This is a genomic window from Pseudomonas sp. BAV 4579, from assembly GCF_009765395.1.
In the GTDB taxonomy this organism is placed as follows: Bacteria; Pseudomonadota; Gammaproteobacteria; order Pseudomonadales; family Pseudomonadaceae; genus Chryseomonas; species Chryseomonas aestiva.
This window is the reverse complement of sequence record NZ_WHOV01000017.1, coordinates 1-55,434: the sequence shown is the minus strand read 5'-3', so window position 1 is coordinate 55,434 and position 55,434 is coordinate 1. Positions and strand designations below refer to the sequence as shown.

51 protein-coding genes, 1 tRNA gene and 1 pseudogene (1 of these 53 only partly in view) are annotated in these 55,434 nt (G+C 67.2%); 29 read left to right on the top strand and 24 right to left on the bottom strand.

All coding sequences use genetic code 11. The features are described 5' to 3' along the window. Positions 1-1,129, bottom strand: partial view of an MFS transporter gene (locus tag GSQ95_RS05685; protein WP_178118361.1) — the 5' portion only. It extends 179 nt beyond the left edge of the window; 1,129 of the gene's 1,308 nt are visible here — the first part of the coding sequence; its start codon is at positions 1,127-1,129; its stop codon lies off the left edge, out of view. A 486-nt stretch (positions 1,130-1,615) separates the two neighbouring features. Between GSQ95_RS05685 and GSQ95_RS05680 the strand changes: the two genes are divergently transcribed. After that, the gene (locus tag GSQ95_RS05680) at positions 1,616-2,017 is read left to right on the top strand and encodes an acyl-CoA thioesterase (RefSeq protein ID WP_026083995.1); all 402 of its coding nucleotides are present in this window, start codon (positions 1,616-1,618) and stop codon (positions 2,015-2,017) included. 8 nt (positions 2,018-2,025) lie between these two features. On the opposite strand, the gene GSQ95_RS05675 is transcribed toward GSQ95_RS05680, so the two are convergent. Further along, positions 2,026-3,234, bottom strand: coding sequence for an aldose 1-epimerase family protein (locus GSQ95_RS05675; protein ID WP_218580189.1), 1,209 nt, complete (start codon positions 3,232-3,234; stop codon positions 2,026-2,028). Between the two features lie 232 nt (positions 3,235-3,466). On the opposite strand from GSQ95_RS05675, the gene GSQ95_RS05670 reads away from it, so the two are divergent. After that, the gene (locus GSQ95_RS05670) at positions 3,467-3,904 is read left to right on the top strand and encodes a hypothetical protein (protein WP_017642352.1); all 438 of its coding nucleotides are present in this window, start codon (positions 3,467-3,469) and stop codon (positions 3,902-3,904) included. 44 nt (positions 3,905-3,948) lie between these two features. On the opposite strand, the gene GSQ95_RS05665 is transcribed toward GSQ95_RS05670, so the two are convergent. From GSQ95_RS05665 to GSQ95_RS05635, 7 genes are all read right to left on the bottom strand, one after another. Next, positions 3,949-5,349 (bottom strand): sugar porter family MFS transporter, encoded by a 1,401-nt coding sequence (locus tag GSQ95_RS05665; RefSeq protein ID WP_158889887.1) that lies wholly within the window; start codon positions 5,347-5,349, stop codon positions 3,949-3,951. 109 nt (positions 5,350-5,458) lie between these two features. Continuing rightward, positions 5,459-6,511, bottom strand: coding sequence for an SMP-30/gluconolactonase/LRE family protein (locus GSQ95_RS05660; RefSeq protein ID WP_158889889.1), 1,053 nt, complete (start codon positions 6,509-6,511; stop codon positions 5,459-5,461). An 80-nt stretch (positions 6,512-6,591) separates the two neighbouring features. After that, the gene (locus GSQ95_RS05655) at positions 6,592-7,917 is read right to left on the bottom strand and encodes an MFS transporter (RefSeq protein ID WP_158889891.1); all 1,326 of its coding nucleotides are present in this window, start codon (positions 7,915-7,917) and stop codon (positions 6,592-6,594) included. A gap of 315 nt (positions 7,918-8,232) precedes the next feature. Further along, positions 8,233-9,381 (bottom strand): galactonate dehydratase, encoded by a 1,149-nt coding sequence (gene dgoD / locus GSQ95_RS05650; RefSeq protein ID WP_158889893.1) that lies wholly within the window; start codon positions 9,379-9,381, stop codon positions 8,233-8,235. A gap of 125 nt (positions 9,382-9,506) precedes the next feature. Beyond that, complete coding sequence (locus GSQ95_RS05645) at positions 9,507-10,133, bottom strand: 2-dehydro-3-deoxy-6-phosphogalactonate aldolase (protein ID WP_158889895.1); 627 nt, start codon at positions 10,131-10,133, stop codon at positions 9,507-9,509. Then, on the bottom strand, positions 10,126-11,079 hold the full coding sequence (locus GSQ95_RS05640) for a 2-dehydro-3-deoxygalactonokinase (protein ID WP_158889897.1): 954 nt from the start codon (positions 11,077-11,079) through the stop codon (positions 10,126-10,128). Before GSQ95_RS05640 ends, GSQ95_RS05645 begins: the two co-directional genes overlap by 8 nt. Beyond that, positions 11,076-11,870 (bottom strand): IclR family transcriptional regulator, encoded by a 795-nt coding sequence (locus GSQ95_RS05635; RefSeq protein WP_158889899.1) that lies wholly within the window; start codon positions 11,868-11,870, stop codon positions 11,076-11,078. The genes GSQ95_RS05640 and GSQ95_RS05635 overlap by 4 nt, the downstream gene beginning before the upstream one ends. A 159-nt stretch (positions 11,871-12,029) precedes the next feature. Here GSQ95_RS05635 and phoB point away from each other — a divergent pair, with 159 nt between their 5' ends. Genes phoB through GSQ95_RS05620 form a run of 3 tightly spaced genes read left to right on the top strand, consistent with a single transcriptional unit; the run spans position 12,030 to position 15,858 of the window. After that, on the top strand, positions 12,030-12,719 hold the full coding sequence (gene phoB, locus GSQ95_RS05630; RefSeq protein ID WP_133860036.1) for a phosphate regulon transcriptional regulator PhoB: 690 nt from the start codon (positions 12,030-12,032) through the stop codon (positions 12,717-12,719). An 18-nt stretch (positions 12,720-12,737) separates the two neighbouring features. Then, a complete protein-coding gene (gene phoR, locus GSQ95_RS05625) occupies positions 12,738-14,051 on the top strand; it encodes a phosphate regulon sensor histidine kinase PhoR (RefSeq protein ID WP_158895193.1) in 1,314 nt (437 codons plus the stop codon). A 55-nt stretch (positions 14,052-14,106) separates the two neighbouring features. Continuing rightward, the gene (locus tag GSQ95_RS05620) at positions 14,107-15,858 is read left to right on the top strand and encodes an ATP-binding protein (protein ID WP_158895195.1); all 1,752 of its coding nucleotides are present in this window, start codon (positions 14,107-14,109) and stop codon (positions 15,856-15,858) included. Here GSQ95_RS05620 and GSQ95_RS05615 read toward each other — a convergent pair. Continuing rightward, complete coding sequence (locus tag GSQ95_RS05615; protein WP_158895197.1) at positions 15,855-16,076, bottom strand: hypothetical protein; 222 nt, start codon at positions 16,074-16,076, stop codon at positions 15,855-15,857. The genes GSQ95_RS05620 and GSQ95_RS05615 overlap by 4 nt on opposite strands. 131 nt (positions 16,077-16,207) lie before the next feature. On the opposite strand from GSQ95_RS05615, the gene GSQ95_RS05610 reads away from it, so the two are divergent. From GSQ95_RS05610 to GSQ95_RS05560, 11 genes and pseudogenes are all read left to right on the top strand, one after another. Then, positions 16,208-16,882: a thermostable hemolysin gene (locus GSQ95_RS05610; protein ID WP_158895199.1), complete on the top strand. Its 675-nt coding sequence runs from the start codon at positions 16,208-16,210 to the stop codon at positions 16,880-16,882. Next, positions 16,872-18,347, top strand: a complete 1,476-nt coding sequence (locus GSQ95_RS05605) for an AMP-binding protein (protein ID WP_158895201.1) — start codon at positions 16,872-16,874, stop codon at positions 18,345-18,347. Before GSQ95_RS05610 ends, GSQ95_RS05605 begins: the two co-directional genes overlap by 11 nt. Beyond that, entirely contained in the window at positions 18,344-19,027 is a 684-nt protein-coding gene (locus GSQ95_RS05600) for a TenA family transcriptional regulator (RefSeq protein ID WP_158895203.1), read from the top strand. Before GSQ95_RS05605 ends, GSQ95_RS05600 begins: the two co-directional genes overlap by 4 nt. Continuing rightward, positions 19,014-19,823 carry an SDR family oxidoreductase gene (locus GSQ95_RS05595; protein WP_158895205.1) on the top strand — a complete coding sequence of 270 codons (810 nt, stop codon included), beginning with the start codon at positions 19,014-19,016 and terminating at the stop codon, positions 19,821-19,823. The genes GSQ95_RS05600 and GSQ95_RS05595 overlap by 14 nt, the downstream gene beginning before the upstream one ends. After that, positions 19,820-20,467 carry a tetratricopeptide repeat protein gene (locus GSQ95_RS05590; RefSeq protein ID WP_158895207.1) on the top strand — a complete coding sequence of 216 codons (648 nt, stop codon included), beginning with the start codon at positions 19,820-19,822 and terminating at the stop codon, positions 20,465-20,467. The genes GSQ95_RS05595 and GSQ95_RS05590 overlap by 4 nt, the downstream gene beginning before the upstream one ends. 10 nt (positions 20,468-20,477) lie before the next feature. Then, positions 20,478-21,138: pseudogene (locus tag GSQ95_RS05585) on the top strand (response regulator transcription factor). Then, positions 21,135-22,508, top strand: a complete 1,374-nt coding sequence (locus GSQ95_RS05580) for a HAMP domain-containing sensor histidine kinase (protein ID WP_158895209.1) — start codon at positions 21,135-21,137, stop codon at positions 22,506-22,508. Before GSQ95_RS05585 ends, GSQ95_RS05580 begins: the two are co-directional and overlap by 4 nt. A 63-nt stretch (positions 22,509-22,571) precedes the next feature. Continuing rightward, the gene (locus GSQ95_RS05575; protein ID WP_158895211.1) at positions 22,572-23,897 is read left to right on the top strand and encodes a sigma-54 dependent transcriptional regulator; all 1,326 of its coding nucleotides are present in this window, start codon (positions 22,572-22,574) and stop codon (positions 23,895-23,897) included. A 169-nt stretch (positions 23,898-24,066) separates the two neighbouring features. After that, on the top strand, positions 24,067-25,374 hold the full coding sequence (locus GSQ95_RS05570; protein WP_158895213.1) for an MFS transporter: 1,308 nt from the start codon (positions 24,067-24,069) through the stop codon (positions 25,372-25,374). 175 nt (positions 25,375-25,549) lie between these two features. Beyond that, complete coding sequence (locus GSQ95_RS05565; RefSeq protein ID WP_158895215.1) at positions 25,550-25,858, top strand: hypothetical protein; 309 nt, start codon at positions 25,550-25,552, stop codon at positions 25,856-25,858. Positions 25,859-26,535: 677 nt separating this feature from the next. Next, on the top strand, positions 26,536-26,868 hold the full coding sequence (locus GSQ95_RS05560; RefSeq protein ID WP_158895217.1) for an endonuclease domain-containing protein: 333 nt from the start codon (positions 26,536-26,538) through the stop codon (positions 26,866-26,868). Here the strand turns inward: GSQ95_RS05560 and GSQ95_RS05555 are convergent. Beyond that, the gene (locus tag GSQ95_RS05555; protein WP_158895219.1) at positions 26,855-28,813 is read right to left on the bottom strand and encodes a DNA topoisomerase III; all 1,959 of its coding nucleotides are present in this window, start codon (positions 28,811-28,813) and stop codon (positions 26,855-26,857) included. The genes GSQ95_RS05560 and GSQ95_RS05555 overlap by 14 nt on opposite strands. A 243-nt stretch (positions 28,814-29,056) precedes the next feature. Here GSQ95_RS05555 and GSQ95_RS05550 point away from each other — a divergent pair, with 243 nt between their 5' ends. Continuing rightward, entirely contained in the window at positions 29,057-29,248 is a 192-nt protein-coding gene (locus GSQ95_RS05550; RefSeq protein WP_158895221.1) for a hypothetical protein, read from the top strand. Between the two features lie 18 nt (positions 29,249-29,266). On the opposite strand, the gene GSQ95_RS05545 is transcribed toward GSQ95_RS05550, so the two are convergent. After that, positions 29,267-30,172: a LysR substrate-binding domain-containing protein gene (locus GSQ95_RS05545; RefSeq protein WP_158895223.1), complete on the bottom strand. Its 906-nt coding sequence runs from the start codon at positions 30,170-30,172 to the stop codon at positions 29,267-29,269. Positions 30,173-30,327: 155 nt separating this feature from the next. On the opposite strand from GSQ95_RS05545, the gene GSQ95_RS05540 reads away from it, so the two are divergent. Further along, positions 30,328-30,942 (top strand): glutathione S-transferase, encoded by a 615-nt coding sequence (locus tag GSQ95_RS05540; RefSeq protein ID WP_158895225.1) that lies wholly within the window; start codon positions 30,328-30,330, stop codon positions 30,940-30,942. Between the two features lie 136 nt (positions 30,943-31,078). On the opposite strand, the gene gcvT is transcribed toward GSQ95_RS05540, so the two are convergent. The 6 genes from gcvT to GSQ95_RS05510 form a co-directional block, all read right to left on the bottom strand. Continuing rightward, on the bottom strand, positions 31,079-32,188 hold the full coding sequence (gene gcvT, locus GSQ95_RS05535; protein WP_158895227.1) for a glycine cleavage system aminomethyltransferase GcvT: 1,110 nt from the start codon (positions 32,186-32,188) through the stop codon (positions 31,079-31,081). Positions 32,189-32,371: 183 nt separating this feature from the next. Then, a complete protein-coding gene (gcvP, locus tag GSQ95_RS05530) occupies positions 32,372-35,227 on the bottom strand; it encodes an aminomethyl-transferring glycine dehydrogenase (protein ID WP_158973761.1) in 2,856 nt (951 codons plus the stop codon). Positions 35,228-35,234: 7 nt separating this feature from the next. Beyond that, positions 35,235-35,603, bottom strand: coding sequence for a glycine cleavage system protein GcvH (gcvH, locus tag GSQ95_RS05525; protein WP_158890358.1), 369 nt, complete (start codon positions 35,601-35,603; stop codon positions 35,235-35,237). A gap of 249 nt (positions 35,604-35,852) precedes the next feature. Beyond that, the gene (locus tag GSQ95_RS05520; RefSeq protein WP_158890361.1) at positions 35,853-37,007 is read right to left on the bottom strand and encodes a glutathionylspermidine synthase family protein; all 1,155 of its coding nucleotides are present in this window, start codon (positions 37,005-37,007) and stop codon (positions 35,853-35,855) included. A gap of 2 nt (positions 37,008-37,009) precedes the next feature. Next, positions 37,010-37,555, bottom strand: coding sequence for a DUF1190 domain-containing protein (locus tag GSQ95_RS05515; RefSeq protein WP_158890363.1), 546 nt, complete (start codon positions 37,553-37,555; stop codon positions 37,010-37,012). 9 nt (positions 37,556-37,564) lie between these two features. Beyond that, the gene (locus tag GSQ95_RS05510) at positions 37,565-37,969 is read right to left on the bottom strand and encodes a DUF350 domain-containing protein (protein ID WP_058791768.1); all 405 of its coding nucleotides are present in this window, start codon (positions 37,967-37,969) and stop codon (positions 37,565-37,567) included. Between the two features lie 188 nt (positions 37,970-38,157). Between GSQ95_RS05510 and poxB the strand changes: the two genes are divergently transcribed. Continuing rightward, positions 38,158-39,882 (top strand): ubiquinone-dependent pyruvate dehydrogenase, encoded by a 1,725-nt coding sequence (gene poxB, locus GSQ95_RS05505; RefSeq protein ID WP_158890365.1) that lies wholly within the window; start codon positions 38,158-38,160, stop codon positions 39,880-39,882. 177 nt (positions 39,883-40,059) lie between these two features. Here poxB and GSQ95_RS05500 read toward each other — a convergent pair whose 3' ends face one another. Further along, complete coding sequence (locus GSQ95_RS05500) at positions 40,060-41,577, bottom strand: sigma-54-dependent transcriptional regulator (protein WP_158890367.1); 1,518 nt, start codon at positions 41,575-41,577, stop codon at positions 40,060-40,062. An 88-nt stretch (positions 41,578-41,665) separates the two neighbouring features. Here GSQ95_RS05500 and GSQ95_RS05495 point away from each other — a divergent pair, with 88 nt between their 5' ends. The 3 genes from GSQ95_RS05495 to GSQ95_RS05485 all read left to right on the top strand — a co-directional run bounded on the left by GSQ95_RS05495 (position 41,666) and on the right by GSQ95_RS05485 (position 43,757). Beyond that, a complete protein-coding gene (locus tag GSQ95_RS05495) occupies positions 41,666-42,100 on the top strand; it encodes a MarR family winged helix-turn-helix transcriptional regulator (RefSeq protein ID WP_158890369.1) in 435 nt (144 codons plus the stop codon). 146 nt (positions 42,101-42,246) lie between these two features. Continuing rightward, the gene (locus GSQ95_RS05490; RefSeq protein WP_158890371.1) at positions 42,247-42,663 is read left to right on the top strand and encodes an organic hydroperoxide resistance protein; all 417 of its coding nucleotides are present in this window, start codon (positions 42,247-42,249) and stop codon (positions 42,661-42,663) included. A 68-nt stretch (positions 42,664-42,731) separates the two neighbouring features. Next, positions 42,732-43,757 carry an alpha/beta hydrolase gene (locus GSQ95_RS05485; RefSeq protein ID WP_158890373.1) on the top strand — a complete coding sequence of 342 codons (1,026 nt, stop codon included), beginning with the start codon at positions 42,732-42,734 and terminating at the stop codon, positions 43,755-43,757. 57 nt (positions 43,758-43,814) lie between these two features. Here the strand turns inward: GSQ95_RS05485 and GSQ95_RS05480 are convergent, their stop codons facing one another. Next, the gene (locus tag GSQ95_RS05480) at positions 43,815-44,723 is read right to left on the bottom strand and encodes a LysR family transcriptional regulator (protein ID WP_158890376.1); all 909 of its coding nucleotides are present in this window, start codon (positions 44,721-44,723) and stop codon (positions 43,815-43,817) included. 105 nt (positions 44,724-44,828) lie between these two features. On the opposite strand from GSQ95_RS05480, the gene GSQ95_RS05475 reads away from it, so the two are divergent. From GSQ95_RS05475 to nfsB, 3 genes are read left to right on the top strand one after another with little or no spacing between them, the layout of a single operon-like run. Next, positions 44,829-45,836 (top strand): zinc-binding alcohol dehydrogenase family protein, encoded by a 1,008-nt coding sequence (locus tag GSQ95_RS05475; RefSeq protein ID WP_158890378.1) that lies wholly within the window; start codon positions 44,829-44,831, stop codon positions 45,834-45,836. Further along, complete coding sequence (locus GSQ95_RS05470; protein ID WP_158890380.1) at positions 45,836-46,984, top strand: L-dopachrome tautomerase-related protein; 1,149 nt, start codon at positions 45,836-45,838, stop codon at positions 46,982-46,984. The genes GSQ95_RS05475 and GSQ95_RS05470 overlap by 1 nt, the downstream gene beginning before the upstream one ends. Before the next feature lie 18 nt (positions 46,985-47,002). Then, positions 47,003-47,650 carry an oxygen-insensitive NAD(P)H nitroreductase gene (gene nfsB, locus GSQ95_RS05465; protein ID WP_158890381.1) on the top strand — a complete coding sequence of 216 codons (648 nt, stop codon included), beginning with the start codon at positions 47,003-47,005 and terminating at the stop codon, positions 47,648-47,650. Between the two features lie 326 nt (positions 47,651-47,976). Here nfsB and GSQ95_RS05460 read toward each other — a convergent pair whose 3' ends face one another. Both GSQ95_RS05460 and GSQ95_RS05455 read right to left on the bottom strand, forming a co-directional pair. Next, the gene (locus tag GSQ95_RS05460; RefSeq protein WP_158890382.1) at positions 47,977-48,978 is read right to left on the bottom strand and encodes an LLM class flavin-dependent oxidoreductase; all 1,002 of its coding nucleotides are present in this window, start codon (positions 48,976-48,978) and stop codon (positions 47,977-47,979) included. Further along, positions 48,962-49,372 carry a helix-turn-helix domain-containing protein gene (locus tag GSQ95_RS05455; protein WP_158890383.1) on the bottom strand — a complete coding sequence of 137 codons (411 nt, stop codon included), beginning with the start codon at positions 49,370-49,372 and terminating at the stop codon, positions 48,962-48,964. The genes GSQ95_RS05460 and GSQ95_RS05455 overlap by 17 nt, the downstream gene beginning before the upstream one ends. Before the next feature lie 195 nt (positions 49,373-49,567). On the opposite strand from GSQ95_RS05455, the gene betI reads away from it, so the two are divergent. The 3 genes from betI (at position 49,568) to betA (ending at position 53,723) form a co-directional block, all read left to right on the top strand. After that, positions 49,568-50,155: a transcriptional regulator BetI gene (betI, locus tag GSQ95_RS05450; protein WP_017641694.1), complete on the top strand. Its 588-nt coding sequence runs from the start codon at positions 49,568-49,570 to the stop codon at positions 50,153-50,155. Positions 50,156-50,417: 262 nt separating this feature from the next. Then, complete coding sequence (gene betB / locus GSQ95_RS05445) at positions 50,418-51,890, top strand: betaine-aldehyde dehydrogenase (RefSeq protein ID WP_158890384.1); 1,473 nt, start codon at positions 50,418-50,420, stop codon at positions 51,888-51,890. 90 nt (positions 51,891-51,980) lie between these two features. After that, positions 51,981-53,723 carry a choline dehydrogenase gene (gene betA / locus GSQ95_RS05440; protein ID WP_158890386.1) on the top strand — a complete coding sequence of 581 codons (1,743 nt, stop codon included), beginning with the start codon at positions 51,981-51,983 and terminating at the stop codon, positions 53,721-53,723. A 138-nt stretch (positions 53,724-53,861) separates the two neighbouring features. Here the strand turns inward: betA and GSQ95_RS05435 are convergent, their stop codons facing one another. Continuing rightward, complete coding sequence (locus GSQ95_RS05435; protein ID WP_158890388.1) at positions 53,862-54,209, bottom strand: hypothetical protein; 348 nt, start codon at positions 54,207-54,209, stop codon at positions 53,862-53,864. Between the two features lie 117 nt (positions 54,210-54,326). Here GSQ95_RS05435 and GSQ95_RS05430 point away from each other — a divergent pair. Further along, positions 54,327-54,402: transfer RNA gene (locus GSQ95_RS05430), tRNA-Thr, on the top strand. A gap of 447 nt (positions 54,403-54,849) precedes the next feature. On the opposite strand, the gene GSQ95_RS27060 is transcribed toward GSQ95_RS05430, so the two are convergent. Further along, a complete protein-coding gene (locus tag GSQ95_RS27060) occupies positions 54,850-55,254 on the bottom strand; it encodes a DUF6311 domain-containing protein (RefSeq protein WP_372241632.1) in 405 nt (134 codons plus the stop codon). Positions 55,255-55,434 lie beyond the last annotated feature (180 nt).

The following is a 55,434-nucleotide window of genomic DNA, read 5'->3' as shown; positions in this document are numbered from 1 at the left end:
AGAACGACAGCCCCGAGAAGCGCACCTTGGGCGGAAAGGCCAGAACCATCACCCGCGGCACGCCGCCGATGACGCCGACCGCCGCACCGGCAAAAGCATAGAGCGGGAACAGCCATTCCGGATGGACCTTCAGACCGGCATAGAGCGACCAGCTGGCCAGCGCCAGGATCAGGCCGCCGACGATGAACACCGGACCGCTGCCGAAGCGATCGGACAGCGCGCCGGAAACGATGCAGCCCAGGGTCAGGAAGACGATGGCCAGACTGTTGGCCTTGAGCGCCATGGCGGCGGAGAAGCCGTACTGGGTCTGCAGCAGGGTCGGGGTCATGAGGATGACCACCACGATGCCGGCGGTGAGCATCCAGGTCAGCAGCATGGACAGGATCACGCTGCTGCGGTGGTCGCGCAGCACCGCCTTGAGCGGCACTTCCTCGGCCAGCGACTTGTGGATCGCCAGTTCGGCGAACACCGGCGTCTCGTGCAGCCAGCGGCGCAGATAGACCGAGAACAGGCCGAAGACTCCACCGATCAGGAAGGGAAAGCGCCAGGCGTAGTCGGCCACCTCCAGCGGAGTGAAGACGGTGTTGATCAGGGTCGCCATCAGCGAGCCGAGCAGGATGCCGAAGGTGAGGCCGGCGGTCAGGGTGCCGCAGGCATAGCCGACGTGCTTGCCGGGAACGTGTTCGGAGACGAACACCCAGGCGCCGGGCACCTCGCCGCCGATGGCCGCGCCCTGGATGATGCGCAGCACCAGCAGCAGGATCGGCGCGGCCACGCCGATCTGGGCGTAGGTGGGCATCAGGCCCATGCCCAGGGTCGGCAGCGCCATCATGAAGATGCTCAGGGTGAACATCTTCTTGCGCCCTAGCAGGTCACCGAAGTGGGCCATGATGATGCCGCCCAGCGGGCGTGCCAGGTAACCCGCGGCGAAGATGCCGAAGGTCTGCATCTGCCGCAGCCAGTCCGGCATGTCGGCGGGAAAGAACAGCTTCCCTACCACCGCAGCGAAGAAGACGAAAATAACGAAGTCGTAGAACTCCAGCGCACCGCCCAGGGCGGACAGCGAGAGGGTCTTATAGTCGTTGCGGCCCAGAGGGCGCGACGTGAGTGGCGCGGAGGCAGATTGCAGTTTCATCAAGGATCCCGGACAAGAGAGGAGCGCAAAGGAAATTCGGCCTCTGGCATCCCTCCGGGTGTAGCGGACAAGACGCGGCCCCGAGTGACCGTCCGCCTGGGCGGCTGGCAGGGATCGGGCGGGTCGCCGGATGGGCGCCGGACCTGCACCGCGCCGCCTGCGCTCTTGTGGAGCACGGCAGCAGCAGGTCTACCGATCATTACCTGATCATCGGACGTGCACGACCCTCTGGATTGCCTGGCCGTGCACGGTCTCCACGATAGCAAATCTGCAAGGAATTTCCGCTATTCATTCAGTGCCCATTCAGGGCTCATCTGCCGAGCTATGACTGTTCCATCCTGGTGCAAAAGCGGTCGAGCCGCCCTGCCCCAGGCGTTATACTGTAGCCCCCTAACGATCTCCCCAGAGAGATTGGCAGCATTCTTGCGTGCAGATGCTGAACGTTACCTACCTATCCGGGCTCCCGAGGGCCCTGTCATGATCGAAGAGCTCGAACAAGAAGATCCCATCCCCCAGGGCGACCTGGCCATGCAGATCACCGCTCTGCCCCGCGAGACCAACGGCTTCGGCGACATCTACGGCGGCTGGCTGGTGGCCCAGATGGACCTGGCCGGCAGCGCCATGGCCAGTCGCCTGGCGGCTGGCCGCGTGGCCACGGTGGCCATCGACCGCATGGCCTTCATGACGCCGGTGCCCGTGGGCGCACAGCTCTCCTTCTATACCAACACCCTGGAGGTGGGCCGTAGCTCCATCCAGATCCTCATCGAGGTCTGGAGCGACGATCCCCTGTCCAGCGAATGGAGCAAGGTGACCGAGGCGGTGTTCGTCTTTGTCGCCATTGATGGCAGCGGTCGCACCCGGCCGTTGCCCGCGCGGCGCTAGCCCGACCGCTAGGGCTCCTGAGCCAGCGGTGCCTCTCGGACCTTGGTCGGCCGTCCGTGGCGAATGCCTTCGACCTGCGCCAGCGCCTGCCGGACTTCGGCGGCGGTGGCCAGCAACCGATAATCGAGGGTGAAGTCACGTGTGCCGCCGGCTTCGATCCGCGGCACCAACCCCAGCGCCCGCTGCTGGCTGCGGTTGTAGGAAAAGCTGGTGCCCGGTTCCAGGCCGGTGACATAGCCCTGGGCCTTGGCATCGGTGTTCTTCCACAGGGTGAAGACCGGCAGCTCCCGCACATTGAAGGCCAGCGCCACGCCCTGGTGGGCACTGTGATCGTGCAGTACCGCCAGGCTGCGCCCCTGATCGTCGCCCCAGGGGTAGAGGTTGTAGACCGTCTCGCCATAGCCCGGCATAGGCGCGCGATAGGCCTGCCATTCCCCCAGCTCCTGGCGTGCCCGCGCATCGAAGGGTGACACCTCCCGCACCGGAGCGGCGAACCGGGAGCCCTCGCCGAGCAGCGGCGGACCGAAATTGCTGTGATAGAGCACCTGGTACTCGGCGGTATGTGCCCCCTGGTTGGTCAGGCGGTCGTGCAGGGTGAAGCCGGTGGCCCCGGCCTGGGTCACCAGTTCGGTGTCGATGCGGAAGTTGGCCTGCTTGAAGGCCTCTTCGTGCAGCACGCCCCTGAGGCTGATGCGGTGCGGCGGCTGTTCGTCGATGGTCAGCACCACCTGGCTGGCCGGCAGGTAGCTGGCCCGGCCATGCAGGGTCAGCAGCTGCCCCCTGTCCATGCCCGGATGGCCGACCCACTCGAAGCCGGCGCGCGCCACCAGTTCGCTGAAGCCTTCCAGCCAGCCCAGGCCATTGCGGCTTTCCAGGTTGACGAAGGCCGGATTGACCATCTCGCGTACCGGGGAGTCCCAGCCCAGTCGCAGGGTGCCGGCCTGGGCCCGCAAGACATTCATGCCGCGGGTCGCCACCACGGTGAGTTGCATAGCGCCGGTATCGATCTCGATCAGCACCGAGCCCTCCCGGCGCCCGCCACTCAGGCGGTGCATGCCGACGGTAAAGGCCAGGCCATCGCGCAGACCCAGGCGATCGCTGCTGATGCTCCAGTTCTGCACCGGCTGGTCGGGAGCGATGAGGGTGTATTCCCAGGCCGAGGCGCTGGCACTGGCCAGGAACAGGAGACAGCCAGACAACAGACGAGCGCGGATCATGGAGTCCCCCTGGCAGCGCGATCGCCTTGAGTCTAGACCAGCTCGCGCCAGACTGCAGACCCTGTTCCAGACGCGCTCAGAGGCGCGAGACCCACTCTTCCTGTATAGGTTTGTTCAGGGAAATCAGAGGATTGGGTAAAGACAACCTTTATCATTCAAACGACCGTTCGGTACTTGCCAGGGCAGCGATTTTTGCCGAGGATCGACTCGTCTCTACCACGGAGTGGACTCCATGAAACCTTCAGCCCTGTTCTTGTTGCTTGCCCTGGCGGGCGTTGCCCCGGCTTATGCGGGCAATACCGAAGCCGGACTCGGCGGCGCCGTGGGTGGTGTGCTCGGTACTCTGGTCGGCCAGCAGGTCGGCGGCAGCACCGGTGCGGCCATCGGTGCCGGCGTGGGCGGTGCAGCAGGTGGTGTACTGGGCGCTGACCGGCGCAATCGGACCGAGGCCGCCATCGGCGGCGGTCTGGGCGCGGCGGGCGGCAACGTGATCGGCAACAGAGTCGGTGGCAGCACCGGTGGCCTGGTTGGCGCGGCCCTGGGTGGCGGTGCCGGCAGTGCCCTGGGCAACAACCTGGGCGACAGCGGCCGCGACGACCGCCGCTATCGCGACCATCCCGGCAAGGGCTGGAAGCACGCCAAGCACAGACACAAGCACTGGGATCGCTAATAAAAACGCCCGGCATTGCCGGGCGTTTTTTGTTGCGCGCGAAGCTACTGACCGAGATCGCGTAAGCGCTTGCCCTGCATCAGATTGCGTTCGATGCGTTCCAGGGTGACACCCTTGGTTTCCGGTACCAGCAGGAACACCAGGAAGATGAATACCACGTTCAGTCCGGCATAGATCCAGAAGGTGGTGCCCTGCCCCAGGGTGCCCAGCATGGTCAGGAAGGTGGCGCCGACGATCATGTTGGCGATCCAGTTGGTGAAGGTGGAGCAACCGATGCCGAAGTCGCGGCCCTTGAGCGGCTGGACTTCCGAGCACAGGGTCCAGATCAGCGGACCGGCCGACATGGCGAAGCCGACGATGAAGATCAGCAGCATGACCACGGTAAAGGTCTGCTGACCATGGCTCAGGTTGCCCATGCCGAGCATGGTGCCGACCACACCCAGGCCCACGGCCATGACCACGAAGCCGGTATAGAGGATGGGTTTGCGGCCCCACTTGTCGACCAGGAAGATGGCGATGAAGGTGGCCAGCACGTTGGTCAGACCGACCGCGGCGGTAAACCACATCTGGGCGGCGGTGTCGTAGCCCATGCCTTCGAAGATGCGCGGCGCGTAGTACATCACCACATTCATGCCGGTGAATTGCTGCACCACCTGCAGGAGTACGCCCAGGCCCACCGAGCGGCGGAAGTTGGGATTCTCCTTGAACAGCGACCAGCCCTTTTGCGGGACCTTGAGCTGCTCTTCGATCTCGGCGACCTCCTGCTGGATGACCTTTTCGTCACCGCGCAGCCGGTGCAGGACCTTGATCGCTTCCTCGCGGCGACCCGCCATGATCAGCCAGCGCGGGCTGTCGGGCAGAGCGAAGACGCCGATCAGGAACAGCACCCCGGGGATGGCGATGATGCCGAGCATCCAGCGCCAGGCTTCGTAGTAGCTGAAGGCGGTGTTGGAGAGGAAGGCGAGCAGGATGCCGGCGGTGATCATCAGCTGGTACAGCGAGATCATCGAGCCGCGGATGTTTTCCGGAGCCACCTCGGCCAGGTACAGCGGCGCGGTGAAGGAGGCGATGCCGATGGCCAGGCCGAGCAGGAAGCGGGCGAAGATCAGCATGGTCGGCGAGGTGGCCAGACCACAGAGGATCGAGCCGATCACGAACAGCACGGCGCCCAGCATCAGCGACTTCTTGCGACCCAGCTTGGCCGACAGCGAGCCGGCGCCAAGAGCGCCCAGGGCGGCGCCGGCCATCATGCTGGAGACGATCCACTCGATCACCTGGTCGGAGATCTGAAATTCCTGCTGGATGAATTTGGTGGCGCCGGAAATGACGCCGATGTCGAGGCCGAACATGAGACCGGCCAGGGCCGCCATCAGGCAGGCGAAGATCGCCTTGGGCTGGGCCTTTTCGGTGACGTGACCGTCGGCGTGGGTAGTGGTGTTGCTCATGACAGAGGCTCCTCGCTCGCCTTGTGGGCGATCTTGTTGTCGCGGGTCGTTCCGTATCCGTTTGTTACAGACCTGTCTGACGACCCTTGGTTCGGCCGGTAAGAAGCCCTTACCAGAGCCGCGCGGGCTGGGCGTTCACATAGGTGGCATAGAGCGAACCGCCGCCGGTGATGAACAGGCGATTGCCCTTGAGGCCGCCGAATTCGACGTTGGAGACGGTTTCCGGCAGGTGCAGGGTGGCCAGCGGCTGACCGCTCGGATTGAAGACCCGCACACTGTTCTGCTCGGCCGAGCCGGCCCAGCTGCACCAGAGATTGCCGTCGCTGTCGACGCGGAAACCGTCGATCACGCCCTGCTCCTTGGCATCGATCAGCACCTCGCCACCACCGAGGGTGCCATCGTCCTTCAGATTGAACGCCCTGAGGTGATTGGGCTTCCCAGGGTTGCCGCCGCCAGCGGTGTCGCTGATGTAGAGCCGCTTGCCATCGGGGGCGAAGGCCAGGCCGTTGGGGCGGCTGAAATCCCCTGCCGCCACCGTGGCCTTGCCCTGGGGATCGATGCGATAGACGTTGGTGGGCAGCTCGAATTCGGCCTTGTGGCCCTCGTAGGCGCCGAGGATGCCGTAGCCCGGATCGGTGAACCAGATGGCACCATCGGCGCCGACCACCACGTCGTTGGGCGCGTTCAGCGGCTTGCCGTCGAAGCGGTCGAGCAGCACCGTGACGCTGCCGTTCAACTCGCGGCGGGTGACGCGGCGGCTGTCGTGCTCGCAGCTGATCAACCGGCCCTCGCGATCCCGGGTGTGGCCATTGGCGTTGTAGGACTGGTCGTCATAGACGCTGACGTGGCCGTCGTCGGCGCTCCAGCGCATCACCCGGGCATTGGGGATGTCGCTGAACAGCAGGCAGCGCCAGTCGGCCATCCACACCGGGCCTTCGGTCCAGAGACCGCCGGACCACAGCCGCTCGACGAAGGCGTTGCCTAGGCGGCCCTTGAAGGCCGGGTCGTGGATCTCCCAGGCCGGATCGGGCATGACGATGGGCGGCTTGCCCTCCCAGTTGCGGGAGAGACCGAACTTGTCGTCGGCCAGGGCGCGGCTGGCGACCAGACCGGCCGAGGCGGCCAGGGACACGCCAAGAAAGGTGCGGCGGGCGAGAGGCATGAGGAGACTCCTTTGTTGTCGTTATGGGGCCGGCAAGGCCGGTGGCAGAGCGCCGCAGACGGGGGCTCCCTTAGTCGTCCTTATTCGGGCAGACGTTCCACCTTGCCCACCACCAGACCGTAGCAGAGGGCGCCGATCAGCGCAGTCACGCCGATGAAGGCGATGGCCGGGGCGAAGCTGCCGTCCTTGACCAGGAAGCCGATGACGATGGGCACGCAGATGGCCGAGAGGTTGCCGATGAAGTTGAACATCCCGCCGGTGAGGCCGATCAGCCGCTCCGGCGCCATGGCCGAGACCATCGACCAGGTGATGGAGGCCAGGCCGTTGCCGAAGAAGGCCAGCGCCAGGCAGGCGATGATCAGGGCGGGCGAGTCGACGAAGTTGGCGCCGACGATGCTGGTGGAGATCAGCAGGCCGCCGATGATCGGCAGTTTGCGCGCCAGGCCCACGGAGGCGCCGCGGCGGACCAGCCAGTCCGACAGCAGCCCGGAGCAGATCACGCCGAGAAAGGCGGCCAGGAACGGCAGCGAGGCGAGAAAGCCGGCCTTGATGAAGTCCATGCCACGGTATTTCACCAGGTAGGTGGGGAACCAGGTGAGGAAGAACCAGAGGGTGGAGTTGAGGCAGAACTGGCCGATGTAGATGCCCCAGAGCTTGCGCTTGTTGAGCACGCTCCAGAGGTCACGCCACTGGAAGGCGGCGCGGCTGCGATTCTTCTGCTCCAGATCGACCAGACCGCCACCTTCCTGGATCAGGGTGACCTCGGCGGCGTTGGCGCCGCGGAAATCCTTGGGTTCGCGATAGATCCCGTACCAGATGACCGCCCAGAGGAGGCCGACGCCGCCGGTGACGACAAACACCATGTGCCAGCCAAAGGTCTGCTGCAGGTAGATCAGCACCGGGGTGAGAAAGGCCAGGCCGACGAACTGGCCGGAGGTGTAGAAGCCGATGGCGGTGGCCCGCTCACGCTCGGGAAACCAGGTGGTGACCACCCGGTTGTTGATCGGATAGGCCGGTGCCTCCAGAGCGCCCACGGCGAGCCGCAGGATGATCAGGCCGATGAAGCTGCCGACGAAGCCCAGGCCGATGGTGGCCAGCGACCAGAGCGCGATCGCCACCGGATAGAGGATGCGCGGGGCGACCTTGTCCACCAGCCAGCCGCCGGGGATCTGCATGGCGGCGTAGGTCCAACCGAAGGCCGAGAGGATCAGCCCCATCTGCACCGGCTCGATGCCCAGGTCATGGGCCAGGTGCGGGGCGGCGATGGAGAGGTTGCTGCGGTCGAGGTAGTTGATCACCACGGTGACGAACAGCAGCGTCATGATGAAGAAGCGCGCCCGACTGGGCTTGGCCAGGGTCGGCGCGGCCGTGGCTGCCGCCGGGGCGGCGTGGGTGGGGGTTGGCATGGCTCGGGTCCTGTAATTGACGTTGTGGCGAGCGTTGTTGCGGTCTGAGGGTCAGGGCGCCGCGGCGGCCCTCACCCTGGCCCTCTCCCAAGGGGAGAGGGGATGGTCGGTGCGGAGATCGAGTCCCGCGCTCCTGCTCTTGCCCCCTCTCCCTTGGGGAGAGGGTTGGGGTGAGGGAGCAGCGGCGGTGGTCCGGCTTTCCCTCACCCTGGCCCTCTCCCAAAGGGAGAGGGGATGGTCCGCACGAGAGCGAAACTCCGCGCTCCTGCTCTTGCCCCCTCTCCCTTGGGGAGAGGGCTGGAGTGAGGGCGTCCCTTACCACTCGGCGAAACTGCCGTCCTTATGCCGCCAGATCGGATTGCGCCAGCGATGGCCGATGGCGGCCTGTTCCTTGACGAATTCCTCGTTGACCTCGACGCCCAGCCCCGGTCCCTGGGGGATCTTCACGTGGCCATCGGCGTAGTCGAAGACCTCGGGATTCTTGATGTAGTCCAGCAGGTCGTTGCCTTGGTTGTAGTGGATGCCCAGGCTCTGCTCCTGGATGAAGGCGTTGTAGCAGTTGGCGTCCAGCTGCAGATTGACCGCTAGGGCGATGGGGCCAAGGGGGCAATGCAGGGCGATGGCCACGTCATAGGCCTCGGCCATGTTGGCGATCTTGCGTGTCTCGGTGATGCCGCCGGCATGGGACGGATCGGGCTGCAGGATGTCGACGTAGCCTTCCTGGAGGATGCGCTTGAAGTCCCAGCGCGAGTACAGCCGCTCGCCCAGGGCGATGGGCGTGTTGCTCATCAGGGCGATCTCCTTGAGCGCCTCGTGGTGCTCGCTGAGCACCGGCTCCTCGATGAACATCAGGCGGAACTGTTCCAGTTCCTTCACCAGTACCTTGGCCATGGGCTTGTGCACCCGGCCATGGAAGTCCACGCCGATGCCGAAGTGCGGACCGCAGGCGTCGCGGATGGCGGCGACGTTGGCGATCACCTGGTCGACCTTGTCGTAGGTGTCGACGAACTGCATCTCTTCGCTGGCGTTCATCTTGATCGCGGTGAAGCCCTTGGCCTGGCGCTCCAGGGCCTGGGCCGCGGTCTCCGCCGGGCGGTCGCCGCCGATCCAGGAATAGACGCGGATGCTGTCGCGCACCTGGCCGCCGAGCAATTCGTGCACCGGGACGCCCAGGGCCTTGCCCTTGATGTCCCACAAGGCCTGGTCGATGCCGGCCAGGGCGCTCATGTGGATGCCGCCGCCGCGATAGAAGCCGCCGCGGTAAAGCACCGTCCAGTGGTCTTCGATGTTGCGCGGGTCCTTGCCGATCAGGTAGTCGGCCAGTTCCTCGACCGCCGCCGCCACGCTGTGGGCGCGGCCTTCCAGCACGGGTTCGCCCCAGCCGTGGACGCCCTCGTCGGTCTCGATCTTGAGAAAGCACCAGCGCGGCGGGACGACATAGGTGGTGAGTTTGGTGATCTTCATGGTGTGGGAATCTCGACTGTAATTATTGGGATCGAGGGGGGATCGCGGCCATGGGCCGCTCCTACAGGGAGGTACCGGACACCTGTAGGAGCGGTCGCGACGGCGAACCGCCATGGCCGCGATAATCAGGAACCTTTGGCTACTCGCCACCCCGCCGCGAAGGCCTGGGCGTTGGCGCTGACCTGAGCGGCGCTCAGGCCCGGCTTGTACAGCGCCGAGCCGAGGCCGAAGCCGTTGGCGCCGGCAGCCACGTAGGGGCCCATGTTGTCCGGAGTGATGCCGCCCACCGGCAAGAGCGCCAGCGCCTTGGGAAACACCGCGCGCCAGGCCTTGACCACCGCCGGGCCGAGTTGCTCGGCGGGAAACAGCTTGAGGCTGTCGGCGCCGGCGTCGAGGGCGGCGAAGCCTTCCGAGGGGGTGGCCACGCCCGGGGCACTGACCAGGCCGGCAGCCTTGCTGGCACGGATCACCGTCAGGTTGGCGTTGGGCGAGACGATCAGCCGACCACCGGCGGCGGCCACCTCGGCCACCTGGGCCTCGGTGAGCACGGTGCCGGCGCCGATCAGGCAGCTTTCGCCCAGCTCGGCGGTCAGTCGGCGGATGCTCTCGAAGGGCTGCGGCGAGTTGAGCGGGATCTCGATGACGCGAAAGCCGGCGTCGTACAGGGCACGGCCGACCGCGACGATCTCGTCCGGGGTGACGCCGCGCAGGATGGCGATCAGCGGCAGGTCCTTGAGATAGGGTTCAAGCATGGGAGCCTCCAGAGGTGGGGAGCAGGCCGGCGGCCTGGGCCAGGCGCCAGAGCCCGGCCCGGGTGGCCTGCTCCAGCAGGCGGACCTGGTGGATATCGAACAGCGCCAGGGCGTCGCGATAGCGCTGGCAGAGCGGCGCGTCGCCGATCAGCACCAGGGGTGGACAGGGGGCGCCAGCAAGGGCGGCGACCTGGCTGCGCAGCTCTTCGCCGATCAGCAGGCCGGACAGGTAGTCGAGGCTGTGCGCCGCGCCCAGTTCGCCGGCCAGCACCCGGCTGCGAGCGGTGAAGAGCCGGCCGAACAGGCCCTCGGCTCCGGCATCGCGGGCGGTGACCAGCCCCAGGCGGAAGGCTTCGGCGCTGGCCTCGGGACCGGCTTCGGCAGCCGGACGCCCGAGGATGGAATGCTCGCGCAGGACGGCGAACAGCTCGCCGGTCATGTAGGTGGCGAAGTCGGTCAGGCGACCGTCACGCACCCGCACCCACTTGCTGTGGGTACCGGGCAATACCAGCAGGGCTTCGGCGGCCAGGTCCGGCTCCAGTTCAAGGGCGCCGAACACCTGGGTTTCCTCGCCGCGCAGGACGTTGGGCAAGGCGCCGCGCTGCATTACCCCGGGGACCAGATGAAGCGCGCCGCAACCGGTGTCCAGGCGCAGCAGGCCGGCGGCCAGGCTGTGGACGTCGGCCGGGCAGTCGGCATAGGGCACCTCGCGCCAGCCGCCGCGGCTGCCGACCATGCCACAGGCGATGGCGGGCAGGTCCGGCTGGGCCTCGCGCCAGTCGCCCACCAGGGTGCGATAAGCCGCGGCGAAGTCGCCATCCGGCACATGCATGATGCCCCAGGGGCGGCTGCGGGTTTCCAGCACGGCGCCCTGGGCGTCGAACAGCTGGGCCCGCAGGGACGAGGTGCCCCAGTCGAGGCCGATGAGGTGCGGGGTGGCGGTCATGCGGGACTCCAGCCGAGTTCGCGGGAAATGGCCCGGGCGCAGGCAGTGACCTCGGGCTGCAGTTCATGCAGCCGCGCCTCGGGCATGTAGGGGATGGCACTGGCGACGCTCAGGGCCGCGACGATGGCGCCGTCGGCGCCACGGATGGGTGCGGCCACGCAGCGGATGCCCAGTTCGTTCTCTTCCAGATCCAGGGCATAGCCCTCGGCGGCGTGGCGCCGCAGCCGCACGCAATAGTCCGCCCAGGGCAGGAAGTCCTCGCGCAGGCCGGGCTGACCGGTCCGCCGGGCCACGCCTTCGCCGTAGAGGGCTTCCCATTCGCCCTCGGCGAGATCGAGCATCAGCGCCTTGCCGACCCCGGTCAGCGCCAGCGGCATGCGCAGGCCGACCCGGGATCTCATCTCCAGCCCCCGGCTGCCCGGCAGCTTGTCGAGATAGAGCACGTCGCCGCCTTCACGCACGCCGAGGTGCACGGTGTCGCCACAGTGCTGGGCCAGGCGCTGCAGATGGGGCCGGGCCACACCGGTCAGCGGCAGTTGCTCGCGGGCCTGGTAGCCGAGGGCGATGAGATGGCTGCCCAGGATCAGCCGCCCGCCGTCATGGCGCAGATAGCCGGCCTGGGTCAGGGCGGCGACCAGCCGATGGGTGGTGCTGCGGGTGCAGCCGATGGCGGCGCCGACCTGGGCCAGGCTGTCGGCCCCGGCGGCCACGGCTTCGAGCACGGCCAGGCCGCGAAACAGTGCCTGGGCCCCGCTGGGCGCTTCGCCCTTGTTGGAATTGTTGTCGTTCATGGCCTTCACTCTAGAAGCCTCTCGGGCAAATCTCAATATGTGATACGTCATCCCATATTGTGGGATAAACGTTAGATATGACAGCCTTGTCACATAGCTGCAATATTGGCGCTATCTAATGCACGGCACATTGCAAGGACTCGAGAGGCAGAGCGCTCCATGACGGGTAAATCCATCCTGATCGTCGACGATGAGGCGCCCATTCGCGAGATGATCGCCGTGGCCCTGGAAATGGCGGGCTATGAATGCCTGGAGGCGGACAACAGCAAGGACGCCCACGCCCTGATCGTCGATCGCAAGCCCGATCTCATCCTGCTCGACTGGATGCTGCCCGGCACCTCCGGCCTGGAACTGGCCCGCCGCCTCAAGCGCGACGAGCTGACCGACGCCATCCCCATCATCATGCTCACGGCCAAGGGCGACGAGGACAACAAGGTCCAGGGGCTGGAAACCGGCGCCGACGACTACATCACCAAGCCCTTCTCGCCCCGCGAACTGGTGGCGCGCCTGAAAGCCGTGCTGCGCCGCACCGGCCACATGGAGAGCGACGGTCCGCTGGAGGTCAACGGCCTGATCCTCGATCCGATCAGCCACCGGGTGACCATCGACGGCGCCCCCGCCGAGATGGGCCCCACCGAGTACCGGCTGCTGCAGTTCTTCATGACCCACCAGGAACGCGCCTACACCCGCGGCCAGTTGCTCGATCAGGTCTGGGGCGGCAACGTCTATGTCGAGGAGCGCACCGTGGACGTGCACATCCGCCGCCTGCGCAAGGCCCTCGGCGAGACCTACGAGAACCTGGTACAGACGGTGCGCGGCACCGGGTATCGCTTTTCCACCAAACTCTGACGCGGGATCACCGCCGCCGTGAACATCAACTGGCGCTCCCGTCTGGCCACCCAGCTGGCGACCGTGGTCGCCGGCTGCGCCCTGGCCGGCTGGCCCTTCGGGCATGTCGGCCTGGCGGTGGCCCTGGGACTGGCGGTCTATCTGGCGGTCACCCTCAGGCACCTGCTGCGCCTGCACGCCTGGCTGCTGAGCGAGGCCCCGGGCGCGCCGCCGGAAGCCGAGGGGCTATGGGGCGAGGTGTTCGACCGGCTCTATCGCCGCCAGCGCCACGAACAGCGTCAGCGCGAGGAATTGCTCGCCGTCATCGGCCGCGCCCAGGCCTCCACCGAGGCCCTGCGCGACGCCATCATCCTGGTGGATCGCCACGGCAACCTGGAGTGGTGGAATCGCGCCGCGGAAACCCTGCTCGGCCTGCGCCAGCCGCAGGATCTCGGCCAGCCCATCACCAACCTGGTGCGCCATCCGCGCTTTTCCGACTACTTTCTCGGCGGCGACTACGGCGAGCCGCTGGAACTGGCCTCGCCGCTCAACGACGATGAATACCTGCACATCCTGGTCACCCGCTTCGGCGAAGGCGATCGGCTGCTGCTGGTGCGCGACGTGACCCGTCTCCACCAGCTGGAACAGATGCGCAAGGATTTCGTCGCCAACGTCTCCCATGAGTTGCGCACCCCGCTGACGGTCATCACCGGCTATCTGGAGACCCTGCTGGACAATGCCGACCACGCCACTCCGCGCTGGCGGCGGGCGCTGGGGCAGATGCAGCAGCAGGCCGGACGCATGCAGCACACCATCGACGACCTGCTGCTGCTGGCGCGCCTGGAAGCCACCGACTATCCCGCCGACAATCGCCCGGTGACGCTGGAGCCGCTGCTCGCCTCCATCCTGCAGGATGGTCGCGCCCTGTCCGGCGCCGTGGGCCATCGGCTGAGCCTGGAATGCGAACCGGGCCTGGCGCTGCTGGGCAGCGAGACCGAATTGCGCAGCTGCTTTTCCAACCTGGTGTTCAATGCCGTCAAGTACAGCCCCGGGGGCGGCGAGGTGCGGGTGCGCGCCTGGCAGGACGCCGAGGGCGCCCACGTCGCGGTGCAAGACAACGGCCCCGGCATCGACGCCCGCCACCTGCCGCGCCTGACCGAGCGCTTCTATCGCCTCGACGCCAGCCGCGCTTCCAGTACCGGCGGGACGGGCCTGGGCCTGGCCATCGTCAAGCACGTGCTGATCCGCCATCGTGGCGGCCTGGACATCCACAGCGTGCCCGGCGAGGGCAGCTGCTTCACCTGCGATTTCCAGCCCGAGCAGATCGCCCAGCGCACCGCCGCCTCGGCCTGAGCCGTCCCCTCCCCGCCGTGCTATCGTCCGGCCATCCCGGTCACGGTCCCCTGTCATGCCTCCAGCCCTGCGCCTGCTGCCGGTCCTGCTGCTCGCCCTGCTCGGCTGCCTGCTGCTGGGCAGCCAGGCCTGGCATCGCGCCGAACAGGCGAGCCTGGCCGAGGCCAGCCTGCTCGGCCAGGAACAGCTGCGCCTGCATGCCAGCGGCCTGCAGACCCTGATCGACCGCTTTCGCGCCCTGCCAACGGTGCTGGCCCAGGACCCGGAGCTGATCGCCGCGCTCACCACCCCGCCCGATGCCGCCGCCACCGAGCGCCTCAATCTCAAGCTGGAGCGCCTGAACACGGCCGCCCAGTCATCGACCCTGGAGCTGCTGGATCGCAGCGGCCTGGCCATCGGCGCCAGCAACTGGCGGCTGCCCACCAGCTACGTCGGCCACAACTACGGTTTCCGGCCCTATTTTCGCGAGACCCTCGCCGGCGGCAGCGGCCGCTTCTATGCCGTGGGGGTCACCACCGGCATTCCCGGTTATTTCCTCTCCCATGCAGTGCTGGACGCCCAGGGACGCTTTCTCGGCGCGGTGGTGGTTAAGCTGGAATTCCCCGCCATCGAGGCCCGCTGGGGCGAGCATCCCGAGGTGCTGCTGGTGAGCGATGCGCGCGGCGTGGTCTTTGCCGCCAATCGCCCGGCCTGGCGCTATCGCCTGCTGCGCGAGCTGACCCCGGCCGAGCGCGCCGAACTGGCCACCACCCGCCAGTACGACCGGCGCACCCTGCAACCCCTGCCCTATCGCCAGCAGCTAGTGCTCGGCGAGCAGCGCCAGGTGGCCCACATCGAGGCGCCCGAGGGCAGCGCCGACTACCTCTGGGACAGCCTGCCGCTGCCCAGCGAAGGCTGGACCCTGCACCTGCTGCGGCCCACCCGCGACCTGCAGGGTGGTGGCCCGGGCGCGGCGCTGGCCGCCGCCTGCGCCTGGCTGCTGCTGGTCTGCGCGGGTCTCCTGTGGGCGCAACGGCGCCGCCTGCAGCGCCTGCGCCAGCGCAGTCGCCTGGAGCTGGAGCAACTAGTGGAGGCCCGCACCGCGGAGCTCCGCACCGCCCAGGACGGCCTGGTGCAGGCCGCCAAGCTGGCCGCCCTGGGGCAGATGTCGGCGGCCCTGGTGCATGAACTCAACCAGCCGCTCACCGCCCAGCGCATGCACCTGGCGAGTCTGCGCCTGCTGCTGGATCACGGTCGGCTGGACGAAGCCCGTGCCGCCCTGGAGCGCCTCGATGGCCTGCTGACCCGCATGAGCGGCCTCACCGGCCATCTCAAGACCTATGCGCGCAAGACCCCCGCCGGCCTGCGTGAACGGGTCGATCTGGCCCGGGTGGTGGACCAGGCGCTGGAATTGCTGGAGGCGCGCCGCGCCGAGCTGGCCGTGGAGCTGATCCTGGAGCTGCCGCGTCCGGCCTGGCTGCTGGGCGATCCCATCCGCCTGGAGCAGGTGCTGGTCAACCTGCTGCGCAACGCCCTGGACGCCGTGGCGGAGCGACCCCGACCGCAGGTCCGGGTCAGCCTCGCGCTGGAGGGCGAACACTGGTTGCTGGAGGTGGCCGACAACGGCGGCGGCATCGCCACCGAGCACCTCGACCAGGTGTTCGACCCCTTCTTCACCACCAAGCCGGTCGGCGAAGGCCTCGGTCTGGGCCTGGCGGTGTCCTCGGCCATCGTCCAGGCCCAGGGCGGCAGCCTGACGGCCAGCAACGCTGTGGAGGGCGCGGTCTTCGCCTTGCGGCTGCCGGCCGCGCCGGCGTCAGCGGCCTAGCGCACGCAAAGCGTCACCAGCAGGGCGAAGCCCCAGCCGAGCAGCCCGGTCACCAGCAGGGTCGCCGCATCCCAGGGACCGCGGGTGGCATCCAGCAGCGGCAGGCCGACGCCACCGAGCAGGGCGCTGGCGAGGACTCCGGCGACGATCCGGACCAGTGGCCAGTGACTGTCGGCCGACTCCTCGGGAGCGGCAGCAAGGGTCTCTTCTTCGGACATGGCAGGGCTCCGCCAGGGGATACAGAGCGCGACCCTAGCCGGGCAACCTGAAGCTGCGATGAAGCGGCGCTTCAGATTGCCTTCAGCTTGACCGCCAAGACTGCGCCTCGTATTCCCCCGGAGAGGTCGCGATGCTCGACGTGACTTGGCAGTCCCCGTACAGCTTTACCCTGGCTGACCGCAGCGGTTCGCTGCTGGCCCGCCTGGAGCCGCTCGAGGCGCCTGGTCGCCAGGCGACCGAGGCCTTCATCGGCGCCCGTTTCGCCCTGGAGCATGGCGCCCGCATCAGCCACTTCCTGCCGCTGCTGCTCGCCCTGCGCGATGCCGAAGGCGAGCTGCAGGCGGCGGTGGGCATCCGCCCCGCCCTCGATCAGCCGCTGTTTCTCGAACGCTATCTGCCGCAGCCGGTGGAGACCCACGTGGCGGCGGCGCTCGGCCGGCCGATCGATCGCGCGGAGGTGGTGGAGGTCGGCAATCTGGCGGCACTGGGTCCTGGCCAGGCGCGCCTGCTGATCGTCGTCACCACCTGGCTGCTGGCCCGCAGTGGCCGGCGCTGGGTCACCTTCACCGGCCCCACCCGCCTGATCAACAGCTTTCATCGCCTCGGTCTGGCGCCCCAGGTACTGGGCGCGGCCGATCCGGCCTGCCTGGGCGCCGAAGGCGAGAACTGGGGCTCCTACTACGCCAACGATCCCCAGGTCTGCGCCGGCGACATCCACCAGGGCTATCACCAGTTGCTGCAGGCCGGCATCTTCGCCCGCCTGGGCCTTCCCACCCTTGGCGAGGAAGACTGCCATGTCGCCTGAAGCCCGCTCCGTCGTCGATTTCTTCACCACCCTGGAACGTCACGCCTGGCACGGCGAGCGGCCGGCGCTGACCGGCAGTCACGAGACCTGGAGCTATGCCCGCCTGCTGCAGGAGATCACCGCCCGCGCCGCCTGGCTGCGCGAGCACGAGATCCAGCGGCTGGCGCTGGACCTGCCCAACGGCCCCGAATTGCTGGCCTGGGACCTGGCCGCCCTGCGCGCCGGGCTGCCCTGCGTGACCCTGCCGGACTTCTTCAGTCCCGCGCAGCGCGCCCACGTCCTGCGCGACTGTGGCGCCGATCTCCTGCTGGGGCGCCCCGAGCGCACCGCGGAATGGGCCGCGGCAGGCTTTACCGCGGGCGAGAGTGGCTGGCAGCGGCCGGCAGCGGCCCGGGCCCCGCTGCCGGCAGACACCGCCAAGCTCACCTATACCTCCGGCACCACCGGCACGCCCAAGGGCGTCTGCCTCAAGGCCGGGCAACTGCTGCGGGTGGCCGCCAGCCTGGAAGCCGCCAGCCGGCCGCTGACGCCCCAGCGCCATCAGGTGCTCCTGTCGCTGGGCATCCTGCTGGAAACTCTCGGGGTCTATGCCGCCCTGCTGGCCGGTGCCGAGGTGGTGCTCAAGGGCAACGACCAGGGCGTCAGCGGTTCCGCCGGCATCGACTGGGCACAGCTGGCCGCCTGCCTGCAGCAGCGCCAGCCGCACAGTCTGATCCTCATGCCGCAGCTGTTGCAGGGACTCGTGGAACTGGGCGAGCGTGGCTTGCTCCGCCTGGACCCGCTGCGCTTCGCCGCCGTGGGTGGGGCACCGCTGAGCGCGGCGCTGCTGACCCGCGCCAGCGCCCTGGGCCTGCCGGTGTTCCAGGGCTATGGCCTGTCGGAATGCGCCTCGGTGGTGGCCCTCAATCGCCCTGACGCCAACCGCCCGGGCAGCGTCGGCCAGCCCTTGCCCCACGTCCGCCTGCGCCTGGCCGCCGACGGCGAGGTGCTGGTCGGCGGCGTCGATTTCGCCGGCTACCTGGGCGAGCCCGGCAGCGCCACCGACGAGGTGGCCACCGGCGATCTCGGCGAATTCGACGCCGACGGCTACCTCTATCTGCGCGGGCGCAAGAAACACCAGTTCAGCCTGGCCTCGGGACGCAACGTCGACCCGGGCTGGATCGAGGCCGAACTCACTCAGGGCGGCCCCATCGCCCAGGCCTATGTCCAGGGCGAAGGCGCCCGGCACCTGGTGGCGCTGCTCTGGCCGCGCCAGCCTGACCTGCCCGACAGCTTTCTCGCCGATCAGGTCGCCTGCCTCAACCAGCGCCTGCCCGACTACGCCCGCATCGGCGCCTGGCGCCGCCTCGCCGAACCCTTCACCCCCGCCAACGGCCTGCTCACCGCGACCGGACGCCTTCGCCGCGACGCCATCCAGGCGCACCACGCGGCCCTGCTCTCGGACCTTCTGGAGGTACACCCATGAGTTTCTTCGCCACCCTGCAAGCCGAAACCGCCGCGCAGCGCCAGGCGCTGTTCGAGGTGCCCATCATCCGTGCCGCCCTGAGCGGTGACGTCGCCCTGGAGAGCTATATCGCCTTTCTCGGCCAAGCCTATCACCACGTCCGCCACACCGCGCCGCTGATGATGGCCTGCGGCGCCCGCCTGCCGGCGCGGCTGGAATGGCTGCGCGGCGCGGTCTGCGAATACATCGAGGAGGAATACGGCCACGACCAGTGGATCCTCAATGACATCGCCGCCTGCGGCGGCGACGCCGAGGCCGTGCGCGCCAGCCACCCCGAGTTGTCCATCGAGCTGATGGTGGCCTATCTCTACGACTTCATCGCCCGCGACAACCCGGTCGGCCTGTTCGGCATGGTCAATGTGCTCGAAGGCACCAGCATCGCCCTGGCCACCCAGGCGGCCGGCGCCATCCGTGGCCAGCTGGGCCTGCCGGCCACCGCCTTCAGCTACCTGGATTCCCACGGCAGCCTCGACCAGGAGCACATGGCGACCTATCGCCAGCTGATGGATCGCCTGGACGATCCGGCCGACCAGGCCGCGGTGATCCGCGTGTCCAAGGTGGTCTATCGCCTCTATGCCGACATGTTCCGCGCCCTGCCCGGCGCCGGGCAGCAAGCGGAGCAGCGCCATGCAGCTGCCTGACTGCCGCATCCTGCTGACCGGGGCCAGCGGCGGCATCGGCCTGCCGCTGGTGGAACAGCTCTGCGCCGGCGGCGCCCAGGTGCTGGCGGTGGCCCGTGACACCCGTGCCCTGCTACCCCTGGCCGAGCGCCTGGGCGGCCGGCTGCGCCTGCTCGACGCCGACCTCACCCGCCGCGCCGATCGCCAGGCGGTGCTGGCCGAGGCCAGTCGCGGCCAGGGCGTCAACGTGCTGCTCAACGCCGCCGGCAGCAACAGCTTCGCCCTGCTCGAAGCCCTCGACGAAGATGCCATCGACAACCTGCTGGCGATCAACATCGGCGCGGCCATCCAGCTGACCCGCCTGCTGCTGCCGCTGCTGCGCCGCCAGCCACGGGCGGTGATCGCCCATGTCGGCTCCACCCTGGGTTCCATCGGCTATCCCGGCTATGCGCCCTATTGCGCCAGCAAGTTCGCCCTGCGCGGCTTCACCCAGGCCCTGCGCCGGGAGCTGGCCGATACCCGCATCCGGGTGCTCTACGTGGCGCCCCGCGCCACCCGCACGGCGATGAACAGTCCGGCGGCCATGGCCGTGAACCAGGCGCTCAAGAGCCAGGTGGACGAGCCCGCCGTGGTCGCCGGGGCGGTGATCCGCGCACTGGTCGAGGATCGCCAGGAGCTCTATCTCGGCTGGCCGGAAAAGCTCTTCGTCCGCCTCAACGGCCTGCTGCCCGGCCTGGTGGATCGCGCCCTGCGCCGCCAGCTGCCGGTGATCCGCCGCTTCATCGATCCCGCCTTCGCTCCGGAGAAACACCCATGACGTCCCCACGCAAGGCCCTCGGCCTGCTGCTCGCCGCCCTGCTCGCCAGCCCCCTCGCCCTGGCCGACGATGGCCAGCGCCTGGCGCAGATCCAGCAGCGCTGGGCCGAGATCCAGTACCGCCTGCCCGGTACCGAAAAGCCTGCCGCCTTCGAACAGCTGGCCGGCGAGGCGCGCGCCTTCACCCAGGCCGCCCCCCAGTCGGCCCCGGCGCTGATCTGGCAGGGCATCGTGCTCAGCAGCTGGGCCGGCGCCCAGGGCGGGTTGGGTGCGCTGAGCAAGGTCAAGGAAGCCCGCACCGACCTGGAACAGGCGCTCAAGCTCGATCCCACGGCGCTGCAGGGGTCCGCCTACACCAGTCTCGCCACCCTCTACGACCGAGTTCCCGGCTGGCCGATCGCCTTCGGTGACGCCAGCGAAGCCGATCGTCTGCTTCAGCAGGCCCTCGCCCTCAACCCCAACGGTATCGATACCCTATACTTCTGGGGCGACCACCTGTACCGCCAGAAGCGCTATGCCGAAGCCCGCGCCGCCCTGCTCAAGGCGCAGCAGGCCGCGCCCCGGCCCGGACGCGAACTGGCCGATCAGGGACGGCGGGGCGAGATCGCCGCGCTGCTCAAGGACGTCGACCAGAAGCTGAAGTGACGAGGCCCCCATGCGCGTGCTGCTGATCGAAGACGATCCCGACCTCGGCGAGGGCATCCGCACCAGTCTGCGGGAAGAGGGCTATACCCTGGATTGGCTCAAGGACGGCGAAAGCGCCGTCCACGCCCTGCGCGAAGAGGGCTTCGACCTGGTGGTGCTGGATCTCGGCCTGCCGCGCCTGGACGGCATCCCAGGTGCTGCGCCAGAGCCGCGCCAACGGCCTGACCACCCCGGTACTGATCCTCACCGCCCGCGACGACACCGAAGACCGGGTCGCCGGCCTCGACGCCGGTGCCGACGACTACCTGGTCAAGCCCTTCGACATCAAGGAACTCAAGGCCCGCCTGCGCGCCCTCCTGCGGCGGCGCAACGGCCCCTCGCAGATCCAGCTCGAAGGTGGCGGCATCGCCCTCGACCCGGCCACCCGCCGGGTCACCTTCGACGGTCAGCCGGTCAACCTCACCCCGCGCGAATACCAGCTGCTGCACGAATTGCTGGCCAATCCGGGCAAGATCTTCAGTCGCGATCGCCTCATGGGGCTGCTCTACGGCTGGGACGAGGGGGTGGAAAGCAACACCCTGGAAGTCCACATCTACAACCTGCGCAAGAAGTTGCGCGCCGACCTGATCCGCACGGTCAGGGGCATCGGTTACCGCCTCGAGTGCCCATGACCTCCATCCGCCGCCGCACCGTCGGCCTGGTGCTTTCGCTGCTGCTGATCGGCACCCTGCTGATCGCCCTGACCAACGTTCACGACAGCCAGCGCGAGATCGGCGAGATCTACGATGCCCAGCTGGCCCAGAGCGCGCGCATCCTGCAGGGCATGCTGCGCGCCGCACCCCGCGGCGAAGGCCGTCTGGCGCTGCACGCCAGTGTCACCCAGGCCCTGGCCGAAGCCACCGACAGTCCCTATGGCCACAGATACGAGGCCAAGATGGCCTTCCAGGCCTGGAACGCGCGTGGCGACCCCCTGATGCGCTCGCCCAGCGCGCCCCTCTTCATCATGCCGACGACCCCGGGTTTCACCGAGCAGACCCTGGAGGGCGAGGCCTGGTATGGCTTTCTGCTGCCCGACCCCGAGCACGACCTGATGCTCTGGGTCGGCGAGCGCGAAGAAGTCCGCGCCGATCTGGTCCGCCGCATCCTGCGCCATACCCTCACCCCGCACCTGATCGGCCTGGTGCTGCTGTCGCTGCTGGCCTGGCTGGCCATCGGCTGGGGCCTGCGGCCACTGCGGCGCATGGCCGGGCTGATCCGCCACCGCGATCCGGAGTCCCTGCAACCGCTGCAGCTCGATCCGCTGCCGCGCGAACTGGAACCCATGCAGGCCGCGCTCAATCGCCTGCTGCTGCAGATCGAACAACTGCTGCAGCGCGAACGCCGCTTCATCGCCGACGCCGCCCATGAATTGCGCACGCCCCTGGCGGTGCTGCGCCTGCATGCGCAGAACGCCCTGTCCGCGCAGACCGCGGCCGCCCGCGACGAGGCGCTGAAATTTGTCGTCAGCGGCACCGATCGCCTGACCCGGGTGGTCAATCAGCTGCTGATCCTGGCCCGGCTGGAACCCCGGCCGAGCTGGAGCGCCGAGCAGCGCTTCGACCTGCGCACCGCCCTCAGCGCCACCCTGGAAGAACTGGGCCCCTGGATTCTCGACAAGGGCCTGGACCTCAGCCTCGACGCCGAAGCCAGCCAGGCACAGGTCCATGGCGACAGTGCCATGCTGGGCATCGCCCTGCAGAATCTGCTGACCAACGCGGTCAATGTCTCGCCCCCCGACGGCGAGATCCGCGTGCGGCTGGAGATCACCGCCGGCTGGGCCGAGATCCAGATCCTCGACCAGGGCCCCGGCATTCCAGTGGAGATCCTGCCGCGGCTGTTCGAACGCTTCTACAGCAGCGGCGCGGCCAACGGCGCCGGCCTGGGGTTGTCCATCGTCCAGACCGTCGCCCAGCACCTGGGCGGACGCATCGAACTGGGCAATCGTCCCGAAGGCGGCGCCTGCGCCCGTCTGGGTCTGCCGGTGCTGCCAAGCCCCGGCTAGGGACTCGACCACACGCCAGCCTTAGGGCAAGGTAGCGGCGCACCGGCCGCGAGAGGACGCCCTATGCAAGCCCAGGTCTATCTGGTCGACGACGAAGCCAGCATCCGCGAAGCGGTGCGCCAGTGGCTGGAGCTGTCGGGGCATCAGGTGCGGCTGTTCGCCCGCGCCGAGGACTGCCTGGCGGCCGTGACGCCGGATTTCGCCGGCGTGGTGGTCAGCGACGTGCGCATGCCCGGCATGGACGGCCTGGCCCTGCTGGACCGGCTGCAGGCGCTGGATCCCGACCTGCCGGTGATCCTGCTCACCGCCCACGGCGACGTCGCCCTGGCGGTCAGCGCCATGCGTCAGGGCGCCTACGATTTCCTGGAAAAGCCCTTCAGCCCCGAGGCCCTGCTCGGCGATCTCGGCCGCGCCCTGGAAAAGCGCCGGCTGGTGCTGGAGAACCGCCAGCTGCACCGCCGGGTCGACGACCAGAGCGCCCTCGCCCGTCGGCTGCTCGGCGTCTCGCCCGGCATCGTTCGCCTGCGCCAGCAGATCCTCGACCTGGCACCGACCCCGGTCAACGTGCTCTTGCGCGGCGAGACCGGCAGCGGCAAGGAACTGGTCGCCCGTTGCCTGCACGACTTCGGTCCCCGGGCCGGCAACGCCTTCGTCGCGCTCAATTGCGCGGCCATCCCCGAGCAGCTGTTCGAGAGCGAATTGTTCGGCCACGAGAGCGGCGCCTTCACCGGCGCCCAGGGCAAGCGCATCGGCAAGCTGGAATACGCCAACGGCGGCACCCTGTTTCTCGACGAGATTGAGAGCATGCCCCTGGCGCAGCAGGTCAAGCTCTTGCGGGTGCTGCAGGAGCAGCGGCTGGAGCGCCTCGGCTCCAACCAGAGCATCGCCCTGGATCTGCGCATCGTCGCCGCGACCAAGCCGGACCTGCTGGAAGAGGCGCGCGCCGGGCGCTTTCGCGAAGACCTGGCCTATCGCCTCAATGTCGCCGAACTGCACCTGCCGCCGCTGCGGGCGCGACGCGAAGACATCCCGCTGCTGTTCGATCACTTCCTCGCCGAGGCCGGCGCCCGCCTGGGGCGCCCGGTCATCCCGCCCGGCGCGGCGCGCCTGGCCCAGCTGCTGGGTCACGGCTGGCCGGGCAACGTCCGGGAACTGGCCAACGCCGCCGAACGCGAGGTGCTCGGCCTGGGCACGCCGGCCGCGGCCCAGGGCCATTCCCTGGCCGATCAGCTGGAAGCCTTCGAGGCCCAGTGCCTGCGCGCCGCCCTGGCCCGCCACGGCGGCGAGATCAAGGCGGTGATGGACGAGTTGCAACTGCCGCGGCGCACCCTCAACGAGAAGATGCAGCGCCATGGCCTAGTGCGCGCCGACTTCCGCGACGAGGATTGAGGTGCCATCGGCGGAAATCCGCTCATTGCCCACCGGCTTTCGGCGATCTTTCGCCGATCCGTCCCGGCAAAACCCAGTCAGGACGCGGCTTCGCGACCTGGCACGCGCCCTGCTATAACCCTTGTCGACGCCCCGAGCGCCCTAATAACAACGACAAGAGGAACACCCTGTGGATAGCCCCGCTACCCTCGCGGCCGGCCAGACCGCGCCCAAGACCACCTCGCAGCGCATCAAGTCCATCTTCAGCGGTTCCGTCGGCAACCTGGTCGAATGGTACGACTGGTACGTCTACGCCGCCTTCTCGCTGTATTTCGCCAAGGCCTTCTTTCCCAAGGGCGACCAGACCGCCCAGCTGCTCAACGTCGCCGCCATCTTTGCCGTGGGCTTTCTCATGCGCCCCATCGGCGGCTGGCTGATGGGCCTCTATGCCGACAAGGCCGGCCGCAAGTCCGCGCTGATGGTCTCGGTGATCATGATGTGCGCCGGCTCCTTGATCATCGCCCTCACCCCCAGCTACACCACCATCGGCGTCGCCGCCCCCATCATGCTGGTGCTGGCGCGGCTGCTGCAGGGCCTCTCGGTCGGCGGTGAATACGGCACCTCCGCCACCTACCTGAGCGAGATGGCGACCAAGGAAAGCCGTGGCTTCTACTCCAGCTTCCAGTACGTCACCCTGATCTCCGGCCAGCTGCTGGCCCTGGCCACCCTGATCGTGCTGCAACAGACCCTGACCGTCGAACAGCTGGAAAGCTGGGGCTGGCGCATTCCCTTCCTGATCGGCGCCGCCTGCGCCGTGACCGCGCTCTATCTGCGCCGCGGCATGGAAGAGACCAGCTCCTTCAAGAAGGCCGAGAAGCCCAAGGAATCCCTGATGCGCACCCTGGCGCGCCATCCCAAGGAATTCCTCACCGTGGTCGGCCTGACCATGGGTGGCACCCTGGCCTTCTACACCTACACCACCTACATGCAGAAGTACCTGGTCAACTCGGTGGGCATGAGCAAGACCGACGCCACCTCCATCTCGGCGGCGACGCTGTTCCTGTTCATGCTGCTGCAGCCCGTTGTCGGCGCCCTCTCCGATCGTGTCGGCCGGCGTCCGGTGCTGATCGCCTTCGGCGTGCTCGGCACCCTGTTCACCTATCCGATCCTGACCGCCCTGGGTAGCGTCACCTCCTGGTGGGGCGCCTTTGGCCTGATCATGGTGGCGCTGGTGATCGTCAGCTTCTACACCTCGATCAACGCCGTGGTGAAGGCCGAGCTGTTCCCCACCGAGATTCGCGCCCTGGGCGTCGGCCTGCCCTATGCCCTGACCGTGTCCATCTTCGGCGGCACCGCCGAATACCTGGCGCTGTGGTTCAAGAGCATCGGCATGGAGAGCGGCTACTACTGGTACGTGACCGGCTGCATCGCCTGCTCGCTGCTGGTCTACGTCTTCATGAAGGACACCCGCGATCACTCGCGCATCGTCCACGAATAACCGCTCGTCCCTGGGTGCGGGCCTCTCGGTCATTAGATTTGGCCGTCCGGCCCGCACCCCTTTGCCTGGGCTTTGGGGCACGCCATCGTAGTGCCACCGGCAGCGCTCACAACGGTCATTTCGCTGGCCGCTGTGGCGAGTTCGCCCCCTCCTCCCAAGCCCCGGTTACACACTCATGGAAATCGACTACGGTCCCAGCTACGCCAAACTGGGTATCCAGTTTCAATACCAGTGGAGCAGCCTGCTGCGCGATGCCCTGAAGAAACACGGCATCACCGACGCCCAGGCCAAGGCCATCTGCGGCGACTTCGCCTTCGATCTCTCCAAGCTCATCGACGAAGCCGAAATCAAGGCCGACGGCCTCTCCTATCGCCCGGTGATCGCCTTCACCGAGGACGAGGAAACCCTGCTGGTCCAGTCCGCCGAATTCGACTATCACGAAGCGGCCTATGCCACTGCTGCGGCGGCGTTCGAGAAGAAATAAGACGCGGGCACGGGGCCTTGCGCCCTCACCCCAACCCTCTCCCCCAGGGAGAGGGGGTGGTCTGGAGCGGTGCAGGGCTTCTCCTCCAGACATGAGCCTCAAGGTTGTCCAGTGTTACTGCGATAGCGATCCCCGACGCCCGGTCCTGGCGCCCTCACCTCAATCCTCTCCCCCAGGGAGAGGGGGCGGTCTGGAGCGGTGAAGGGCTTCTCCTCCAGACATGAGACTCTGTGGCGTTCCCTTGTTACTGCGATAGCGATTCGAGACGTCCGGTCCTGCTGCCCTCACCCCAACCCTCTCCCCGAGTGAGAGGGGGCGGTCTGGAGCGGTAGCGGGCTCTTCCGCCAGATATGCATCCTGAAGCTGTTTTCAGTGCTAATGCGATAGCGGTCTTGACTGTCTTTCAGCAGGACTACTCACCGCTCCGTATTACCCCTTTCCCTTCGGAAGAAGGCCGGGGTGAGGGCAATGCTTTCGCCAAAGTATCAGGTAGCTGAGCCGCGCCAACTTCCTCAGCTCAACGCTCTCGAAAACCCGTGTGCCAGAGCCTGGTCAACTTCAAAGCTCCAGGCGATACTCCCCAGATAACCTCTCGCTCCGTACCTCCCCCTCTCCCTCCGGGAGAGGGCTGGGGTGAGGGTAAACCCGACACCAAGACACCCAGGGAAAGGATTCCCATGCCCCTCATCACCCATGCCCGCGCCCTGCGCCGGGGCCAGACCGATGCCGAGCGCCTGCTCTGGCAGCACCTGCGCGGCAAGCGTCTACAGGGCCACAAATTCCGCCGTCAGCATCCCTATGGCCGCTACATCCTCGACTTCGTCTGCCTGGAAGCACGGCTGGTGATCGAGTTGGATGGCGGGCAGCATCAAGGCAGCGCAAACGACTGTGAGCGCGACGCCTGGCTGGAGGCCCGGGGCTTCCAGATCCTGCGCTTCTGGAATCACGACCTCCAGACCCAGTCCGCCGCCGTCCTCGAACGCCTGCACACCGCCCTCAGCCAGGCTTGACCTTGGGCTTGCGCGCGCGCGGCGGTGCGCCACCCGGCTTGGCTTTGGCCTTGGTCCCGCCCGTACGCCGCTTCTTCTTCCAGGGCGCACCCTTGCCCGCCGGCGGCGGACCGCTGATGGTCAGGGTCAGGCCAAGACAGCGCTCCACCTGCCTGCCCATCCAGGCCGACTGCTTGGTGACGAATTCGGCCAGGCTCAATTCGCCTTCCTGCACCCGATCCAGCGCCTGCTCCCAGAGCGCCGTGGTGCCCGGATCGGCGATGGCCCGGGGCACGGCGTCGATCAGCCCGAAGGCCGCCGGCGTCGCCGCCAGGGCCTTGCCCTGCTTGACCAGGTAGCCGCGGTCCAACAGGCCCTGGATGATGCTGGCGCGGGTCGCCTCGGTGCCGATGCCGGTGGTGTCCTTGAGCTTCTGCTTGAGCGCCGGATCCTCCACCAGCTTGGCGACGTTCTTCATCGCCTTGATCAGATCGCCCTCGGTGAAGGGCTTGGGCGGCTGGGTCAGCTGATCCTTGCAGCGCACCTCCACCACCGGACAGCACTCACCCTCGCGCAACTCGGGCAGCGCCTGGGGCGGCGGCGCCTCGCGGCCCTTGGGCGGCGTGAGCGACTCGGGCAGGGCGCGACGCCAGCCCGCTTCCACCAGCCGCTTGCCGGTGGCCCGCAGGCGTTCGCCGCCCGCCTCGAAGTCGGCCTGGGTACGATCGAATTCGTGCGGCGGCAGGAACTGCGCCAGGTAGCGGGCGCGGATCAGGCCATAGACATTGCGCTCCTGCGGACTCAAACGCCCCAGGTCGCGGGTCACCTGGGTCGGGATGATGCCGTGGTGGGCGCTGACCTTGGCATCATTCCAGGCCCGTGAGCGGCGACTGGCGTCCAGATGGTCGCGCAGGGGGGCGAGGCCGCTATCAGCGCTCAGCAAGGCGGCCAGTAGCGCCGGCGCCTCGGCATGCTGGGACAGCGGCAGGAAGCCGCAATCGCTGCGCGGATAGGTGATCAGCTTGTACTTCTCGTAGAGCGCCTGGGCCACGTCCAGGGTCTGCTGGGCGCCGAGATTGAAACGTTTGGAGCAGACCTCCTGCAGGGTGCCCAGATCGAAGGGCAAGGGCGCCGCCTCGCGGATGCGCTCGGTCTTGAGCTTGACCAGCCGCGCCTGCCCGGCCGCCTCGATGGCCCGCGCCGCGGCCTGGGCCACCTCGGGCTTGAGGCAGCGCCCCTGGTCGTCGCAAACGCTCTCCGGCGGCTGCCATTGGGCCTGGAAGCGACTGCCCGCGGCGTCCAGGGTTGCCTCCACGGTCCAGAAGGGCACCGGCACGAAGGCGGCGATGGCGCGATCGCGGTCCACCACCAGGCGCAGGGTCGGCGTCTGCACCCGCCCGACCGAGAGCACGCCCTGGTAGCCGGAGCGACGCCCCAGCAGGGTGAACAGCCGACTCATGTTCATGCCGATCAACCAGTCGGCGCGCGAGCGCCCCAGGGCGGACTGGTAGAGCCCGTAGGTCTCGGCACCGGGCTTGAGCGCGGCCAGGGCGCGGCGGATGGAGACGTCGTCCAGCGCCGACAACCATAGCCGGCGAATCGGCCCCCGATAGCGGCAATGCTCCACCAGCTCGCGGGCGATCATCTCGCCTTCGCGATCGGCGTCGGTGGCGATCACCAGCTCACTGGCCTCGCCGAGCAGGCGCTTGACCGCCTTGAACTGGCTGCCGGTGGTCTTCTTGACCTGCAACTTCCACTGCTCGGGGATGATCGGCAGGTCGTCCAGCGACCAGCGCTTGTAGCGCGCGTCATAGGCGTCCGGTGGCGCCGTTTCCAGCAGGTGGCCGATGCACCAGGTGACGGTCACACCCTGCCCCTGCAGGCAGCCCTCGCCGCGACGGGTAGCGCCGAGGACACGGGCGATGTCCTTGGCCTGGGAGGGTTTTTCGCAGAGATACAGCTGCATGGCGGGCGTCACAGGAGGGGAATCGCCACAGGATGCAAAGCGCCTGCGGGCAGCGCAAGGACTAATCTGTATATCCGTACAGAAAGCGGCATTTGCGCAAATTCGCTCAACAGGCCACAGCGCCCGTAGGACGTGGATCACAGCTTGAACGGCTGCTGCCGGGGGCGCGGAATCTTGCCCGTGACGGCCGGTCCTTGGGCTACGGCACTTTCGCCGTCTTTAGCCGAGCTCTGGGAGGCGTCAATGAACACTGTAGCTATGGATCGCGCCACGGCCGAGAGCACCGGCGCCGGAAATTTCGTCGACACCGCCAGCGGCCAGGCCCTGCGGGCCAGCATTGCAGCCATGCGCCGTACCACCAGCCAAGTGCAGCGCATCAACGATCAACTCTGGGAAGTCTGGCCCGACGGCCGTCGCAAGCTGCTGCTGCGCTAAGACCTTCCGCCCGACGCCCTAAGCGGGCGTTGGCGTCTCCAGCGCGGCCAGATAGGTCGCGACCTCGGCCTGGATCCAGGCGCTGAACCGCTCCTGCTTGTCCGCCGATTCGGCGCGCTCCGGCCAGACCAGCCAGTAGGCATAGGGATAGGGCGCCACCACCGGACTGAGCTGAATCAGACGCCCCTCGTCCAACGCGGCCTGCACCAGGCTGCGCCGCTCTAGCGCCAACGTCTGTCCAAGGCGCAGCGCCTCCAGCACCACATTGGAGTCGTTCACGCTGATGCCGCGATTGGGCGCCGCGTCGCCCAGACCGGCCGTTTCGCCCCAGTGCTGCCAGGTTTCCTCCGTGTGCAACAGCGGCTGCGCGAGGGCCTCGTCCAGGCTGCGCGGCAGCTGCCCACCGTTGTAACCAGGCGCCGCTACCAGCAGCACATCGTCCTGGAACAGCCGTAACGCCGTCAGGCCATCCCACTGTCCCTCCCCCATGCGCACCCCGATATCCACCATGCCCTGGCGCAGATCCTGGAAATCCAGGCTGGTCTGGATGCGGATGCGGTACTCCGGGTGCAGGGCGCGAAAACGCGGCAGTCGCGGCAGCAGCCAGTGCGTGGCGAAGGAGGGAAAGGTGGCGAACACCAGTTCGTTGCGGCGTGGCCGGGCCTGCAGTCGCCGCGTGGCTTCGCCCAGATCCTCGAGCAACTGGCGGACCTGCTCGGCATAGACGCGACCGTCACCGGTGACCTCGATCCCACGCCCCTGGCGCTCGAAGAGCACCATGCCCAGCTGGTGCTCCAGGCCCTTCACCTGCTGGCTCACCGCGGCATGGGTGAGATGCAATTCGCTGGCGGCACGGGTCACGCTGCCCAGACGGGCAACCGCTTCGAAGCAACGCAGGGCATTCAGCGGCGGTACGCGCGACATGTAAGACTTCCTTAACTATTCCGTCAGATTTTCTCGCTGGAAGTAGCTTCGTCGAATCCTTAATGTCTTGTCCAGAGCGGCACCTGGCGTGAAACGCGCAACAGGGGTGACGTTCCACGTGAAACAGGATTCACTCTTTCTGACAGGATGCCCCCATGCAACTCATTGGCATGCTCGACTCCCCCTATGTGCGGCGAGTCGCGATCTCCCTACGCCTGCTGGTGCTGCCCTTCGAACTGCGCCAGGTGTCGCTGTTTCGCGAGATCGAGCGCTTTCGCAGCTTCAATCCGGTGCTCAAGGCGCCCACGCTGATCTGCCTGGACGGCCAGCGGCTGATGGATTCGTCGCTGATCCTGAACTACGCCCAGCACCTCGCCTGCGGTAGCCGGCAGTTGCTTCCTGCGGGCCATGCGGCCCGGGCAACCGCCCTCGGTCGCAGCGGCCTGGCGCTGGCCCTGTCCGAGAAGGCGGTGCAGCTGGTGTACGAGCGTGACCTGCGACCGGAAGAGAAGCGCCATGCGCCCTGGCAGCAGCGGGTGGAGGGACAATTGCGCGCGGCCTGTGGCGCCCTGGACAAGGCCTGGCTGGGCCCGCGTCCGCCGCTGGGTGAAGACAGCATCGGCCAGGATGCCATCGACACCGCGGTGGCCTGGACCTTCCTGCACTTCGCCCTGCCGGGACTGATCGAAAGGCGTAACTACCCGACGCTGGAGGCCCTGACCGCAGAGGCGGAGGCACTGTCGGTGTTTCGGGATTATCCACTGGCCTAAAGAGCATCACGGCCATGGCGGTACGCCGAGGCAACTGCTCCTGCGTCTTCCCGGTTTATCGCGGCCATGGGCCGCTCCTACAGAGGGTAATGCTTTTGTAGGAGCGGCCCATGGCCGCGATGCTCTTGGCGACTACTTACCCGCGGTAATACCGCTGCGGCACGAAGGGCGTCTTGGCGACCTTGACCGGCACCTGCTTGCCGCGCACCACGGCGAACAGCTGGGTATCCAGGGCGGCGAAGTCGCTGTCGACATACCCCATGGCCACCGGCGCCCCCAGGGTCGGGCCGAAGCCGCCACTGGTCACGCGACCGATGCTGGCGCCATTGGCATCCACCAGCTCCGCGCCTTCGCGCACCGGCACCCGCTCCTGCACCAGCAGGCCGACGCGCTTGCGACTCACGCCCTCGCGCTGCTCGGTGAAGATGCGCTCGGCACCGGGGAACCCGCCGGCGCGGCCGTTGCCTTCACGACGCACCTTGGACAGCGCCCACCCCAGGTTGGCCATCACCGGCGTGGTGCCGGCATCCATGTCATGGCCATAGAGGCAGAGACCGGCTTCCAGGCGCAGGGAGTCGCGCGCGCCCAGGCCGATGGCCTCGACTTCCGGCTCGGCCAGCAGATGGCGCGCCAGGGCTTCGGCGGCGACGCTCGGTACCGAGATCTCGTAGCCGTCTTCACCCGTGTAGCCACTGCGGCTGACGATGCAGGGCTGGTCCAGCAGCTTGACGCGGCGGACCTGCATGAAGGTCATCTCGGCCACCTCCGGCGCCAGGCGCGACAGGACCGCGGCGGCCGCAGGGCCCTGCAGGGCCAGCAGGGCGCGATCGAATTGCGGCAGCACCTGGCAGCGATCGCCCAGATGCTTTTCCAGATGGGCGAGGTCGGCTTCCTTGCAGGCGGCATTGACCACCAGGTAGAGGCAGTCACCCAGGTTGGCGACCATGAGGTCGTCGAGGATGCCGCCGTTGTCGTCGGTCAGCAGGGCGTAGCGCTGCATGCCGCTGGGCAGGTCGATGATGTCGACCGGCACCAGGGTCTCCAGCGCCGCGGCGGCCTCTTCGCCTTCGAGCAGGACCTGGCCCATGTGGGACACATCGAACAACCCGGCCTGGGCACGGGTGTGCTGGTGCTCCTTGAGCACGCCGAGCGGGTATTGCACCGGCATCTCGTAGCCGGCGAAGGGCACCATGCGGGCGCCGAGTTCCAGGTGCAGGGCGTGCAGCGAAGTCTTGAGCAGGGACATGGTAGGGCTCCGTGTCGGGTGGCGGTTTGCTCGCTCCTTACAGGAAGAGTGAGCAAACGCTGGGGCTATGGGGTCGCGACGTGGGTGATCGGGTTAGCCCTCACCCCGGTCCTCTCCCAGGGGGAGAGGGGGAAGAGCAGCGCTGCTCTCCTCTCCCCTTGGGAGAGGGGCCGGGGGTGAGGGTCAGGCCTCGCCGTAGGCTTCGATCGGCGGGCAGGAGCAGACCAGGTTGCGATCGCCGTAGACGTTGTCGATGCGCGCCACCGGCGGCCAATACTTGCCGTCCACCAGGCTCGGCAGCGGGAACACCGCCTGCTCGCGGCTGTAGGGATGGGTCCACTCGCCAGCCAGTTCGCGCGCGGTGTGCGGCGCGTTCTTCAGCGGGTTGTCCTGGGGATCCAGGGTGCCGGCCTCGAGGGCGCGGATCTCTTCGCGGATGGCGATCATGGCGTCGCAGAAGCGATCCAGTTCCTGCTTGGACTCGCTCTCGGTGGGCTCGATCATCAGGGTGCCGGCCACCGGGAAGGACATGGTCGGGGCATGGAAGCCGAAGTCGATCAGGCGCTTGGCCACGTCGTCCACGGTCACGCCGCTGCTGTCCTTGAGCGGACGCAGGTCGAGGATGCACTCGTGGGCCACCAGGCCACCGGTACCGCTGTAGAGCACCGGATAGTGCTCTTCCAGCCGACGGGCGATGTAGTTGGCGCTGAGGATGGCGATCTGCGACGCGCGGGTCAGACCGGCGCTGCCCATCATCTTCAGGTACATCCAGGAGATCGGCAGGATGCTGGCGCTGCCATAGGGCGCCGCGCAGACCGCGCCTGCCTTGCGTTCCAGCCGGGCATGGCCGGGCAGGAAGGGCGCCAGGTGCGCCTTGACGCCGATGGGACCAACACCCGGACCGCCGCCGCCATGGGGGATGCAGAAGGTCTTGTGCAGGTTGAGGTGGGAGACGTCGCCGCCGAACTGACCCGGGGCGCAGAGGCCGACCATGGCGTTCATGTTGGCGCCGTCGATATAGACCTGGCCACCGTGGTCATGGACCACCTGGCAGATCTCGCGGATGGCCTCTTCGAACACCCCGTGGGTGGACGGGTAGGTGATCATCAGCGCGGCCAGGCGCTCGCTGTGCTGCTCGGCCTTGGCGCGCAGGTCGTCGAGATCGACGTTGCCGCGCTTGTCGCAGGCCACCACCACCACGCGCATGTCGACCATGCTGGCGGTAGCGGGGTTGGTGCCGTGGGCCGACGCCGGGATCAGGCAGACGTCGCGCTCACCCTGGCCGCGGCTCGCGTGATAGGCACGAATGGCCAGCAGGCCCGCGTACTCGCCCTGAGAGCCGGCGTTGGGCTGCAGGGAGACGGCGTCGTAGCCGGTCGCGGCGCAGAGCATGACCTCCAGCTCGGTGGTGAGCTGGGCATAGCCCTCGGTCTGGTCGGCCGGCGCGAAGGGATGGATGCCGCCGAACTCGGCCCAGGTGACCGGGATCATCTCGCTGGCGGCGTTGAGCTTCATGGTGCAGGAGCCCAGCGGGATCATGGTGCGATCCAGCGCCAGGTCCTTGTCCGCCAGCTTGCGCAGGTAGCGCATCAGCTCGGTCTCGGACCTATGGCTGGCGAATACCGAATGGGTCAGGAAGGCCGACTGGCGCTGCAGCGCCGCGGGCACTTCCACGCCCTGGGCGTCGCCCAGCTCGGCGACCTGGGGCGCGGCCTTGCCGTCGGCGAGGATCTCCAGCAGCGCCTGGACATCGGCCAGGGTGCTGGTCTCGTCGAGGGACACGCCCAGGGCCTCGGCGCTGACGTCGCGCAGGTTGTAGCCACGGGCACGGGCGGCCTCGTGCAGGGCGGCGGTGCGCGCGCCGAACACCAGGGTCAGGGTGTCGAAGGCGGTGTGCTGGGTCTCGTGGCCCAGGCGCTGCAGGCCGGCGGCCAGCAGGCTGGTCAGCCGCTGTACCCGGGTGGCGATGCGGGTCAGGCCTTCGGGACCATGGTAGACCGCGTACATGCTGGCGATGTTGGCCAGGAGCACCTGGGCGGTGCAGATGTTGCTGGTGGCCTTCTCGCGGCGGATGTGCTGCTCGCGGGTCTGCAGGGCCAGGCGATAGGCCGGGTGGCCGTGGCGGTCGATGGAGACGCCGACGACGCGACCGGGCATGTCACGCTTGTACTTGTCCTGGGTGGCGAAGTACGCCGCGTGCGGGCCGCCGAAACCGAGCGGTACGCCAAAGCGCTGGGCGGTGCCGATGGCCACGTCCGCGCCCAGTTCACCGGGCGGGGTGAGCAGGGTCAGCGCCAGCAGGTCGGCGGCCATGGCCACCAGGGCACCGGCCGCCTGGAAGGCCTGGATGCTCTCCCGGTAGTCACGGATCTCGCCGGTGGTCATCGGATACTGGAACAGCGCGCCAAAGAAGCGGCCGTGATCCTCGATCTCGGTTTCCACGCCCACCACCACCTCGATGCCCAGGGGCTCGGCGCGGGTGCGCAGGACGTCCAGGGTCTGCGGATGGCAGTGCACGGAAGCGAAGAAGGCGCTGGCCTTGTTTTTCGCCAGGCGCTTGCAGAAGGTCATGGCCTCGGCGGCGGCGGTGCCCTCGTCCAGCAGCGAGGCGTTGGCCACCGGCATGCCGGTGAGGTCGCCGATCAGCGTCTGGAAGTTGAGCAGGGCCTCCAGGCGACCCTGGGAGATCTCCGGCTGGTAGGGGGTGTAGGCGGTGTACCAGGCCGGATTTTCCAGCAGGTTGCGCAGGATCGGCGCCGGGGTGTGGGTGTTGTAGTAGCCCTGGCCGATCAGGCTCTTGAGCAGGCGATTCTTGCCGGCGATGGTGCGCAACTCGGCCAGGGCGTCGGCCTCGGACAATCCGGCGGGCAGATCCAGCACGCTGGTGCCCTTGATGCTCTCGGGGATCACCTGGGCGGTCATGGCTTCCAGGGATTCGTAGCCGAGCAGGTTCAGCATGGCGATCTCGTCCAGCTCGCGCGGACCGATGTGGCGCGGGACGAATTCGTCGGCGGTGCTGAGGGTGTCGTGCAGCGACATGGCGGTCTTACCCCTTGATCAGTTGCTGATAGGCGGCTTCGTCGAGCAGCGCGGCGAAGGCGTCGGCATTGGCGGGCTGGAAGCGAAAGAACCAGCCGGCGTTCAGCGGATCGCTGTTGATGGTTTCGGGCGCCTCGTTGAGCGCCTCGTTGACCGCCAGGACCTCGCCGTCCAGCGGCATGGTGATGTTGCTGGCGGCCTTGACCGACTCCAGCACCGCCACTTCATCGCCCTGGGCGTAGCTGCGCAACTCCGGCAATTGCACGAAGACCAGGTCGCCAAGCGAGTCCTGGGCATAGTCGGTGATGCCGACGGTGATGCTGCCATCGGCTTCCTGACGCAGCCATTCGTGTTCTTCGGTATAGCGCAGACCCATTGCCAGACTCCTGCGGACCTTTGTCCTGATGGATAGATGGAATCTAACGCTGCAAGGCTAGTGCCAAGAATAAAACTCAGTGATTTCAGCAGCTTAACTAAAACAGAGCACAGTTCCTGTAGCGAATTCGTTACGATCTAGGCAAAGACCGATTATAGTCGTATCGATTCAAGTACGCCGTATCGTAATCGATACGAAATTAGCTAGGCTCCTGGGTCCGACAGCCAGGCTACACACTGAAGTTGCCTTTTAATCAAGGATGAAGTGCGGCAGGAAACGCGAGCTGTCCTGAGTGATCAGTGAACGATCCTCACGGACGCCCAGGCCACAGGCCCGGTCGCCCACTACCCAGCTGCCCAGCACCGGATAGTGGCCGTCGAAGCAGGGCAGCGGCTGGCAGGCCTGGCGAATGGTCGCTCCACCATAGGGACCTGCGACCGCCGCCCGGCGACCATCGCTGGCATGCAAGGTGACGTTGGCGCCTTCCCGGGAGAACAATGGCTTGCGTACCCAACCCGGTGCCAAGTGCGTACTGGGTCGCGCGTCGAAATAGGTGGGCAGCAGATTGGGATGCCCCGGGTGCTGCTCCCAGAGCAGCGCCAGGATGCCCTTGTTGCTGAGCAATGCCTTCCAGGGGGGCTCGACGAAGCGGGTACCGCTGGCAGGGATCGCCGCGCCGAAGGGATCTTCCAGCAGGTGCTCCCAGGGATAGAGCTTGAACAGGCTGAAGATGGAATGGCCCTGGAGATCGACGAAGGTCCCCGAGCGCTCCAGGCCGATGTCCTCGATGGCCAGAAAGCGAGCATCCAGGCCGGCCTGAGTCGCGCAGTCGCGCAAGTAGTCGACGGTGCCGCGATCCTCCAGCGAATCGCGCACCGCGGCCAGGTACAGCGGCTGCGCCACACCTAGCTCCGCCAAGGTCTCGATCAACCGCTCCTGGATCAGATTGTACTGGTCGGCGGCAGGTGGCAGGGCGCTGCGTTCACGCTGCTGCTCCAGCCACAGCCACTGGAAAAAGGCTGCCTCGTAGAGCGAGGTGGGGGTGTCGTAGTTGAGCTCGAACAACTTGGCCGGCCCCTGGCCGCTGTAGCAGAAATCCATCCGGCCATAGAGCGAGGGTTCACGGCGCCGCCAGCTGATGCGCAGGTGATCCCAGAAGAATCGCGGGATCTGCAGCCGCTCCAGCAGCTCTTCGCGCTCGACGATGAGATCCACCAAGGCCAGGCACAGGTCGTGCAACTCAGCGGTGGGTGCCTCAATGTCGTCCTCGATCTGCCGCAGGCTGAACCGGTAGGCGGCGGTCTCGTCCCAGTAGGGTTCGCCGTCGAAGGTATGGAAGGCGAAGCCCAGAGCCTCGGCCTGTTGGCGCCAGTCGGGGCGTTCGCTGAAGGCGATGCGTTGCATGGCTAACCCCCGCTGCTGGCGCGTGCCGCCGCGGCCTGGCCGAAACCACCACGGCTGACGAAGCGTCCAGCATCTACCGTCTGGACCGCGCGAGCCACCGAGACCCGACCACTGTGATCGGCCACGGCGACGTTGCTGCCCGTACGCCAGGTGCCGGGATCGTCCAGGGAGCGGTAGAGCGGCTGACTGGCACGACGCCGGTCGCGATCCAAGTCCACGTCGGACAGATCGCCACCGGATGCCGGTTCGCGATTAATCAGGAAGCCCGACATCCGCGGCAAATAATAAGGCTGCGGCCCATCGCAGCGCTCCGTACCGAAATCCGCCTCGCAATCGCCACGCTGCCCATAGCGCGGTGCCTGCAGAGCGTGGGCACTACGCGCATTGGCGTACTCGCGGGCGCAGACGCTGCCACTGAAGACGCCATCGCGCGAGCATTGCTCCGCGGTCTCATAGGTATAGCCGGTGGTGGGCCGACTGGTGCACCAGGCCAGGGTCAGTACCGGCGCGCCGATGAGGACCAGTTTTAGCGCTTGGCTGCGTTTCATGACCCGCCCTCAACCGGTAATGGCAGCGGCGTTGAGCACGCCCACGGCGATGGCGAAGCAGGCGGCGAGGATACCGCTGGCCATTTCGTTGGCCGCCAAGCGCTGTGGTAGTCCAGGCAGGCCCAGGCGCAGCAACTGGAAGGCCAACAGCTGGGTGACCAGGGCGATGACCGCCCAGAGCAGGAAATCGGTCAGGCTCACCGCTACTCGCATGGCACCGGCCAGGGGCAGGACGAAACCGAGCAGGCTGCCACCGAAAGCCAGGGCCACGGCGGGCACGTCGGCGCGAATCAGTTGCCACTCTCTGTGGGGCGTGAGCCAGGCGTAGAGCACGCAGAACAACCCGAGCAGCGCCAGGGACAGCAACAGATAGAGCAGGAAGGCGGGAAACCCGCTGAGGTAGGCGGACAGCACGGAGACGTTCCTTGTCGAGAGAGGCCGACCGCAATTATCACCGCACCTGCAGAGAGCGCACCTACCGTTCAACGGGCGAAACGCCGGGACGGTCGCGAACTTCCGCCCGCTTCGTCGGACCAACAAGGCACAACAAGACCTCTGCCAAGCGGCTTTGCCCTCCCCCACCCTTGCCTGGAGTCTTTGTCATGGCTGTGAAAACCGTTGCCGATCTGCTCGTCGCCACCCTCGAAGCGGCTGGTGTGGACACCATCTGGGGCCTGCCGGGCGATTCGCTCAACGGCCTCACCGAAAGCCTGCGCAAGCGCGATCGCATCCGCTGGCGCGGCGTGCGGCATGAAGAAGCCGCTGCCTTCGCCGCCAGTGCCGCGGCCGACACCAGCGGGCGCCTGGGGGTCTGCGCCGGCTCCTGCGGTCCGGGCAATCTGCACCTGATCAACGGCCTGTTCGACGCCCAGCGCAGTGGCGCGCCGGTGCTGGCCATCGCCGCCCAGATTCCCTCCAGCGAGATCGGCCTGGGCTATTTCCAGGAGACCCATCCGGAGCGGCTGTTCCGCGACTGCAGCGACTTCTGCGAGGTGGTCTCCCATCCCGAGCAGCTGCCGCGCATCCTCGAGACCGCCATGCGTTCGGCCATCCTCAACCGTTCGGTGTCGGTGGTGGTGATTCCCGGCGACGTGGCCCTGGCCGAGGCGCCGCTCAAGGAAGTCCAGTGGAGCGAGCCGGTGCGTCCGGTGGTGGTCCCGCCAGAGGCCGAACTGGATGCCCTGGCCGAACTGCTGGCCGGGGAAAAGCGCATCACCCTGCTCTGCGGCGCCGGTTGCGCCGGTGCCCATGCCCAGGTGGTGGCCCTGGCCGAGCGCCTGCAGGCGCCGGTGGTCCATGCGCTGCGCGGCAAGGCCCATATCGAGTATTCCAATCCCTATGGCGTGGGCATGACCGGCCTGATCGGCTTTTCGTCCGGCTATCACGCGCTCAAGGAGTGCGACCTGCTGCTGATGCTGGGCAGCAACTTCCCCTATCGCAACTTCTTCCCGGATCACGGCCGGGTGGTGCAGATCGACGTGCGCGGCGTCCACCTAGGCGTGCGGACCCCGTTGCTCAAGGGCCTGGTCGGCGATGTCCGCGCCACCCTCGACGCCCTGCTGCCGCGCCTTGCGCTCAACAGCCACAGCCGTTTCCTGGAAAAGGCCCAGCAGCACTACCGCAAGACCCGCGCCGAGCTGGACGAACTGGCCACCGCCACCGCCGATGGCGAGCCGCTGCATCCGCAGTACCTCACCACCCGCGTCAGCGAACTGGCCGCAGCGGATGCCCTCTTCACCTGTGACGTCGGCACTCCCACGGTGTGGGCGGCGCGCTACCTGGCGATGAATTTCGAACGCAAGCTGGCCGGCTCCTTCAGTCACGGCTCCATGGCCAACGCCCTGCCCCAGGCCATGGGCCTGCAGGCGGCCTATCCCGATCGCCAGGTGGTGGCGCTGGCCGGCGATGGCGGGCTGTCCATGCTGCTGGGCGAACTGGCGACCCTGGCCAGCGAAAAGCTACCGGTCAAGGTCATCGTCTACGACAACGCCACCCTGGGCTTCGTCGCCATGGAGATGAAGGCCGCCGGCATGCTCGACGAGACCACCGATCTGGGTGAGGTCGACTTCGCCCGCGTCGCCGAGGCCTGCGGCGTGCGCGGCTGGAAGGTGGAATCGGCCAGTCTGCTCGACGCCACCCTGGAGGAGGCCTTCGCCCATCCCGGCCCGGCGCTGGTGGATGTGCGCATCGCCAAGCAGGAGCTGTCGCTGCCACCGAAGATCGAGGCCGCCCAGGCCAAGGGCTTCAGCCTCTACATGCTGCGCGCGGTGATGAGTGGTCGCGGCAGCGAGGTGGTGGATCTGGCCAAGACCAACGTCCTGCGCTGAGAGCCTATTTAAAGGCTGCTGCGCGTCGGCCAAACTGCGTTGAAAATGGCTTCGGAATGCTCATTTACCACTCGTAAACTCGTTCGCGAGCCCGGTCCGCTTCCTCAGCCATTTTCGCGGGGCCGCCCAGGCCTTGCTTGTCTCTAGCTCGCGAGCCTTTAAACAGGCTCTAGAACTTTAACGCCGCGGGATGCCGTAACGCCGCAGGCGCATGGCGATGGCCGAGTGGGAGGTCTGCAGCCGCGCGGCCAGCTGGCGGCTGGACGGATACTGCGGATAGAGCCGTTCCAGCAGCGCCGCCTCGTAGCCCTGGACAGCGGCTTCCAGGGTGCTGACTTCGGTCTCGACCTGCCCCGCCACCGCCGTGCCGGCCAAGTCGAGGTCGTCGACATCGATCTGGCCGCTCTCGCTGATGGCGGCGGCGCGAAAGAGGATGTTCTGCAATTGCCGGACGTTGCCCGGCCAGGCATTGCCCAGCAGCACGCCATAGGTGGCCGGCGCCAGGCGACACGGCGGTCGACCGATCTGGGCGCAGGCCTGCTGCAGGAAGTGCCGCGCCAGCAGCAGGATGTCTTGGCCACGCTCGCGCAGGGCTGGCACCTGCAGGCTGAGCACATTGAGGCGATAGAAGAGGTCTTCGCGAAAGGTGCCGGCCGCGACCATGGCCTGCAGATCGCGATGGGTGGCGGCGAGAATGCGCACATTGACCTTGGTTTCCTGGGCCCCGCCAACGCGGCGGAAGCTGCCATCGGAGAGGAATCTCAGCAGCTTGGCCTGCAGATAGGGCGACATCTCGCCGACCTCGTCGAGAAACACCGTGCCCTGGTCGGCCAGTTCCAGCAGGCCCGGCTTGCCGCCGCGCTGGGCGCCGGTGAAGGCGCCCGGGGCATAGCCGAACAGTTCGCTCTCGGCCAGGCTTTCCGGCAGGGCCGCGCAGTTCAGGGCCAGAAAGGGCGCCTCGCGCCGCGCGCTGGCCGCATGGCAGGCGCGCGCCACCAGTTCCTTGCCGGTGCCGGTCTCGCCGAGGATCAGCAGGGGCGCCTCCAGGGCGGCCAGGCGCTGGGCCCGGGCCTTGAGGGTACGGATGGCGGCGCAGTCGCCGAGCAGCGAATCGAAGCCCTCGGGGGTGTCGTGGCGCAGCGCCGAGAGGCGGCCACCGATACGACTGGGGGCATAGAGGGTCAGCAGCCCACCGGCCAGTCCGCCCACGGGTTCGCCGATGGGGGTGGCGTCCAGCAATAGCGCCTGGCCGCGCAGCACCACCTCCCGCAGCGGTAGACGAAAGCCCTGGTCCAACAGCTCACTGGGCAATTCGCTGTCGTTGAAGAGTTCGGCCAGGGTAGTGCCGCTGTCTTCGCCCGCCAGGGCGGCAAAGGCCGGATTGGCCAGCAGGATGCGTCCCTCGCCGTCCACCGCCAGCACCGGATCGGCCATGGCGGCGAGCAGGGCGTCGAGTTGCAGGGAGCGTCGCTGGCCCGGCAGGATGTCCACCACCCGCACCGCCTCGACCCCGACCACGGTGAGCAGGGCGGCGCGCAATTCCTCCAGCACCGCCGCGCTCAGGGTCGGCGCATCGATGTAGACGTTGGGCGGCACCATCTCCACGGCGTCCAGATTGAGATTGCGGGCACCGAGCAGCGCCAGGACTTCCTGGGTGATGCCGACACGATCGATGAACGACACATGGATACGCATGGAAACCCTGGGGTCTGAAAGCGAAAGGGCTAATGCTACCCAAATGCTCGGGGTAGAATCACTTCTCATTTACCCAGCCGGGACCGCCATGACCAGCAAAGACCCTCTTCTACTCGATCAGCAGCTGTGCTTCGCGCTGTACTCCACCTCGTTGGCCATGACCAAGGTGTACAAGCCGCTGCTCGAGGAGGTGGGCCTGACCTACCCGCAGTACCTGATGATGCTGGTGCTCTGGGAAAACGACCGCCTGCCGCTCAAGGAGCTGGCGCGTCGGCTGCACCAGGATTCCGGCGCCCTGACCCCGGTGCTCAAGCGCCTGGAAGCCGAGGGCTACGTGACCCGGCAGCGCAATGCCGAGGACGAGCGCAACCTGTCCATCGAGCTGACCGAGTCTGGCCGGACCCTGCGCGAGCGGGCCAAGAAGATCAACGGCACCATCGGTGGCTACTGCGCCCTGGGTGACGCCGAGATGACCCAGCTGCGCGAAAACCTGATGACCCTGCGCGCCAAGCTGGAGCGCTAGCCCAGTCGCTGCCGCTGGTCGGCTGCTCCTGAAAATATATTTGCGCGATAACAAATATCGCGATAACTTAAATCCGTACCCGGGCCAGCCCTCTCGCTAACAGCCCGCCCAATTAGTTATCGCGACACCCAAATCAGGAGCACGCCATGAACATCCTCTATACCGCTTCCGCAACCAGCACCGGTGGCCGTGACGGCCGTTCCAGCAGCAGCGACAAGGCCCTGGACGTGCAGCTGTCCACGCCCAAGGAACTGGGCGGCGCCGGGGGTGCCGGGACCAATCCCGAGCAGCTCTTCGCCGCCGGCTACTCGGCCTGCTTCATCGGCGCGCTCAAGTTCGTCGGCGCCAAGGAAAAGATCGCCGTGCCGGCGGACGTCAGCGTGACCGCCCAGGTCGGCATCGGTCCGATCCCCACCGGCTTCGCCCTGGACGTCGAACTCGTCGTCAGCCTGCCGGGACTGGAGCGCGCCGTGGCCGAAGACCTGATCGAGAAGGCCCACCAGGTCTGCCCCTACTCCAACGCCACCCGCGGCAACGTGGACGTGCGCCTGACCCTGGCCTAAGGGTCGCGGTATTACCCAGGCGCTTCAGCCGAGGCGCCCGGTCTTTCCCGTTCGAGGAGTCATCCGTCATGCGTACCGTCTCTCGCCTGCTTGGCCTTTCCGCGCTCACCCTGGCCCTGGGCAGCGCCTTCGCCGCGCCCCAACCCGATCCGGCCCTGGAACGCACCACCCAGGGCTTCGTCGATGCGCTGAATGGCAGCGGTGGCCAACCCCTGGAAACCCTGAGCCCAAAGGATGCCCGTGCCGTCCTGACCGGCGCCCAGGCCAGCGTCAAGGTCGACCTCTCCGGCGTCAAGACCAGCGAAAAGACTATCCAGGTCGACGGCAAGCCGCTGCAGCTGACCATCGTCCGCCCGGCCAATGCCAAGGGGCAGACACCGGCCTTCATGTTCTTCCACGGCGGCGGCTGGGTGCTGGGCGACTTCCCCACCCACCAGCGCCTGGTGCGTGACCTGGTGGTGGCCTCCGGCGCCACGGCGGTGTTCGTCAACTACACCCCGAGTCCGGAAGCCCACTTCCCGGTGGCCATCAACCAGGCCTATGCCGCGACCCAGTGGGTGGCCGAGCACGGCAAGGACATCGATGTCGACGGCAGTCGCCTGGCGGTGGCCGGCAACAGCGTCGGCGGCAACATGGCCGCGGTGGTCAGTCTGATGGCCAAGGACAAGGGCACGCCCAAGCTGCGCTACCAGGTGCTGTTCTGGCCGGTGACCGATGCCAGCTTCGACAACGGCTCCTACCAGACCTACGCCGAGGGCCGCTTCCTGACCCGCAACATGATGAAGTGGTTCTGGGACAACTACACCACCAGCGACACCGAGCGCGCCAACGTCTACGCCTCGCCGTTGCGGGCCAGCGAGGCCCAGCTCAAGGGTCTGCCGCCGGCGCTGGTGCAGACCGCCGAGAACGACGTGCTGCGAGACGAGGGCGAGGCCTATGCCCGCAAGCTCAACGCCGCCGGCGTCGAGGTTGTCCAGGTGCGCTACAACGGCATGATCCACGACTATGGCCTGCTCAACGCCCTGGCCAAGGTACCCGAGGTCCAGGCTGCGCTGACCCAGGCCGGCCAGTTGCTCAAGCAGCACCTGCAGTAAGGCAGGCGCGGTACCCAAGGGGGGGGGTTCCGTTCGCGGCGCCACCCCCTTTGCGTTTCAGGGCTGTTTGCCCAGGGCCGCGAAGCGCTCCGCCAGCCAGCCGTGCAGCTGCCGCACCGCCGGCGAGAATTGCCGCCGATGCGGGCAGAACAGCTGCAGCGGCAACGGCTCGCCGGGCTGCTCGGGCAGCAGGCGCACCAGCCGGCCGCGCTGCAGATCGTCGCGCATGTCCAGCCAGGACTTGTAGACGATGCCCTCCCCGGCCACCGCCCAGCGCCGCACCACCTCGGCGTCGTCGCTCTGCAAGGGTCCGCTGACGGCCACCTGGCGCAGGCTGCCGTCGGCCTGGGGAAAGCTCCACTTGTCATAGGTGCGCCCATGCAGCTGGTAGAGCAGGCAGGCGTGCCTGGACAGGTCGTCCGGGCTGCGCGGCGCCCCCTCGCGGGCCAGATAGGTCGGCGCCGCCGCCAGCAGCCGGCGGTTGTCCGGGGCGAGCGGCAGGGCCACCAGGCTGTCATCCTGACTGCGGCCGTAGCGGATGGCGATGTCCACCGGATCGCGATAGACGTCGGCCTGCTGGTCCGAGACGTAGAGCCTGAGCGTCAGGCCGGGATGGCGCTGACGAAACTCGGCCAGCCAGGGCAGCAGGAGATTGCGTCCCAGATCCGAAGGCGCCGCCACCTGCAGCACCCCGCGCAATTCCGGACTCTCCCCCTGCAACCGCTCGCGTCCCTCGCGCAAGGTCTCCAGCACCTCGCGGGCATAGGGCAGATAGGCCTCGCCCTCGGCGGTCAGGCGCAGGCTGCGGGTCGAGCGGGCGAACAGGCGGATGCCCAGTTCCCGCTCCAGCCGGCCGATGGCGGCGCTCACCTGACCCGGCAACAGGTCTGCCTCGCGGGCGGCGCGGGAAAAGCTGCCCAAGGCGGCGGAACGCACGAAGAGACCGAGGTCGTCGAAGCGGATCATTTTCACTCCTGCAGTGAAGGTGCTATCCGATTCTGCCGCTTTTTCCGGTCGAGCATGAAGACGACCATGGGCCCATGTCTTCTTATCGTACAAAGGAATCCGCCCATGAAAGCCGTCATCCACGGTGACACCACCCTCCCCGCCAGCGATCCCCGCGCCCTGCAGGACGCCGTGCTCACCGATCCCAGGCCCGAGGCCAATGACCTGCTGGTGGAAGTCCGCGCCGTGTCGGTCAATCCGGTCGACACCAAGGTGCGCCAGGGTCTGGTGCAGCGCGAGTCCAAGGTGCTGGGCTGGGACGTCTCCGGCGTGGTCCGCGCTGTGGGCAGCGCCGTCAGCCGCTTTGCCGTGGGTGACGAGGTCTACTATGCCGGCGAGCTGTTCCGCCCCGGTTGCAACAGCGAACTGCACCTGGTCGACGAACACCTGGCCGGGCACAAGCCCAGGAGCCTCGACCACGCCCAGGCCGCGGCCCTGCCGCTGACCGCCATCACCGCCTGGGAACTGCTGTTCGACCGTCTCGGCGCAACCGAAGGCGGCGGTGCCGGCCAGCAGCTGCTGGTGATGGGCGCGGCGGGCGGCGTCGGTTCCGTGCTGGTGCAGCTGGCCCGCCAGCTCACCGAGCTGACCGTGATCGGTACCGCCTCGCGCCAGGAAACCCGGGACTGGGTGCGCCAGCTGGGTGCCCATCACGTCATCGACCATCACCAGCCCCTGCGGCCCCAGCTCGAAGCCCTGGGTCTGGACGGCGTGACCCTGGTCGCCAGTCTCACCCACACCGATGAGCACTTCACCCAGCTGGTGGATGTCCTGCGGCCCCAGGGCCGGCTCGGCGTGATCGATGATCCGGCGCAACTCGACGTGGTACCGATGAAGGCCAAGTCGCTGTCGCTGCACTGGGAACTGATGTTCACCCGCTCGCTGTTCCAGACCCCGGACAAGTTGCGCCAGCACGAGATCCTCGAACGCGTGGCCGGGCTGATCGACCAGGGCACCCTCAAGACCACCCTCGGCGAGCACCTGGGCCGGATCGATGCCGCCAACCTGCGCCGTGCCCATGCCCAGCTGGAAAGCCACCAGGCCCGCGGCAAGCTCGTGCTGGAGGGTTTCTGATGCCTCGCTGCAGTGCCCTGACCCTCGCCGTCGCCCTGGCCGTGGCTAGCCTCACCGCCCAGGCCGCGCCGCTGCCCCAGGAGCGCACCCTGGGCCAGCTGGAGCCGGTGTTCGCCTTCCAGGACGCCATGCCCACCGGGGTCACCGTCAGCGAGACCGGCCGGATCTTCGTCAACTATCCGCGCTGGGGCGACGCGGTGCCCTTCACCGTGGCCGAACTCAAGGACGGCAAGGCGGTGCCCTATCCGGACGCCGCGCTCAACGTCGAGACCCCAGGCCAGCCGGGCAAGGGTTTCATCAGCGTGCAGAGCGTGGTGGCCGATGGGCGCGGGCACCTCTGGGTGCTGGATACCGCCGCACCGGGCTTTGCCGCGCCCAGGGCCGGCGGCGTCAAGCTGGTGGCCATCGACCTCAAGACCAACAAGGTCGCCAGGACGCTGGTCTTCCCCGCGGCGGTGCTCGAACCCAACAGCTACGTCAACGACGTGCGCTTCGACTTTCGCGTCGGTCGCGCCGGGGTGGCCTATGTCACCGACTCGGCGCCTCCCGGTGGCCTGATCATTCTCGACCTCGCCACCGGCCAGGCCCAGCGCCGCCTGACCGGCGCACCCCAGGCCAACGTCGATCCCAGCTTCGTCCCGGTGGTGGAAGGCGAGCCGCTGCTGATGCAGCGTCCCGACGGCAGCAAGGTCCGCCCGGCCATCGCCAGCGACGGCATCGCCCTCTCGCCGGACGGCGGCACCCTCTACTTCAGCCCGCTGTCCAGTCGCCATCTCTATGCCGTACCCACCGCCCTGCTGCGTGATGCCAAGGCGAGCGAGGCCCAGGTCCGCGCCGGGGTGCAGGATCTCGGCGAGAAGGGCGCGTCCGACGGCCTCGAAGCCGATGCCCAGGGCCGCGTCTATGCCGGCGACTACGAGCACAACGCCGTGCGCCAGCGCCAGGCCGACGGCAGCTGGAAGACCCTGGTCCACGATCCGCGAGTGCTCTGGCCCGACACCTTCAGCATAGGTCCGGACGGCTACCTCTATTTCACCGCCAACCAGCTCCATCGCCAGGCCCAGTTCCACGGCGGCCAGGACCTGCGCCAGAAGCCCTACAGCCTGTTCCGCGTCAAGATCGACGCCCAGCCGGCCCCTACCCACTGATCCGATCAGGAGTTATCCATGCAGCTGTCCCAGATCGCCCGTACCCGCTACACCACCAAGGCCTTCGACGGCTCCCGCAGCATCCCGGCCGAGCAGGTCGAGGAACTGCTGGAGCTGCTGCGCCAGGCGCCCTCCTCGGTCAATTCCCAGCCGTGGCACTTCGTGGTCGCCGCCAGCGCCGAGGCCAGGGCGCGCGTCGCCCGTGGCATGCAGAGCCCCTACAACGAGCCCAAGGTGCTGCCGGCCTCCCACGTCATCGTGCTCTGCACTCGCCTGGAAATGACCGAGGGCCATCTGGCCCAGGTGCTGGAGCAGGAAGCCCGGGACGGCCGCTTCGCCAAGCCCGAGGCGCGCGCCACCCAGGACGGCACCCGCCGTCATTTCGTCGACCTGCATCGTCATGAGCGCAAGGATGTGCAGCACTGGATGGAGAAGCAGACCTACCTGGCGCTGGGCACCCTGCTGCTGGGCGCTGCCGCCCTGGGCATCGATGCCACCCCCATGGAGGGCTTCGACGCCAACAGCCTGGACCAGGAGCTGGGCCTGCGTGAACAGGGCTACACCGCGCTGGTGGTGGTCGGCCTGGGCTATCGCGGCGAGAGCGACTTCAACGCCGCCCTGCCCAAGTCCCGCCTGACTCGCGAACAGGTCTTCACCTTCCTGTAGGACAGGCCTGCGTAGCGTGGATAACGGCGCAGCCTTATCCACAGCGCGCGCCGGTAGCCGCCGGTGGAAAACGCTGGCGCGGTTTTTCCACGCTACGGCGCGTAGGTGGGGTTGAGCGCAGCGAAGCCCAACAGCAGCATTCTCGGCAGCACCCATGAAAAAGCCGACCGTCGCGAGACGGTCGGCTTTTATTCGCGGCCATGCCGGTGCGCCGTAGCGACCGCTCCTATAGGGCGATGCTTTTCATGCTTTCGTAGGAGCGGCCCATGGCCGCGATAAATCCGGGTTACGCCGAGCCCAACGAGGCCCAACGCTGCCTATCCCCATCAACCGCCCTTCAGATCCGCCAGGATCGAGAAGGCGCGCAAGCGATCCGCCTGCTCGTAGACGTCGCAGGTAAAGATCAGCTCGTCGGCGTCGGTCTTCTCCAGCAACAGCTCCAGGCGCTCGCGGACCTTGTCCGGGCCGCCGATCACCGCCATGCCGAGGAGGCTCGATACCGATTCCTTCTCGTGAGGCAACCAGACGCCTTCCATGCTGCGTACCGGCGGTTGCAGGCGCAGGCTGTCGCCGCGGAACAGCGCCAGGATGCGCTGGTAGACGGTGGTGGCCAGGTAATTGGCCTCGTCGTCGCTGTCGGCCGCCACCAGGGGCACCCCGAGCATCACATAGGGACGATCGAGCATCGCGGACGGCTTGAAGTTCTCGCGATAGAGCCGGATCGCCTCGTGCACATAGCGCGGCGCGAAGTGCGAGGCGAAGGCATAGGGCAGACCCTTGGCCGCCGCCAGCTGGGCACTGAACAGACTCGACCCCAGCAGCCAGATCGGCACCTCGGTGCCCACCCCGGGCATGGCGATCACGCCCTGCCCCGGCTGCTGCGGGCCGAAGTAGTGCTGCAGCTCTTCCACATCCCGCGGGAAGTCGTCGGAGCTGCCCAGGCGGTCGCGCCGCAGGGCGTAGGCGGTGCGCTGATCCGAGCCCGGCGCGCGGCCCAGGCCGAGTTCGATGCGGCCCGGATACAGCGAGGCCAGGGTGCCGAATTGCTCGGCCACCACCAGCGGCGCGTGGTTGGGCAGCATGATGCCGCCCGATCCCAGGCGCAGGGTGCTGGTGCCGGCGGCCAGGTAGCCCAGCAGCACGCTGGTCGCGGAGCTGGCGATACCGTCCATGTTGTGGTGCTCGGCGACCCAGTAGCGGGAAAAGCCGAGCTGCTCGACATGGCGGGCCAGGGTCAGGGCATTGTGCAGCGCCAGGGTCGCATCGCCGTCGTCGCGGATGGGGACCAGGTCGAGGACCGACAGGGCGGTCTTAGAGAGACGGGTCATCAGGATTCTCCTCGGCGGCCTGATCGTAGGCCGCCCTGTGGCGCTGAATGAAAGGCTGCTTCGCCGAGGCCCAGGCGGCCAGGGCACCCACCGGCACCATCAGGCTCTGGCCCAGCTCGGTGAGGGCGTACTCCACCTGGGGCGGCTTGGTCGGCGTCACCGTGCGGGACACCAGGCCGTCGCGCTCCAGCTGACGCAGGGTCACGCTGAGCATGCGTTGGGAAATGCCGTCGACCCGCCGGCGTAATTCGTTGAAGCGCAGCGGACCGGGTTCCAGGGTGAAGAGCGTGAGCAAGGACCAGGCATCGCCGATGCGGTCCAGCACATCCCGGATGGGACAGGCATGGGCATGCAGGCGGCGACGGCTGGAGATACGACTGACCACGGCGTCCATGGCGATCCTCGAAGCAGAACTGGTTCCCAGCCTACGCCTTTCTGGCGGTTATTAAAAGTAACCACCTGTCAGGACTGGTATTGCCGCCTGGGCCAGGGCACAATCCAGGAGGTGGTGACCGTTTTTATTGATTGAACGTTCAATAAAAAATAGTTACCCTCCGAGGCTCCTTCCGTTCTCTTCAGGAGATGCCTCGTGCCCAAGGTCGGGATGCAGCCCATCCGCCGTTCGCAGCTCATTGCCGCGACCCTCGAAGCCGTCGACGAAGTCGGCATGGGCGACGCCAGTATCGCCTTCATCGCCCGCAAGGCCGGCGTCTCCAACGGCATCATCAGCCACTACTTCCAGGACAAGAACGGCCTGCTCGAAGCCACCATGCGGCATCTGATGAATGCCCTGCGCCAGGCCGTGCGCGAACGCCGCGCCGCCCTGCCCGGTGACGACCCCGCCGCTAACCTGCGCGCCATTATCCAGGGCAACTTCGACGACACCCAGGTCAGCGGCCCGGCCATGAAGACCTGGCTGGCCTTCTGGGCCACCAGCATGCACCAGCCCAATCTGCGCCGCCTGCAACGCATCAACGACCTGCGTCTCTACTCCAACCTCTGCTGGCAATTCCGCCGTCTCCTGCCCCACGAACAGGCCCGCGCCTCGGCCCGCGGCCTGGCCGCCATCATCGACGGTCTCTGGCTGCGCGGCGCCCTCTCCGGCGACGCCTTCAACACCCAGCAGGCCCTGCAGATCGCCTACGACTACCTGGACCTGCAACTGGCCAAGGCCTAACCGCTCCCTAACCGCTGCAACCCCGGCCGGCCCGCTCCGGCCGGGGCTCCCTTCCCGCTTCCACACTCCCTCCCCGCTTCGACAGAACCGCTCTGGGCCGCCCATCGCCCCGTTTCGGCACGCCTGTGAATTTTTCATTGATTGAACGTTCAATAAAAATTAAGTAGACTGGATTCATCGCTGGCGTAGAGAGACCTTTCTTTCGCGCCCCCCTGTGTTCCTTGCGGGTGCCACGGCGCCCGCCCAGCTTGGGAGAACGTCCATGGCCCGTTTCGCCGAACAGCAGCTGTACATCGGTGGCCGTTATATCGCCGCCACCGGTGGTGCCACCTTCGAAACCCTGAATCCCGCCACCGGCGAAGTGCTCGCCACGGTGCAGAGCGCCAGCCGCGCCGACGTGGACAAGGCAGTGGCCGCCGCTGCCGCCGGCCAGAAGGTCTGGGCCGCGATGACCGCCATGCAGCGCTCGCGCATCCTGCGCAAGGCCGTGGACATCCTCCGCGAGCGCAACGACGAGCTGGCGCTGCTGGAAACCCTCGACACCGGCAAGGCCCTGTCCGAGACCCAGGCCGTGGACATCGTCACCGGCGCCGACGTGCTCGAGTACTACGCCGGTCTCGTTCCGGCCCTGGAAGGCGAACAGATCCCGCTGCGCGAGACCTCCTTCGTCTATACCCGCCGCGAGCCACTGGGCGTGGTCGCCGGCATCGGCGCCTGGAACTACCCGATCCAGATCGCCCTGTGGAAATCCGCCCCGGCCCTGGCCGCCGGCAATGCCATGATCTTCAAGCCCAGCGAAGTCACCCCGCTGACCGCGCTGAAGCTGGCCGAGATCTACACCGAGGCCGGCCTGCCCGCTGGCGTCTTCAACGTGGTCAATGGTGTCGGCCCGGAGGTCGGCGTGGCCCTGACCGAGCATCCCGGCATCGAGAAGATCTCCTTCACCGGCGGCGTCGCCACCGGCAAGAAGGTCATGGCCAGCGCTGCCGGCTCGACCCTCAAGGAAGTCACCATGGAACTGGGTGGCAAGTCGCCGCTGATCGTCTGCGACGATGCCGACCTGGAGCGCGCCGCCGACATCGCCGTCATGGCCAACTTCTTCAGCTCCGGCCAGGTCTGCACCAACGGTACCCGGGTCTTCGTGCCCCAGGCGCTTAAGGCCGACTTCGAGGCCAAGGTGGTGGAGCGGGTCAAGCGCATCAAGCTGGGCGATCCCCTGGCCGCCGAGACCAACTTCGGGCCGCTGGTCAGCACCCCGCACATGGAAAAGGTGCTGGGCTACATCGCCCAGGGCCAGGCCGAAGGCGCCCGCCTGCTCACCGGTGGCGAGCGCGTCACCCAGGGCGAACTGGCCAAGGGCAACTTCGTCGCCCCCACCGTCTTCACCGATTGCCGTGACGACATGGCCATCGCCCGCGAGGAGATCTTCGGCCCGGTCATGAGCATCCTGGCCTATGCCGACGAAGACGAGGTGGTGCGCCGCGCCAACGACACCGAGTACGGCCTGGCGGCCGGCGTGGTCACCCGTGACCTGGCCCGCGCCCACCGCATGATCCATCGCCTGGAAGCCGGCATCTGTTGGATCAACACCTGGGGCGAATCCCCCGCCGAGATGCCGGTGGGTGGCTACAAGCACTCCGGCGTCGGTCGCGAGAACGGCCTCACCACCCTCGGCCACTACACCCGCATCAAGTCGGTGCAGGTCGAGCTGGGCGATTACGCCTCGATCTTCTAAGCCGCTTCCGTAGCGCTTTTCTCCCCTCTCCGCTGGAGAGGGCCCGGGGCTGGGGCCCGACCCCACCCGCCGTCAGGAGGAGACTTTTTCATGGCACACGAATTCGACTACATCGTCATAGGCGCCGGCTCGGCCGGCAACGTCCTGGCCACCCGGCTGACCGAAGACCAGGACGTCACCGTCCTGCTGCTGGAAGCTGGCGGCCCCGACTACCGCCTGGACTTCCGCACCCAGATGCCGGCCGCCCTGGCCTATCCGCTGCAGGGCAAGCAGTACAACTGGGCCTACCAGACCGAGCCCGAGCCGCACATGGACAACCGCCGGATGGAATGCGGTCGCGGCAAGGGCCTGGGCGGCTCCTCGCTGATCAACGGCATGTGCTACATCCGCGGCAACGCCCTGGACTATGACAACTGGGCGCAACTCGACGGTCTGGACGACTGGACCTACCTCGACTGCCTGCCCTACTTCCGCAAGGCCGAGAAGCGCGATGCCGGTGGCAACGACTGGCACGGCGGCGACGGCCCGGTCTCGGTGACCACCGCCAAGCCGAACACCAATCCCCTATTCGAAGCCATGGTCGAAGCCGGTGTCCAGGCGGGTTATCCGCGCACCGAAGACCTCAACGGCTATCAGCAGGAAGGCTTCGGTCCGATGGACCGCTTCGTCACCCCGAACGGCCGGCGCTCCAGCACCGCCCGCGGCTATCTGGACCAGGCCAAGGGTCGCCCGAATCTGACCATCGTCACCCACGCCACCACCGATCGCATCCTCTTCGAGGGCAAGCGCGCCAATGGCGTGGCCTACATGAAAGGCGATTCCCTGGAAGCCATCACCGTGCGCGCCCGCCGTGAAGTGCTGCTCTGCGCCGGCGCCATCGCCTCGCCGCAGATCCTGCAGCGCTCCGGCGTCGGCCCCGCGCCGCTGCTGCGGCGCTTCGACATCCCGCTGGTCCACGACCTGCCCGGCGTCGGCCAGAATCTGCAGGACCACCTGGAGATGTACCTGCAGTACGAGTGCAAGCAGCCGGTCTCGCTGTACCCGGCGCTGAAGTGGTACAACCAGCCGCAGATCGGTCTGGAATGGATGCTCAAGGGCACCGGCCTGGGCGCCAGCAACCACTTCGAGGCGGGCGGTTTCATCCGCTCCAGCGAAGAGTTCGACTGGCCCAACATCCAGTACCACTTCCTGCCGATCGCCATCAATTACAACGGCACCAACGCCATCGAGGCCCATGGCTTCCAGGCCCACGTCGGCTCCATGCGTTCGCCCAGCCGCGGCCGCATCGAACTGACCTCGCGCGATCCGCGCCAGCACCCGAGCATCCTGTTCAACTACATGAGCACCGAGCAGGACTGGCGCGAATTCCGCGACGGCATCCGCCTGACCCGTGAGATCATGCAGCAGCCGGCGCTGGACCCCTATCGTGGCGAGGAGATTAATCCGGGCCGCGATTGCGTGACCGACGCCCAGCTGGACGCCTTCGTGCGCTCCCACGCCGAGACCGCCTATCACCCGTCCTGCTCCAACAAGATGGGCACCGACGACATGGCGGTGGTCGACGGCGCCGGTCGCGTGCACGGCCTGGAAGGCCTGCGCGTGGTGGACGCCTCCATCATGCCGATCATCGCGACGGGCAACCTCAACGCCCCGACCATCATGCTCGCCGAGAAGATCGCCGACAAAATCCGTGGTCGCGCCCCGCTGCCGCGCAGCAATGCCGCCTACTACGTCGCCAACGGCGCGCCGGTACGGGGTACCCCCCTGCGTGACGTCAACGGTCAGCGTGCCGCCGAGCCGGTCCCGCAGCGCCGCAACCAGCCAGCCGCCTGATTCCAGGCAGCCGAACGCAAGAAGGGCGCCCTGGGGCGCCCTTCTTGTATATGCCTTTCCAGGTGACGACGGGCAGCCCGTCCTTTCCCCTCTCCCTCGGGGAGAGGGCCGGGGTAAGGATCCACCCAGCCGCTCACCTCACAGACAATCCTTCACCGCCGTCAGGATGGTCCGCGGCCGCAGCGGATTGTTGGCCATCTGCTCGCGCAACTGGATACGCGTACCGCGCGATGCCGCCCCGATGTCGATGATCGCCGCCGTGGCACTCGGCACCTTGCTGTCCACCAGCACCCGCTGCCCACTACTGCCTTGCGGCCGGACCAGCACATGCCGACCGTCCTTTTCCAGACCGGTCACCAGACAGGTGCGATAGTCCTCGGCACTCTTGCCCGTGCGCAGCTCCATGGGCGGATTGCGCTCAAGATTCGCCTGGCTGGTGCAACCGGCCAGGGCAGCGGCCAGGAAGGCCAGGGTTTTGGTTCTCATCAGCGGCTCCTCGCAAGCTCTTTGCACCATTTTAGCCGCAGCCGGCTTACGTCAGCCTTAACCGTCGCACATCCTTGGTTTACAAGGGCTTTCCCATGGCTATAATGGCCTCCCCTTGCCGGTATAGCTCAGCTGGTAGAGCAACTGACTTGTAATCAGTAGGTCCCGGGTTCGACTCCTGGTGCCGGCACCATCTCTTTTGTAATCCTGTCTGCCGGACGGTTTTGTCTAGCGGATGGAACGCACGCCTGCCACATGCAGCGGCAAGACTCGGGTCTGTATGATGACCTGGAAGTCACCTACCGCCGCGGCCCGCCATGCTCCTCGTCAATGATCGCTCCACGTCTCCCTACCGTGAAATCGCGTTCATCCAGAGTATCTTTCCCGATGGTACTGTACGAGCCAAAAGATCCTTCCCGAAGCTCGAAAGACGTCGGCTAGTCGTTCTAGATGAGCTCCGATGGGGAACTGAAAGGAATAGGAGCCGATACCAACCTTATTTGTAATGGCGAACTGCGTAAGTGCCAGCACGGCTAGGACTAGCAACGGATTGCGACGAACCACTGAAATCAGGCTAACCTTGCTACTCACTGGTGGTAGGTATACCTAGGATCAACAGCACGATGGTACCCAAGCCATGTTAATTAAAGCCCTCATAGTTACCTGGAATCTCAGGAAGATGCTGCAACACGTATGACCATCGCGACGTAGGACTGTGCGCCCAGGTGTCTGCAGAATCGAAGACTGAAAGCAGATTAAGGCCGAGCTGACCATAACAAGTTGCACTTAAGCTATTCTGTACAGCGAAATAGCCGGCCTGCCAACAGCAGAAAAGGGCAGTCAGGGCTACGGCTATTGTCTCGACAATAGCAAGGCGAATTGTTTGTGTACGCTTCGCTATACGCCAGCCTAATCCTGCCGCCCACAGCGCGCCAACCATGGGAAAGAAGTAGGCATGAATCAGAACAATGGTTTCAAACAGTAAGCACCAATAGAGAATACAGTGGCGTTGGTCGAGGCGAAGTACGAGATAGATTCCTGCCAAAACCAAAAAAATGTCCGGTCAGACTTACGTGACATTGCAAGCGCCAGAGAAACGGCTGTGCGAAGAGAAATAACATTACGGCCGGAATCTAGATGGCCAGATTCCCTGAAAACGGACCGATGATCTTCCTAGCGAAAAATGCCTGCAATATGAAGCCTGTCTCTTATACACATCTGACGC

Bases quoted from the DNA above. Each gene is read 5' to 3' on its own strand.
- GSQ95_RS05545 (WP_158895223.1), bottom strand. From the start codon at position 30,172: ATGTCGCGCGTACCGCCGCTGAATGCCCTGCGTTGCTTCGAAGCGGTT.
- betA (WP_158890386.1), top strand. From the start codon at position 51,981: ATGGCACACGAATTCGACTACATCGTCATAGGCGCCGGCTCGGCCGGC.
- GSQ95_RS05675 (WP_218580189.1), bottom strand. From the start codon at position 3,234: ATGATCCGCGCTCGTCTGTTGTCTGGCTGTCTCCTGTTCCTGGCCAGT.
- betB (WP_158890384.1), top strand. From the start codon at position 50,418: ATGGCCCGTTTCGCCGAACAGCAGCTGTACATCGGTGGCCGTTATATC.
- GSQ95_RS05635 (WP_158889899.1), bottom strand. From the start codon at position 11,870: ATGAACGACAACAATTCCAACAAGGGCGAAGCGCCCAGCGGGGCCCAG.
- GSQ95_RS05620 (WP_158895195.1), top strand. From the start codon at position 14,107: ATGCCTCCAGCCCTGCGCCTGCTGCCGGTCCTGCTGCTCGCCCTGCTC.
- GSQ95_RS05540 (WP_158895225.1), top strand. From the start codon at position 30,328: ATGCAACTCATTGGCATGCTCGACTCCCCCTATGTGCGGCGAGTCGCG.
- GSQ95_RS05590 (WP_158895207.1), top strand. From the start codon at position 19,820: ATGACGTCCCCACGCAAGGCCCTCGGCCTGCTGCTCGCCGCCCTGCTC.
- GSQ95_RS05660 (WP_158889889.1), bottom strand. From the start codon at position 6,511: ATGCCTCTCGCCCGCCGCACCTTTCTTGGCGTGTCCCTGGCCGCCTCG.
- GSQ95_RS05460 (WP_158890382.1), bottom strand. From the start codon at position 48,978: ATGACCCGTCTCTCTAAGACCGCCCTGTCGGTCCTCGACCTGGTCCCC.
- GSQ95_RS05600 (WP_158895203.1), top strand. From the start codon at position 18,344: ATGAGTTTCTTCGCCACCCTGCAAGCCGAAACCGCCGCGCAGCGCCAG.
- GSQ95_RS05605 (WP_158895201.1), top strand. From the start codon at position 16,872: ATGTCGCCTGAAGCCCGCTCCGTCGTCGATTTCTTCACCACCCTGGAA.
- GSQ95_RS05495 (WP_158890369.1), top strand. From the start codon at position 41,666: ATGACCAGCAAAGACCCTCTTCTACTCGATCAGCAGCTGTGCTTCGCG.
- GSQ95_RS05555 (WP_158895219.1), bottom strand. From the start codon at position 28,813: ATGCAGCTGTATCTCTGCGAAAAACCCTCCCAGGCCAAGGACATCGCC.
- GSQ95_RS05490 (WP_158890371.1), top strand. From the start codon at position 42,247: ATGAACATCCTCTATACCGCTTCCGCAACCAGCACCGGTGGCCGTGAC.
- GSQ95_RS05610 (WP_158895199.1), top strand. From the start codon at position 16,208: ATGCTCGACGTGACTTGGCAGTCCCCGTACAGCTTTACCCTGGCTGAC.
- GSQ95_RS05640 (WP_158889897.1), bottom strand. From the start codon at position 11,079: ATGACCGCCACCCCGCACCTCATCGGCCTCGACTGGGGCACCTCGTCC.
- GSQ95_RS05475 (WP_158890378.1), top strand. From the start codon at position 44,829: ATGAAAGCCGTCATCCACGGTGACACCACCCTCCCCGCCAGCGATCCC.
- GSQ95_RS05470 (WP_158890380.1), top strand. From the start codon at position 45,836: ATGCCTCGCTGCAGTGCCCTGACCCTCGCCGTCGCCCTGGCCGTGGCT.
- nfsB (WP_158890381.1), top strand. From the start codon at position 47,003: ATGCAGCTGTCCCAGATCGCCCGTACCCGCTACACCACCAAGGCCTTC.
- GSQ95_RS05615 (WP_158895197.1), bottom strand. From the start codon at position 16,076: ATGTCCGAAGAAGAGACCCTTGCTGCCGCTCCCGAGGAGTCGGCCGAC.
- GSQ95_RS05565 (WP_158895215.1), top strand. From the start codon at position 25,550: ATGGAAATCGACTACGGTCCCAGCTACGCCAAACTGGGTATCCAGTTT.
- gcvH (WP_158890358.1), bottom strand. From the start codon at position 35,603: ATGGGTCTGCGCTATACCGAAGAACACGAATGGCTGCGTCAGGAAGCC.
- GSQ95_RS05580 (WP_158895209.1), top strand. From the start codon at position 21,135: ATGACCTCCATCCGCCGCCGCACCGTCGGCCTGGTGCTTTCGCTGCTG.
- GSQ95_RS05560 (WP_158895217.1), top strand. From the start codon at position 26,536: ATGCCCCTCATCACCCATGCCCGCGCCCTGCGCCGGGGCCAGACCGAT.
- GSQ95_RS05550 (WP_158895221.1), top strand. From the start codon at position 29,057: ATGAACACTGTAGCTATGGATCGCGCCACGGCCGAGAGCACCGGCGCC.
- GSQ95_RS05665 (WP_158889887.1), bottom strand. From the start codon at position 5,349: ATGAGCAACACCACTACCCACGCCGACGGTCACGTCACCGAAAAGGCC.
- GSQ95_RS05485 (WP_158890373.1), top strand. From the start codon at position 42,732: ATGCGTACCGTCTCTCGCCTGCTTGGCCTTTCCGCGCTCACCCTGGCC.
- GSQ95_RS05480 (WP_158890376.1), bottom strand. From the start codon at position 44,723: ATGATCCGCTTCGACGACCTCGGTCTCTTCGTGCGTTCCGCCGCCTTG.
- GSQ95_RS05500 (WP_158890367.1), bottom strand. From the start codon at position 41,577: ATGCGTATCCATGTGTCGTTCATCGATCGTGTCGGCATCACCCAGGAA.
- phoB (WP_133860036.1), top strand. From the start codon at position 12,030: ATGACGGGTAAATCCATCCTGATCGTCGACGATGAGGCGCCCATTCGC.
- GSQ95_RS05645 (WP_158889895.1), bottom strand. From the start codon at position 10,133: ATGCTTGAACCCTATCTCAAGGACCTGCCGCTGATCGCCATCCTGCGC.
- GSQ95_RS05515 (WP_158890363.1), bottom strand. From the start codon at position 37,555: ATGAAACGCAGCCAAGCGCTAAAACTGGTCCTCATCGGCGCGCCGGTA.
- GSQ95_RS05455 (WP_158890383.1), bottom strand. From the start codon at position 49,372: ATGGACGCCGTGGTCAGTCGTATCTCCAGCCGTCGCCGCCTGCATGCC.
- poxB (WP_158890365.1), top strand. From the start codon at position 38,158: ATGGCTGTGAAAACCGTTGCCGATCTGCTCGTCGCCACCCTCGAAGCG.
- GSQ95_RS05575 (WP_158895211.1), top strand. From the start codon at position 22,572: ATGCAAGCCCAGGTCTATCTGGTCGACGACGAAGCCAGCATCCGCGAA.
- GSQ95_RS05670 (WP_017642352.1), top strand. From the start codon at position 3,467: ATGAAACCTTCAGCCCTGTTCTTGTTGCTTGCCCTGGCGGGCGTTGCC.
- gcvP (WP_158973761.1), bottom strand. From the start codon at position 35,227: ATGTCGCTGCACGACACCCTCAGCACCGCCGACGAATTCGTCCCGCGC.
- GSQ95_RS05520 (WP_158890361.1), bottom strand. From the start codon at position 37,007: ATGCAACGCATCGCCTTCAGCGAACGCCCCGACTGGCGCCAACAGGCC.
- gcvT (WP_158895227.1), bottom strand. From the start codon at position 32,188: ATGTCCCTGCTCAAGACTTCGCTGCACGCCCTGCACCTGGAACTCGGC.
- dgoD (WP_158889893.1), bottom strand. From the start codon at position 9,381: ATGAAGATCACCAAACTCACCACCTATGTCGTCCCGCCGCGCTGGTGC.
- GSQ95_RS05595 (WP_158895205.1), top strand. From the start codon at position 19,014: ATGCAGCTGCCTGACTGCCGCATCCTGCTGACCGGGGCCAGCGGCGGC.
- GSQ95_RS05655 (WP_158889891.1), bottom strand. From the start codon at position 7,917: ATGCCAACCCCCACCCACGCCGCCCCGGCGGCAGCCACGGCCGCGCCG.
- GSQ95_RS05435 (WP_158890388.1), bottom strand. From the start codon at position 54,209: ATGAGAACCAAAACCCTGGCCTTCCTGGCCGCTGCCCTGGCCGGTTGC.